The organism is Streptomyces sp. NBRC 110611 (assembly GCF_001590865.1).
Taxonomy (GTDB): domain Bacteria; phylum Actinomycetota; class Actinomycetes; order Streptomycetales; family Streptomycetaceae; genus Streptomyces.
The window spans coordinates 129228-186194 of record NZ_BBUY01000004.1; the positions used below are offsets into that span (position 1 = coordinate 129228).

Here is a 56967-nt window from a genome sequence, read left to right on the forward strand (position 1 = left end):
CCCGCCGAGACCGTACGCGTACCGGCGCCCGCCGACGGTACGGCGGGGAGCCGCCGCCACCCCTCCGCGCAGGCCCTGGGACTCCCCGGCGCCTGCCTGCTCGCGGTCACCCTGGTGTGCCTGGTCCACACTCTCGTGGTCGTCCCGGAGCACGGCTGGAGTGCGGCGACCATGCTCGGAGTGGTTGCGGCGGCGGTCGCCTGCGGCGCGTTCATCCGCCACGAGCGGCGCGCCAAGAGCCCCCTGATCCCGCCAAGTGCCCTGGGCAAGGGGCCCGTTGTACCGGCACTCCTCGCCCTGCTGACGGCATCGGCGGCGATGTTCGGTACGCTCTTCCTCGCCACCTACTTCCTGCAGGACGCCCTTGGGCTGGATCCGTTCCAGAGCGGCCTGCGGGTGCTTCCCCTGGCCGCGATGATGGTGCTGAGTGCGCCGCTCTCGGCCGTACTGCAGCGCCGGTACGGCCCCCGCCGGACAGCCACGGCGGCGACGGCGCTCCTCGCCGCGGGCATCCTCGTCCTCTCTCGGGTCGATGGCCCGGCGACGGCATGGGCCCTCGCCGCCGGGTTCCTCCTTCTGGGCGCCGGCTTCGGCACGGTGATGGTCACCGCGACGGACGCGATCGTGCGCCATGTACCGGCCGGGAATGCGGGGGTGGCCGGCGGGCTTCAGCAGACCGCGATGAACACCGGCCCGACGCTGGGCGTCGCCGCGGCCGCCATGCTGACGTCCCTCACCTCGACGACGGGTGCCGCGCTGATGGCCCTGGCGGCCCTTGCCGTCCTCGGCATCCCCGCCGCTCGCGGACTTCCCGCCCGCACCCCGCCCGTACGCGAGCGGCCGGCTTCCCGGGGCGGCAACTCGGCGCCGGCGAAGGCCGGTTATCCACAGGAGGGTTCCTCCGGAACCGCGCCGGGCACGACGCCGCTACCGTCGGTGACATGCGCACAGGAATCCCCTTCATCAGCAGCAGAACCAGCACCAGAACCCGATCCGGAGCCGGAACGGGGACGAGAGCGGCAACCAGGAGTGGCAGCAAGACCGGTACCGGAGCCGGAATCAGAGGCGGAACCAGAGCCGGAAGCATCGTCCAGGGCTTGATCCGGATGGTCGGCCGTGCGGTTGTCGCGCTGGGTGACCTCGTGCGCCCTCAGGCGGTCAGGGCCGGCAGGGCCGCGGGGGCGCCCGTCGCCGTCGCCAGTGCCTGGTCGTACCGGTGCAGCAGCAGGCGGGCCAGCTCGGGGGCATCGCCCAGGGCGGGCGCGAGGATGTCCGCCCCGGCCTCCCGGGCCCCGGCGGCGATCCGGTCCGGCAGGAAGCCGGGGGCGATGACGTACGGTGCCACGGCCACCTGCTGTACGCCCTCGGCCCGCAGAGCCCGGACGGCGTCGGCCGTGCGGGGAAGAGAAGCGGAGGCGAACGCAGGCCGCACGGCGCACCAACCGGCGGTGCGCCGCCACTCCCACGCGATATCAGCGATCACTGCGATCGCCTCCGGGTCGGAGGAGCCCGCCGAGGCCAGGACGACCCCGGTCGAGCGGCGGTCGCCGGGCCGCAGCCCGGCCCCCGCCAGACGGCGCTCCAGGGCGCGGGTCAGGAGCCGGGACGGTCCGAGCACCTCGGCCTGGCGGATGGTCAGCCGGGGCAGGCGTGCGGAGGCCTCGCGCAGGACCGCCGGGATGTCGGACTTGGCGTGGAAGGCGCGCGTCAGGAGAAGTGGCAGCGCCACCACGTCACGTGCGCCCTCGGCCGAGAGGCGTTCCAGTACCCGGGGCACCCGGGGCGCGTTGAAGTCGAGGTGGCCGACCTCGACGCGCAGCCCGGGCCGCAGCCCCCGCACCCGCGCGCGGAGCGCGGAGACGGTCGCCGCGTGCCGTGGGTCGCGGCTGCCGTGGGCGACGACGAGGAGCGTGGGGCGGCTGGTGGGTCCGTGCATGGTGCGGTCCATGGCTCAGCTCTTGACGAGGAGGCCGCGGCTGCGCAGCACCCGCCGCTCGATCGGCGCGAAGATCAGCAGCTCGATGCCGATGCCGACGACGAGGATCAGCAGGATCGCGGAGAGGACCCAGGACATGTCCTGGAGTTCGCGCCCCTGCTCCAGCAACTGGCCCAGACCGGTCCCCAGGTCGGCCGCGTTGACGATGAGTTCGGCGGCCATCAGCGAGCGCCAGGAGAACGCCCAGCCCTGCTTGAGGCCGGCGAGATAGCCGGGCAGCGCGGCCGGCAGCAGCACGTGCCGCACCCCGGCCGGACCCGTCGCACCGATGGTGCGGCCCGCCCGCAGATAGAGAGGAGATATCTGATCGACCCCTGCCACCAGGCCGTTGGCGATGGACGGCACGGCGCCGAGCAGTACCACCGCGTAGATGGTGGCGTCGCTCAGCCCGAACCAGATGATCGCCGCCGGGACCCAGGCCACGGACGGCAGCGACTGCAGGCCGCTCAGGATCGGCCCGATCGCGGCCCGTACCGGCTTGATACGGGCGACGACCAGCCCGAGGACGGTACCGAGGGCGACCGAGGCCAGGAAGCCCAGGGCGCCACGGGAGAGGCTGGTCCACACAAAGCCCAGCAGGGTGCCTTCGAGCCACTTCTGGCGCAGCGAGTGCGCGACGTCCGCCGGGCTCGGCAGCAGATAGTGCGGCTTGAGTTCGAAGTGATAGGCGAGCTGCCACAGGGCCAGCACGATCACGACGGCGACGACGGGAGGGATCGTCTTCGACACGGCGGTACGCAGCCACGGCTGACGGTCGGTGACCGTGGACTCCAGGGCGTCGAGCCCGGCCTCCAGACCGGCGATGTCCCCGGACTCCCGGGCGGGGCCGGCGCCCCTGGCAAGGCCGACTCCCTGGGCGGGGCCGGCGTCCCGGGCGGGGTCGGCTGCCCGGGCAGTGCTGGCTGCCCCGGTGGACGGGGGTGCCCCCGGTTCGACCGCGGGGGAGGAGGTGGGGGAGGGGGCGGGGGCGGGGGAGCCGGGGGCGGTGCCGGCCGGGGTGTCAGTGCTGGCCATGGCGGCGGATCTCCCCACGGAGGTGTTCGGTGATCTCGATGGACAGGTCGGCGACCGCGGAGTCCTCGATGCGGCGCGGCTGCGGTATGTCCACCTGCCATTCCCGGGCCACCCGGCCCGGGCGGGAGGACAGCAGCACGACGCGCTGGGCGAGCCGTACGGCCTCCCGCACGTTGTGGGTGACGAAGAGGACGGAGAGGCCGCCCGTGCCGGAGCCGCTGTCGTTGGCGGCCGACCAGATGCGGGTCAGCTCGTCGTGCAGGACGTCACGGGTGATCGCGTCCAGTGCGGCGAACGGCTCGTCCATCAGCAGCAGTTGGCTGTCCTGGGCGAGGGCCCGGGCCATCGCGACGCGCTGCCGCATCCCGCCCGACAGCTCGTGCACCCGCTTGCCGTGGGCACCCTTGAGCCGGACGAGCTCCAGCAGCCGCTCGGCCTCGCCCCGCCGCTCGGCGCGCGGCACTCCGCGCAGCCGCAGCGCCAGTTCGATGTTGCGTCCCGCGGTCAGCCACGGGAACAGCGCGTGTTCCTGGAACATCAGCGCCGGCCGGCCGCCGGGCGTCTCGATGGTGCCGGCGGACGGCGCGTCCAGGCCGGCCACGAGGTTGAGCAAGGTGGACTTGCCGCAGCCCGACGCCCCCAGGAGGCAGACGAACTCGCCGGGTGCCACATCGATGCTGATGTCGTCCAGGACCTGCTGCTGTGCGCCCGGTCGGCCGAACGACTTCGAGACATGGCCGATACGGGCCGCGTGGGGCACAGCGGTGGCGGTGTCCGTGCCCGCCGTGGCGGGCTCCTGTTTCGTGAGCGTGGTGGTCGTCATCGGGGTCACCTCCTGGAGAAGTCTGGAGAAGTGCGGTGCGGACTACTTGCTGCCGAGCCCGGCGTCGTCGACCGGCGGTCTGCCCTCGGCCTTCAGTACCTTGTTCAGCGGCCTGAGGTCGTAGATGCCCTTGAGGCCGGACGTCTTCAGCAGGCCCGCCTGGACGGCGTGGTCCGCTTCCGCCTGCAGGGTGGCGGCCAGCGGGTCATCGGTGATGTCGATGTTCCGGAACGCCGGGCCGAGGACGTTGTCCGGCAGCGGTTTGCCGGTCACCTGCGCATCGGCGAGCTGGTCGTTGAGCGCCCGCTTCGCCTCGTCCGGGTGCGACCGGATCCAGGCGTTGGTCCGCACCGAGGCCCGCAGCACCGCTTCGACGGCCTTCGGGTGCTCCTCGAGGAACCGCTGCGAGACGATCACATTCGTGATGACGAACTTGCCGTCCTTCCAAAGCTTCCGCTCGTCCAGAAGCGTCCTGCCGCCCGCGGCGACGAGTTTGGCGGCGGTGGGCTCGGGCACCCAGGCACCGTCGATGGAGCCCTGCTCGAAGACGGTCGGCGTCACCTTGTTGTCGGTGCGCTGGACGGTGACGTCGCCCTTGCCGGTGGTCGCGTCGACCGTGTAGCCCTTCTCGGCGAGGAAGTTCAGCAGCGCCACGTCCTGGGTGTTGCCCAGCTGCGGGGTCGCGATCGTCTTGCCCTTCAGGTCGTCAAGACCCTTGATCTTCCGGGGGTTGACGACGAGCGAGACGCCGCCGGAGGCCGAGCCCGAGATGATCTTCAGGCTCTTGCCGTGGGACGTGGTGTATCCGTTGATCGCGGGGGAGGGGCCGATCCAGCCGATGTCCAGCGCACCGGAGTTGAGCGCCTCGATCTCCGCGGGGCCCGCGTTGAAGACGGAGCCCTTCACCGCGGTGCCGCCCAGTTCCTTCTGGAACAGGCCTTTCCGCAGGCCGATCAGGGGAGTGGCGTGGGTGGTGTTGCCGAAGAAGCCGATTCTGACCTGATCGAGGCCGTCGACCTTGGGTCCCTTGGGGGCGGCGGCGCCGGCCGAGAGGGTGTCCTTCTTCGCCTGGGAGCCGTAGCCGCAGGCGCCCAGCGCGCCTGTCAGCACAGGGACGGTGACGGCGGCCGCCAGCAGGCGGCGTCGGACGGCAGACACGGGAGGAGTTCCTCTCGGAGGGCCGGGGCGGTAGGTGCCCCTCTAGGGAGCGCCCGGCGGAGCGGTGGATCTTCGGAAAGGAGGTGTGGGGGAAGGGTGTACGGCTACGGGCACCGTCATCGTCAGCGCACACATCGGCCGACTCCGCCCTGCCCGCTCCCCAGGGCGCCGCTGCCGATGCGGCCGCCCTCCTTCGCGAAGGTCGCGTAGATGTCCTGGAACATGGTCAGAAGTCCCATCCCTCGTCGTCCGGCTGATCGGCCGGTGCGGCAGCCGAGGGCGCCGCCGCGAAGGCGGTACCCGCCATCCCCGCGGTCAGCGTCGTACCGTCCGCCGGGTCGATCAGCAGGAAGGAGCCGGTGCGGCGGGAGTCGGCGTAGGCGTCCAGGGCCAGCGGCTCGGCGGTGCGGAGGACCACCCGGCCGATGTCGTTGGCGGCCAGCTCGCCCGGGGCCGGGTGCTGGGACAGGCCGTGCCGCACGTCGGACGCGGCCAGGGTGAGCCGCGACGGAATGTCCTTGACGATCGCCTTGACGGTCCGGGTGGTGTGCTTGAGCAGCACCCGCCGGCCGGCCGTCAGGGGACGGTCGTGCAGATGGCAGACGGTGGCCTCGACGTCCTGCGTGGTGGCGGGAGCCGAGGCGGTGGGCACGATCATGTCCCCGCGCGAGACATCGACATCATCGGCGAGCCGGACGGTCACCGACTGCGGTGCCCAGGCGACGTCCACGGACCCGCCCAGCCCGTCGATGCCCTCGATGGTGCTCGTACGGCCGGAGGGCAGCACGGTCACGGCCTCGCCGGCGCGCAGCACGCCGGAGGCGATCTGCCCCGCGTAGCCGCGGTAGTCGGGGTGCTCCGCGGACTGCGGGCGGATGACGTACTGGACCGGGAAGCGCGCCGGGTCGCCGGACGGGTCGCCGCCGACGGGCACGGTCTCCAGGTGCTCCAGCACGGTCGGGCCGCCGTACCAGTCCATGTGCGCGGACGGGGTCACCACGTTGTCGCCGGCCAGCGCCGAGATCGGGATCGCGGTGACCTCCGGGACGCCGAGGGCGGTGGCGTACGCGGTGAACTCCTCGGCGATGGCCGCGAAGACGGGCTCCGCGTAGTCCGCCAGGTCCATCTTGTTGACGGCCAGGACGACGTGCGGGACGCGGAGCAGCGCCGCCACCGCGGCATGGCGGCGGGTCTGCTCGACCACGCCGTTGCGGGCGTCGACCAGGACGACGGCCAGCTCGGCGGTGGAGGCGCCGGTGACCATGTTCCGGGTGTACTGCACGTGCCCGGGGGTGTCGGCCAGGATGAACCGCCGCCGGGGCGTGGCGAAGTAGCGGTAGGCGACGTCGATGGTGATGCCCTGCTCGCGCTCGGCGCGCAGGCCGTCCGTCAGCAGCGCCAGGTCCGGCGCCTCCTGGCCACGGCTGCGCGACGCGTGCTCCACGGCCTCCAGCTGATCGGCCAGCACGGACTTGGAGTCGTGCAGCAGCCGGCCCACCAGGGTGGACTTGCCGTCGTCGACGGAGCCCGCGGTGGCGAAGCGCAGCAGCGAGGTGGCCGAGGTCCCGGCCGCCGGGTCGATGATGTCGGTGCTCATGCTCAGAAGTACCCCTCGCGCTTACGGTCCTCCATGGCGGCCTCGGACAGCTTGTCGTCGGCACGGGTGGCGCCCCGCTCGGTGAGCCGGGACGCGGCGATCTCCGCGATCACGGCCTCGATGGTGGCCGCGTCGGAGTCGACGGCACCGGTGCAGGACATATCGCCGACGGTGCGGTAGCGCACCAGCCGGGTCTCGACGGTCTCGCCGTCCTTCGGGCCGCCCCACTCGCCCGGCGCCAGCCACATGCCGTGGCGGGCGAAGACCTCGCGCTCGTGCGCGAAGTAGATGGCGGGCAGTTCGATCTTCTCGCGGGCGATGTACTGCCAGACGTCCAGCTCGGTCCAGTTGGACAGCGGGAAGATGCGGACGTGCTCGCCGGGCGAGTGCCGGCCGTTGTAGAGCTGCCAGAGCTCCGGGCGCTGCCGGCGCGGGTCCCAGCCGCCGAACTCGTCGCGCAGCGAGAACACCCGCTCCTTGGCGCGGGCCTTCTCCTCGTCCCGCCGCCCGCCGCCGAACACCGCGTCGAACCGGTGCCGCTCGATCGCGTCCAGCAGCGGCACGGTCTGCAGGGGGTTGCGGGTGCCGTCGGGGCGCTCGCGCAGCTCACCGCGGTCGATGAAGTCCTGTACGGACGCGATGTGCAGCCGCAGGCCGTGGCGTTCGGCCGTGCGGTCGCGGTAGTCGAGGACCTCGGGGAAGTTGTGGCCGGTGTCGACGTGGAGCAGGGAGAAGGGGACGGCGGCCGGAGCGAACGCCTTGAGCGCCAGGTGCAGCATGACGATGGAGTCCTTGCCGCCGGAGAAGAGGATCACCGGCCGTTCGAACTCGCCCGCCACCTCACGGAAGATGTGCACCGCCTCGGACTCCAGGGCGTCGAGGTGCGACAGCGCGTAGGGGGAGTCGCCGTGGCCGGAACCGGCCTCGGATCTCGCTGCCGTCGTCATACCAGTCCCCTCTCGGTGAGCAGCGCGTAGAGCGCCGCCGCGGACTCCTGCACGGTCTGGGTGTGCGACGCGATGCGCAGATCGGGCGATTCGGGGGCCTCGTACGGGTCGTCCACACCGGTCAGGCCGGAGATCTCGCCGGCCGCCTGCTTGGCGTAGAGCCCCTTCACGTCGCGCTCGGAGCACACCTCGACCGGGGTGGCCACATGCACCTCCAGGTACGCGGTGCCCTCGCTCTGGTGGCGCTTGCGCACCGCCTCGCGGCTGTCGGCGTACGGCGCGATCACCGGCACCAGTGCCTTGACGCCGTTGCTCGCCAGCAGCTCGGCCACGAAGCCGATCCGCTGGACGTTGGTGTGCCGGTCCTCGCGGGTGAACCCGAGGCCCGCGGAGAGGAACTCGCGGATCTCGTCGCCGTCGAGCACCTCGGCACGGTGGCCCTCGTCCCGCAGCCGGCCGGCCAGCTCGCGTGCGATCGTCGTCTTGCCGGCGCTCGGCAGACCGGTCAGCCAGATCGTGGCACCCGTCATCGATATCTCCTGATGCTCTGTCATCCGTGCAGCCCGCACTCGGTCTTGCTGCTCCCGGCCCAGCGGCCGGCCCTGGCGTCCTCGCCCGCCGCCACCCGGCGGGTGCAGGGCGCACAGCCGACGGAGGAGTAGCCGTCCATCAGCAGCGGGTTGGTGAGCACACCGTGCTCGGCCACGTACGCGTCCACGTCGTCCTGCGTCCAGCGGGCGATCGGCGAGACCTTCACCTTCCGCCGCCGGGCGTCCCAGCCGACGACCGGCGTGGCCGCCCGGGTCGGTGACTCGTCCCGGCGCAGGCCGGTCGCCCAGGCGTCGTAGCCGGTCAGGCCCTCTTCGAGCGGCTTGACCTTGCGCAGCGCACAGCACAGATCGGGGTCCCGGTCGTGCAGCCGGGGGCCGTACTCGGCGTCCTGTTCGGCCACCGTCTGACGCGGCGTCAGGGTGAGTACGTTGACGTCCATCACCTCGGCGACCGCGTCCCGGGTACCGAGGGTCTCCGGGAAGTGGTAGCCGGTGTCCAGGAAGACCACGTCCACGCCCGGGAAGGCCCGTGAGGCCAGGTGCGCGACGACCGCGTCCTCCATGGAGGAGGTGACGCAGAAGCGCGCACCGAAGGTCTCGGCGGCCCAGGCGAGGATCTGAAGGGCGGGCGCGTCCTCCAGCTCGCGGCCCGCCCGCTCGGCGAGCCGCTGAAGGTCGGCAGCGGTGGTCACGGGGTACCTCCGTCGGAAGCGGAAGGGGAGAGACTGCCGGTGGCTCCCGGGGCCAGCAGTCCCAGGAACTTCAGCCGGAACGCGCGGCTGCAGGCCCGGCATTCCCACGCCGCTCCCTCTCCGCGGGCGGTCGCCGTCTCGGAAGGGCGCAGGTCCTCGTCCCCGCAGTACGGGCAGTGGAACGGCGCGGCGCGTTCGCTCACGGTGTCCTCCGCTCGGCCTCGGTGTGCTGCTCGCTCACTTCAGCGCACCCTCTTCCGCCCGGGCCGCCCACTGGGCGAACCGCTCGCCGTCGGCGCGCTGCTCCTGGAAGGCGCGCAGCACCCGCTCGACATAGTCCGGGAGTTCGTCGGCGGTGACCTTCAGGCCGCGGACCTTGCGGCCGAAGCCGGCCTCCAGGCCCAGCGCGCCGCCCAGGTGTACCTGGAAGCCCTCGACCTGGTTGCCGTCCTCGTCCAGCACCAGCTGGCCCTTCAGGCCGATGTCCGCGACCTGGATGCGGGCGCAGGCGTTCGGGCAGCCGTTGATGTTGATGGTGACCGGCTCGTCGAACTCCGGGAGCCGGCGCTCCAGTTCGTCGATCAGTGAGGCGCCGCGGCCCTTGGTCTCGACGATCGCCAGCTTGCAGTACTCGATACCGGTGCAGGCCATCGTGCCGCGCCGGAACGGGGACGGCTTGACCCGCAGGTCGAGCGCCTCCAGGCCGGCGACCAGCGAGTCGACCCGCGACGCGTCGATGTCCAGCACGATCATCTTCTGCTCGGCGGTGGTCCGCAGCCGGTCCGACCCGTGCTCCGCGGCGAGGGCGGCGATCTTGGTGAGGGCGGCGCCGTCCAGCCGGCCGACGCGCGGGGCGAAGCCGACGTAGTAGCGGCCGTCCCGCTGCCTGTGCACCCCGACGTGGTCGCGCCACCGCTGGGCGGGCTGCCGCGGGGCGGGCCCGTCGGTCAGCTTCCGCTGGAGGTACTCGTCCTCCAGCACCTGGCGGAACTTCTCCGCGCCCCAGTCGGCGACCAGGAACTTCAGACGGGCGCGGGTGCGCAGCCGCCGGTAGCCGTAGTCGCGGAAGATCGAGATGACGCCTTCGTAGACATCGGCGGCCTCCTCGCGCGAGACCCACACACCGAGCCGGACGCCGAGCTTGGGGTTGGTGGACAGCCCCCCGCCGACCCACACATCGAAGCCCGGACCGTGCTCGGGGTGCTCGACGCCGACGAACGAGATGTCGTTGATCTCGTGCGCGACGTCCAGCAGCGGTGACCCGGACACCGCGGACTTGAACTTGCGCGGCAGGTTGGAGAACGCGGGGTTGCCGATGATCCGGCGCTGGATCTCCTCGATGACCGGGGTGCCGTCGATGATCTCGTCCTCGGCGATACCGGCGACCGGCGAACCGAGGATGACCCGGGGGGTGTCACCGCAGGCCTCGGTGGTGGACAGGCCGACCGCCTCCAGCCGCTGCCAGATCTCCGGCACGTCCTCGATGCGGATCCAGTGGTACTGGACGTTCTGCCGGTCGGTGAGGTCCGCGGTGCCGCGGGCGAACTCCTGCGAGACCTCGCCGATCACCCGGAGCTGCTCGGTGGTCAGCCGGCCGCCGTCGATGCGGACCCGGAGCATGAAGTACCTGTCGTCCAGCTCCTCCGGCTCCAGTATCGCGGTCTTGCCGCCGTCGATCCCGGGTTTGCGCTGGGTGTACAGGCCCCACCAACGCATCCGTCCGCGCAGGTCGTTGGGGTCGATCGAGTCGAAGCCGGCCTTGGAGTAGATCGTCTCAATGCGTGTCCGCACATTGAGACCGTCGTCGTCCTTCTTGAACTGCTCGTTGCCGTTCAGCGGCGTGAAATGGCCTGCGGCCCACTGGCCCTCGCCGCGGTGGCGTCCGGCCTTGCGGCGGGGTGTGGCGGCTGTTGCCGCAGGGCTGTTCGGGGTGGCGGCCATGGGGATACGTCCTTCTGGGCGGGCTCAGGGAAGCCGGACCGGTCGCCGGGCACCACGCCGGCCTGCGCGGACGCGCCGAAAGGCGGCGCGTGGCAACGCGTGGCGACGCGTCGAAAGGCCGAGGGTGCGGGGTGTGCGGTCCGTGGGGTCTCAGCACGTCCACGGCGATGGGGACGGCGGGGAATTCAGCGCTGCTGGGTGCTGTGGAGGGTCAATGCCCCCGAGGCGTTCTCGCCTCAGCCCGCCCGACAAATGGCGCTGGACATGCGGCCGAGGTCGACGTGCCGCCGACACACCAAGGCAATTCCAGCTCGAGACATGACGGAAGCGTGGCACGCCGCTCTTCGGACAGTCCACTGTCATCCAGGATGCGGACGTCAGTGTCTCGAATGACGAGATGGTGTGATGTCGGTCACTCCGGAGCTCGGGGTCGGGGTTCAGGGCTTGGTGCTCGGGGCTTGGTGCTTCGGGCTCGTGGGATCAGTGGAAGCGGGGGAATCAGTCGATCGGTCCGGCTCCCGGCCAGGGGCCCGGGGCCGGTACCTCGGCCTCCTCGGTCACTGTGGTCTCGTACAGCCGGAAGCCGCGCCGCCGGTAGTTGGTCATCGCGTGCACGCCGTCCTTGCTGCAGGTGTGCAGCCACACCCGCTTGGTCGGCGCCTGCCCCGGCCACCGCTCGGCCAGGTCCCAGGCCCGCTCGATCCCGTACGTCAGCAGGTGGCCGCCGATCCGACGTCCCCGGAAGGCCGGGACGAGCCCGAAGTAGGTGATCTCCACCGATCCGTCCTGGTCCGCCGCCAGCTCGACGAAGCCGGCGGGCGTACCGCGCTCATAGGCCACCCAGGTCTCCACGCCCGGCCGCCCCAGGTACTCCGCCCACCGCACATACGGCCACGTCAGCCGGTCGGTCCAGGTCACGTCCCCGCCGACGGCCGTATAGAGGAAACGGCTGAATTCGGGCGAAGGCACCTCGGACCGCACGATACCGACGCCCTGCCCGGCCGGTGGCTGCTGCGCGGGGCGCAGGTCGGCGTGCGAGGTCTGCTCGAGGTACCAGGTGGTGACCGAGATGCTCATGCGGTCAGCACATCACACCTGGCAGCGGGAAGCGGAGCCGCCCCGACCGGCGGCAGTCCGGATCATGAGACGGTGACTCACCGAGTGGAACCTCACCGAGTGGGATCCTCGCCGAGTGAGGCCTCAGCGAGTGGGACCTCGCCGAGTGGAATCCTCACTGCGTGGCAGGCCTGGACAGCGCATCTGCCGGCCACCCGGCCCCCTCCGGAGCGCCGGGCCCGCCCGCCGCGCCCCGCCGGGCCGCCAGCACCGCCGGCGCCAGTGACTGCGGCAGCAGGTGCACGGGCCGCGACGGCAGCCGGAGATCCACCGCCGCCCCGTCCGCGAAGCGGTACGGCCGGTGCGCCAGGACGCCCCCGAGATGGCGGCGCAGCCGGGACAGCTCGGCGCGCACCGTCACCGTACGGCTCGCATCGCCGAACAGGTCCTGGGCCAGCTCGGCGGCGCTGCGCCCCTGCGGATGCGAGGCGAGGACGAACAGCAGCTCGGCATGGCGCGGCGTCAGCTCGTGCGACCAGCTGCCGGCCGGCCCGCTGACCGTGACCGTCCAGCCGTCCCGCCCGCTGACGTCCAGCACCACCCGGCTCGGCCCGGCTTCCCCTTCCGGGTGGCCCACCCGGATCAGCCAGCCGCCGGGCAGCGGCTCCAGGGCGCACATGCCGTAGCGCGGCAGCCACAGCGGTCCGGCCCCCGGCGCCTTGGGCAGCGCCACCCGGTCCGGCGGCGCCAGGCCCGTCACCCCCGCCACCCAGCCGTGCGGGTCGACGGCGAGTGCCCGCCCGCCGAGCCGCGCCAGCACCGGCGCCGCACTCGACCGCAGCCGCTCCAGGGACGCATGGTGGCGGGTGCGCAGTTCGCCCTCCGCCAGCCGCGCCACCGCGGACACCAGTGACAGCGTCGTGGGATGGAAACCGTGTGCCGGACCACTGACGTCCACGGTGCCCAACAGGCGCCCGTCGCGCGGGTCGTGGAGCGGCGCCGCGGCACATGTCCACAGGTGGTGGCTGCGGACGAAATGCTCGGCCGAGTGCACCAGAACGGGGCGGCGGGCCACCAGCGCCGTGCCGATGGCGTTGGTGCCCACCACCCCCTCCGTCCAGTCCGCGCCCTTGTCGAAGCCGAGCCGGTCGGCCATCCGCCGGACCGGCGCACTGCCCTCCCGCCACAGCACCCGCCCCTCGGCGTCGGTGACGACCATGATCTGCTGTGCGGCGTCGGCGGCCGCCAGCAGTCCCTCGTTGAGCACCGGCAGCACGGACGCCAGCTGGGACTGCTGACGGCGGTGCTCCAACTCCGCGACGGACAGCAGATGCTGGGGCTGCTCGCCGTCCGGATCCACACCCGAGCCCAGCACCCGGCGCCAGGACTCGCCGATGACCGCACGGGGTGCGGCAGCCGCTGCATCAACCGACCCCTCGCTCGCGAGCGCGGCGTCGTGGACGGTGGCGAGCCGGCGCGCGGTCGCCCGGGTCTCGTGGGCCGACCACACGGCGCTGTCGATCGGTCTCTCGCTCACACTGCTCTCCGTTGTGCCCGCCGGTTGTGCCGCCCGGTTGTGGCTGCCGGGTGTCCTGCCGGACCGGCCCCACCAGGCCGTTCCGGAGCCGCCATTGTCCTGATCCGCCGCGAACAACTGCAACGCATTGCAACCGTTGTGGCCTATGACGCGTACCCGGGACTCTGGTGCGAGCGGCCGATGGCTTCTCGCCACCACGAGGTTTGCCGGTCCACCCGTCGGAGAACCCGCGGGCTGTTGCCGGGATTCCATCGGCCGCCACACGCGACATCGGCTCGGCGTGGGGAGGTGGCACACCGTGGCCGCCCCTGCTCCGCGCATCGTGGTGATCGGAGCGAACGAGGGGCCACGGATCGTCCGTGCCAACCGGCTGGCCGGCCACTACGGAGTCCCCCGGCTGCCCGCGGTCGACGTCCTGATCACGCGTCAGCCGCTGCCCGCCGGCGGGTTCGTCATCGACGGCCCGCCGCGACTGCTCGACCGCATCGCCGGACCGGGCGGTCCGCTGCCCGCGCTGGAGCCGGCCGACCTCGTCGTGGCGCTGCGCGGGGCGGAGTGGACCGGCGCGGGCCGGGCCTGCCGGGTGCTGCGCTACTACGAGGCGCGCGGGGTGCTGATCGCCTTCCCGCCGGACGTACCGGACGGCGAGATCATTGTGGCGGTCGACGCGGCGGTGCGCGGACGTACCACGGCGGACCCGGCACCGGGGGACCGGCCGTAGAGCGCGCACCGGGCGCCTCGGCGCGGGCGGGGCTGCCGGCGAACCGGCCCCTGGGGCCACAGACCGGGAACGGTGCCGAGTCGGCGCGGCACCGCTCCCCGACCGGCGCGGCGGCGGCACCCCCCTGTCCCCGTCCCTCCGCGAGGCCCTGGGCCCGGAGCGACGCGGAACCGCCGCCGCGCCGCTGTCCCATGGCGTGCCCGACGCCCGTCCTCAGCGGTCCACGGAGTGCCCGGCGGCGCCGTCCTCAGCGGTCCACGGTGTGTCCGGCGTTGCCTTCCTCAGCGGTCCACGGCGGCCCGGCAGCGCCGTCCTCAGTGATCCACCACCGGCCGGGCCCGCGCCACGACCGCCGCGAGGTCCAGCGTGTGCGGCAGCGTCCCGAACGCCGCCCCCGCATCGCCGCCCAGCCGGGAGGCGCAGAACGCGTCCGCGACCTCGGGCGGGGCGTAACGCACCAGCAGCGACCCCTGGAGAACCAGCGCCATCCGCTCCACCAGGCGGCGGGCCCGGGCCTCGATGCCCTCCAGATCGGCGAGTTCGGTGAGCATGCCCCTGATCGCCCGGTCCAGCCGGTGGTCCGCGCCGCGCGCCGTACCGATCTCGGTCAGCAAGGCGTTCAGCGCCTCCGGCTCCCGCCGCAGCGCCCGCAGCACGTCCAGCGCCTGGACGTTCCCGGCCCCCTCCCAGATCGAATGGAGCGGTGCCGCACGCAGCAGCCGGGGCATCCCCGACTCCTCCACATACCCGTTGCCGCCCAGGCACTCCAGCGCCTCGGTCACCACCGGCGTGCACCGCTTGGTCACCCAGTACTTCGCCACTGGAACCGCCAGCCGCAGAAAGTGCCGGTCCTGCTCGGCGCCGCCGTCGTACGCCGCCGCCAGCCGCAGCGCCAGCGTGGTCGCCGCCTCCGACTCCAGCGCCAGATCGGCCAGCACATTGCGCATCAGCGGCTGGTCGATCAGCCGGCCGCCGAACGCCTCCCGGTACGCGCTGTGGTGCAGCGCCTGTACCACCGCCTGGCGCATCACCGCGGCCGAGGCGGTGACGCAGTCCGCCCGGGTCGCCGCCACCATCTCGATGATCGTGGCCACCCCGCGGCCCTCCTCGCCGACCCGGCGCACCCAGGTGCGCCCGTCGAACTCCACCTCCGCGGAGGCGTTCGCGCGGTCGCCGAGCTTGTCCTTGAGCCGCTGGATCCGGAACGCGTTACGGCTGCCGTCCGGCAGCACCCGCGGCAGCAGAAAGCAGGTGAGCCCGCCCGGCGCCCGCGCCAGCACCAGGAAGACGTCCGACATCGGTGCCGAACAGAACCACTTGTGACCGGTCAGCACGTACTCGCCGGACGCGGCCAGCGGCTCGGCGCGGGTCGTGAGGGCGCGTACGTCACTGCCGCCCTGCTTCTCCGTCATGGCCATGCCCGCCAGCGCGCCCCCCTTCTCGGTGACCGGCCGCAGCTCCTGGCCGTAGATCCGGGAGGTCAGCAGCGGCTCCCACGCGGCCGCCAGTTCCGGCTCGGCGCGCAGCGCGGGCACCGCCGCGTGGGTCATCGACAGCGGACAGCCGTGCCCGGCCTCGGCCTGGGTCCACACCAGGAAGCCAGCGGTCCGGCGGACATGGCCGTCCGGACGGGACCAGGCGTCGGTCAGACCGGCCGCGACGGCGTGGCCGAGCAGCCGGTGCCACGCCGGGTGGAACTCCACCTCGTCGATGCGGTGGCCGTAGCGGTCATGGGTGTGCAGCACCGGCGGATGGTCGTTCGCCTGTGCACCCCACCGCTGGGCGGGCGCCGACCCGGCCGCCCGCCCCAGGAGCCCCAGCTCCTCCCGTACTTCGTCGAGCCGTTCGCCGGCGACATACCGGGCCACACCCTCGGTCAGTGCCGGGTCGCCGGCGAAGACGTCGTAGCCGACCAGCGGCGGGGGCTGATTCGTCACCGTATGAGTCGTTGCTGCCATGCCAGATACGGTAAGGAGGTGCAGCCGGCAAACGAACCAACCGAGCGGGCGGGCCGCCTGACCAAGGCCCGCGCCCTCTACCGCAACGTCTCCAAGCGCCGGCTGGCCTGGCTGCTGCTGAAGGACACCGTCCACTCCTGTATGACCTACCGGGTCACCGGACTGGCCGCCGAGGCCGCCTTCTGGTGCCTGCTCTCCCTGCCGCCGCTGATCCTCGGACTCCTCGGTGTCCTCGGCTACACCCAGGCGTGGATCGGCCACGAGACCCTCGACCACGTCCGGCAGCACGTCCTCACCGTCGCCGGTACCGTGCTCTCCGACAAAGGGGTCGACCAGATCGCCCGTCCCCTGCTGAACGACGTCTTCACCGGCCGGCGCCCCGACGTCATCTCCCTCGGCTTCGCCATCGCCCTGTGGTCCGGCTCCCGCGCGCTGAACGTCTTTGTCGACACCATCACCATCATGTACGGCCTCGACGGGCGCCGAGGCATCGTCAAGACCCGGCTGCTGTCGTTCGTGCTCTACCTCTGCGGCCTGGTCGTCGGAGCCGTCGCGCTGCCCCTCATGGTCGTCGGCCCGGACACCCTGGTGAACTGGCTGCCGGCCGGCGAGGACATCATCCGCGCCCTGTACTGGCCCTTCGTCCTCCTCGTCTCCATCGCCTTCCTCACCACCCTCTACCACCTCTCCGTCCCGGTCCGGACGCCCTGGCGGGAGGACATCCCCGGCGCGGTGGTCGCCCTGGGCATCTGGGTCCTCGGCAGCTTCCTGCTGCGGCTCTACCTCTCCTCGACGGTCGAGGGCCCCACGATCTACGGCTCGTTGGCCGCCCCCGTCGCCGTACTGCTGTGGATCGGCGTGTCCGCGTTCGCCGTGCTGGTCGGCGCCGCGACGAACGCGGCGGTCGACCGGGTATGGCCGTCGGTCGCCACGGCCGCGGCGAGGGCGGCCGGCGCCTGAGCCTCTTCCCACGTGAGGGGGAGGAAAATGCCCGCGAGTCCGGCCAGGTCAGGCCAGATAGTATGGCCAGGTGCGGGTCGCTTTCACCCGGCCGGGGCGCAGGATACGGATCGGTCCGCGGTTGCAGGACGGGCAGTCGCTGCGCGTCAGTGGGGAGGGGACCCGCAGACCGCGGTTGAAGTAGTCGGCGCGGCGGTGGCCGGCCAGATCCGTGGTGTGCCGGATCTCGTACTCCTCTTCCCAGCCGTGTCCGCAGTGCAGACAGACGAATGAGTACGCCTCGTGAACCGTCTCGGTGTCCCGCTCCATGGTCACCACACCCTCTCTCCGGCCCGTCCTGCTCGCATGGGCCGGATGCGTACCGCACCCCCTCATTATCGCGCCGCACAGCAGAGTCCGCCGAAGCGGACCTCCCCACCACGCAAAGCCCCCGACCAGGCGTCCGTCCCCCCGGACCAGGCGTGTCCCCGGACCAGGCGCCCCGTTAAGACCCCGCGGGGGGCGGTCCGGCGGATGGTGTCCGGTTCTGTGCCAGCGCCTCGTATACCGCGGTGACGAGGTTGCCGTTGCGTGGGTCCTCGCCGGAGGTGCCGCCGCCGTACTTGTTCATGATGTACGCGTAGGACAGCCGGTTCTCGGGGTCCGCGAAGGCGTATGAGCCGCCCGCGCCGCCGTGGCCGAAGGCGCGTGGATTGGGTCCCACCAGGCCCTGGTGGTTGAGCATGTAGCCCAGGCCCCATCGGTGTGCGTAGCCGTCCGGGGCGAGCGGGTCGATGGTCAGATCCCGCTCGCCGGGCCGGCTCTGCGACCGGCGCATCGACTCCAGTGTGGTGTGCCCGACGAGCCGGCCGGTCACCAGCGCCCCGTAGACCGTCGCCAGGCCGTGCGCGGAGGCGTGCGCGTTGCCCGCCGGGATCTCGGCCGAGCGGTAGGCGGCGCTGTTCACATCGCCGATGGGGATGGACGTCAGCGCCAGCATCACGGTCGCCAGCGGATGGTCGGCCAGCGACCGGAACGGCGGCTTCGGCGCGCCCGGGAACTGTTCGGCGAGCCAGGCCTCGTCCAGTTGCCCCACCATGTCGGCGCAGGAGGCGTGCTCCTCGGCGGGGGTGCCGATGAACACCCGGGCGCCCAGCGGCTCGGTGATCTCGCTGCGGAGGAAGGTGCCCAGGGACTGCCCGGTGATCCGCCGGACGACCTCGCCGACGAGGTAGCCGAAGGTCACCGCGTGGTAGCCCTGCGCGGTGCCCGGTTCCCACCACGGCTCGGTGGCCGCCAGGACGGCGCACACGCGGTCCCAGTCGTAGGCCTGCCCGACCGGCAGCGGCTCACGGGGGGCGATCAGGCCGGCGCGGTGGCTGAGCAGCCAGCGCACCGGTAAGTCCCGCTTGCCGGCCTGCGCGAACTCCGGCCAGTAGCGCGCGACCGGCGCGTCGAGGTCCAACTCGCCCCGGTCCGCGAGCAGGTGCGCGCACAGGGCGGTCATGCCCTTCGACGTCGAGTAGACGTTGACGAGGGTGTCACGCCGCCAGGCACGCGTCCGGTCCGCGTCCGTGTGCCCGCCCCAGAGATCGACCACCGTCTCCCCGTCCACGGTGACCGCGACCGCAGCGCCGACATCGCCGTGCTCGCGGAAGTTCCGCTCGAACACCTTCCGTACGCCGGTGAAGCCCGGTGCGCAGTGGCCGTTGACGGTGGCTGGTCCCACGTGGTTCTCCTCGTGTTGTCCCTTTTTCCCGTTGTTTCTTTGGCCCGGTGCGCATCCGGTACGCGGTGGCGCGTGCTCCGGTCCAGATGATCCGGCCGGATCGATGCCCATGGCAACGGTGTGGGCCCGGACGGCTCAGCGGCACGTGTCGGAACAGGGCTCGCGGCCCCAACGATCAGCCGCTTCACGCTCCTTGCATCATGGATGCCATGACCACAACGACCGTGACCGATACCGATACCGATGCCGATACCGGTGCTCGTACGGGTGCCGAGGCCAGTGGCGATCCCGCGGCCGGGGCCGAGGCGGTGGCCGCCGTCGAAGCCCTCCTCCTCGTCGACCTCCAGCAGGCCTTTGTGGTGGGGGACGAGGCGGTGCCGGACGCCGCGCGGATGCTCGGCCGGGGCCGTGAGCTGCTCGCCCGGGCCCGCGCCGCCGGCGCACTCGTCGTCCATCTGCAGAACGACGGCGCCCCCGGAACCGTCGACGAGCCCCACACGCCAGGCTGGGAACTCCATCTGCCCGTCGAGCCCGGGCCCCGCGAGGTGGTGGTCCGCAAGACGGTGGACGACGGCTTCGACGGCACGCCGCTGGGCACCCTGCTCGCCGAGGCCGGCGTCGGGGCGTTGGCCGTCTGCGGGGTGCTCTCCGAGATGTGTGTGGCCGCGACCGCCCGTACGGCGCTGGACCGCGGCCTCCGTGTCGTCCTGCCGCACGATGCACACGCCACGTACGACATCCCCGCCGCCCCCGGCATCAGCGGAGTCGTCCCGGCCGCCATGTCGTCCCGCGCGGCCGAATGGGCGCTGGGCGACGAGGTCGAGATCATCGCCCGCGCCGCCGATGTCACCTTCGCCTGCGCCACTTCCCACCCGGACTCCCACCCGGACTCCCACCCGGACTCGCACCCCGGCCGGTGAATCCGGTGAATCCGCTGAATCCGGTGGATCCGGTGGATCCGGTGGATCCGCTTCGGAGGGGCCGTCCGCGGGCGGACCGGAGGGCCGGCCGCTGCGCCGCCGCGGCCGGCCCGCCCGGCTCCGGCCGTGGTCACTTCTGGTTCTTCTCCATGGCGTTGACGTAGGCGTGCATGAAGTGGTCACGGATGCCGTCGGAGGCCGGCGCCAGTACATCGGCGGTGAGGCCCTTGGCGCGGTCGAGCAGGCCGCTGATCACCGGCATGGTGTGGTGGATGGCGCCCTTGGAGTCGATATAGCGCAGGGCGGAGACATGCTGGAAAGGCGGCTCCGGGGGAAGCTGGGGAACGATGTCGTTGTTGTTGACGAAGCGGTACATGCGGTCGCCGAAGGCGGCGTTGAACTCCTTCGTCAGCAGCCGGTCGCAGGTGCGCGGCTGGCCGAAGGTGTAGATGCCGTCGGCCGTCACATACGGCTCTTCGAAGTGGAGCCGGGCACCGGCCAGCATGGCCAGCGCCCCGCCGAGGCTGTGGCCGGTGAACCATACGGTCTGGCCGTTGTCGCGGAACTCGTCGATGGCGGCGCGGACCTGCTGCCAGATGGAGTCCAGCGCCTCACCGAATCCGTAATGGATGAACCCCTTCCCGGCCGGACCGGGCCAGGGCGGGGTGGTGGCGTCGGTCAGCCAGTCGCGCAGGTTCGTCGGCTCGGTCCCCCGGAAGGCGGTGATGATCATGCCATCGCCGCCCAGGGTGTACGCCTGGGTGTCCTCCAGCGGGAACGGAGGCTGGAACGTGGTGTGATGATGGCGCACCCGGCCGAAGCCCCATTTCTGGGCGGTGTCCTCGATGGTCTGCTCGTTCTTCTCGTAGGCGAGCTCCGAGGCGCGCGCCAGGCACAGCGCATGGCGGACGTTGTAGCCGGTGACCTTCTGATCGACGGTGACGCTGGTCAACGTGGGCTCCTGACGATTCGGCGATGAGTACGGTGGCCGGGCGAGGTGTGTGCGACGTCCGTGATCACGGCGCCTGCGGCATGGTGATCACGGGTGATTACAGAGTGCTCGCTCTGGCTACTGAGCGTAACTCTCTTGCACCGTGCCGCGGCCGTGCGCCCGTTTAAACCACTCGTTCGAGCCTCGGGTCGCACGCGTCCGGCGGCCGGGTGAGCCTGGAAGCGTTCGGCACCCGGGGGACGGCGCGCAGAGGAAGGCTCCACAGTGAACAGCGCGAAGCAGGCGTCACGCACAGAGCAGACAGCGGAACATGTATCGGCCGAGGTGGTGGTGGAGCTGGAGAGCTGTACGACGCAGGACGCGCACGCCGTCTTCAGCGCGCTGCGCACGTCGTTCAGCTCCGACCGGGCCGCCGACGACGTGCCCGAGGAGGTGGCGGGGCCCGGATCGACCGTGTGGACCACGACGTTCGATGTGAGCGAGCTCAAGGCCGAGGCCGGACCCCGGCGGCTGACCGCCCCCGTCGCGGTCAGTGTGCAGGGCGGCTACTGGGCGGTCGATCAGCTGTCCAAGGCCCTGGCGTCGGCGTTCACCGTCCACCTCCTGGGCATGGCCGCCGGTGACCAGGAGAAGGAGGTCGAACTGCGCCTGGAGTCCCGCGGCTGATGATGCGGAAACAGGTGACGCCGCGGGTGTCGGTGGGCTCCAGTGGCCCACGATCTGTTGCGGGCCCCTCGCCGTGGGGTCACCATGACATATGACCTATATGTGAAAGATGCTCACTCTTCGTATCGGGGTTCGTTGGTCCAACGAGGTGAAGGGCGTGAGCCTCGCGGTGAGGAGCCACGACATGACACTTCCCGGCGGCCGCCACTACACGGTCGAACTGCATGCCACGGCGGAGCGCGTACCGCAGATCCGGCGGATCCTGGCGGCCCACCTGCGGTACTGGAACCTTGAGCTCCATATCGGGCCGGTATGCCGGGGAGTGGCGGAACTCCTGACCAACGTCCATCGCCATATCGGCCCCGAAGCCCGCTGTGTCGTGGAACTCCGCTGGTCCGGGCGCCACCTCACGACCTCCGTCGCCGACGGGGGCCCGCGGCTGCCGAAGCTGGTGAGCGCGGCCGGCGGCGGACTGTCCAGGGTGGCCGCGCTGAGCGACAGTTGGGGCACCTGCGGCACCCCGGACGGCAAGGTGATCTGGTTCACCCGGCGCGTCGAGGCGACCCGCAAGACCCCGCTGACCGCCCGCACCCCGCCGCGCAGCGTGCCCGACGCCAAGGGGCAGCCGACGCTGCCGCCGGCCGTACCGCCGGTACCGGCCGAGCCGCCGGCCGGGCCCGGCTCCGAAGTGACCGCCGGAGCCGGCCCGGCCGCCTCGCCAGAGATGTCGCTCGTCTGACCTGCCGTCGTCGGTGGTCCGGCCGCGCTCCCCGACGGCCCTTCCCGACCGGCTGATATGCGCCCTGCCGAACATGCCGATACCGGACGTGGCCCCCCGCCCCGGTTACGCTTCCGGTATGGCAACGGCTCGATCGGCCAACGCAGCGATGCGGGACCGCGGTTCAGCGGTTCCGTTCCGTCTGCTGTGGCTGGTCGCGCTGGTGATCGGTGTACTGGTCGCACACGGCGCCCGGGCGGAGAGCCCCGAGGGCCATCTGCTGACCGCCCTGCCGGCCGCGGCCTCGGCGGCGGCCCAGCCGACGGCGGTATCCGGTCCGATCCCCGCCGTGGACTCGCACGCGGGTTCCGACGCCCGGCCCGCGCCCCGTACCGGTGGCTGCTCGGAGCCTTCCGGACCTCCGGGCCACCCGGGTGAGCACTCCCACGAGCTGTGCGTGTCGGGCCAGCCCCAGCAGGGCGCCGCGGTCTCGCTGCCGTGCACCCGCCCCCTGACGGGCTTCTCCTGGACCGCGCCGGCGCAGGCCCGGCCCGGGCCGTCCGCGCGCGCCGGCGCCGCCCTTCCGCCGCTGAGCGGCGCTACGGGTTCGGTCGTCCAGCAGGTCTAGATTCCGGCCAATTCCGGACCACACCTGCTGTCTTCTCTCCTGCCGCCCTCGCATGCGGACGCCTTGTCGGCGCCGCGGCGGCCGTCCGCGGAGGACCCGACCCGTGCTGTCCCGCACCCCGTACCGCGTTCCACGGCGCCCCACCCCTCGTCCGGCGCGCCGTGCCCCCGGCCCCCTCCTCGTGCCGCTCCGACTCCTGCTCCCCCTCCTCGGCCTGCTGCTGGTGCTCCTCCCGTGCTACGGCGGTGCCGCCGGGCACGCTCCCACGTCCGCTCTTCCCCCGGCTGCCACGTCCGCCCTCACACCGCCCCCGGAGCGGCCCGTGCCCGCCCCGGTGGCCGCCGCGCCCGGGGAGCAGGGCGCGGGGCACGACGCCACCACGTGTGCGCGGGGGGTGCTCGGCGGCCTTCCGCAGGGCCGCCAGGCGGCGGATCCGCAGGGGTCCGGGGCCGCGCTGCTCGCAGCGGCGCTGCTCGGTACGCCGGTGCCATGGCCCGGGGACCGGCACGCCGGTGCACGCCGCGGCCGGGCGGGCGGCGGCAGGTCCGTCCTCACCGCTCTGTGCCGGTGCCGGATATAGGAGTTCGCGGCCGTGCCCGGCCACCCGGCCGGGCCGAGACGAGCGTCCGACACCCTCCACCCCCCACCGAAGAGAGCGAGTCATGCACGCTGTTCCCGCAGCTCCGGCCGTTTCCGCCGGCGCCCCGGCCACCGGTATCCCCGGCCTGGTCGGCAACACCCCGGTACTGCACATCTCCGAACCGCTCACCCCGTCCGGGCGCGGCTTCTGGGCGAAGCTCGAAGGCCGCAACCCGGGCGGTATCAAGGACCGGCCCGGCCTCCACATGGTGGAACGGGCCCGCGCCCGGGGCGAGTTGCGCCCCGGAGCGCGGATCATCGAATCCACCAGCGGCACCCTCGGCCTCGGCCTGGCGCTCGCCGGGATGGTCCACGGCCATCCGGTCAGCCTGGTCACCGACCCCGGTCTGGAGCCCTCGATGACCCGGCTGCTGACGGCCTACGGCGCCCAGGTCGAGCTGGTGCCCGAACCGCATCCGGCCGGCGGCTGGCAGCAGGCCCGCCGCGACCGGGTGGCCCAGCTGCTCGCCGCACACCCCGGGTCGTGGTGCCCGGACCAGTACAACAACCCCGACAACACCACCGCCTATCTGCCCCTCGCCCTGGAACTCGCCGCCCAGCTGGGGCACATCGACGTCCTGGTGTGCAGTGTGGGCACCGGCGGACACTCCGCCGGGGTGTCCCGGGTGCTCCGCCAGCTCTACCCGGAGCTGCGGCTGGTCGGCGTCGACACCATCGGATCGACCATCTTCGGCCAGCCCGCCCGGCCCCGGCTGATGCGTGGGCTGGGCTCCAGCATCTACCCGCGCAACGTCGCCTACGACCAGTTCAGCGAGGTGCACTGGGTCGCGCCGGGCGAAGCGGTGTGGACCTGCCGCCGGCTGGCGTCCTCGCACTACGCGACCGGCGGCTGGAGCGTCGGCGCGGTCGCGCTGGTGGCCGGCTGGCTCAGTCGTACCGAACCGGCCGGCACCCGTATCGCGGCCGTCTTCCCGGACGGACCGCAGCGCTATCTGAGCACGGTGTACGACGACGAGTACTGCGCCGCACACGGGCTGCTCGACGCCCCGCCGGCGGACGGCCCGCAGACGCTGAGCCGCCTGGGGGAGCGGGAGGTCACCTCCTGGACCCGGTGCGCGGACGTGGTCGACCCGCTGAGCCTTCCGGGCGCGGCTGCGGAGACCGGACCCGGGAGCCTTCCGGGCGGGGCCGAGACCGGACCCGGGCGGTCCGGCGAGCCGGTCCGTGCCGTCATCGACGTCCCGCGGGAGGTGGCCCGGTGAAGGGCCTGATCGCGCAGGTGCGCTCCTACGAGCGCAGCGCCCAGCTGCTGATGGCCAATCAGTTCACCATCAACCTGGGCTTCTACATGCTGATGCCCTATCTGGCCGCCCACCTGTCCGGGACGCTGGGGCTGGCCGGCTGGCTGGTCGGACTGGTGCTGGGCGTGCGCAACTTCAGCCAGCAGGGGATGTTCCTGGTCGGCGGCACACTGGCCGACCGGTTCGGCTACAAGCCGCTGATCGTGGCCGGCTGTGTGCTGCGTACGGCCGGCTTCGCCGCACTCGGGCTGGTCGACGCGCTGCCCGCGCTGCTGGCGGCGTCCGCGGCCACCGGGCTGGCCGGAGCGCTGTTCAACCCGGCGGTCCGGGCGTATCTGGCCGCCGCCGCGGGGGAGCGCAGGCTGGAGGCGTTCGCGCTGTTCAACGTCTTCTACCAGGCGGGCATCCTGCTCGGGCCGCTGGTGGGCATGGTGCTGACCGGCGTCGGCTTCCGGCTCACCTGCCTGGTCGCGGCGGGCGTCTTCGCGCTGCTGAGCGTGGTGCAGATCCGTGCGCTGCCGGGCCAGGAGGGCGGGGCCGCCCGGGCGGACGGTGCCGGCCGGGCCGCCGGAGTGCTGTCCCAGTGGCGTCAGGTGCTGGCCAACCGGCCGTTCCTGCTGTTCTCCGGAGCCATGATCGGCTCGTATGTGCTGTCCTTCCAGGTCTATCTCGCGCTGCCGCTGGAGGTACGGCGCCTCGGCGGCGAGGGGCCGTCCGGTACGGCGGCGGTGGCGGTGCTGTTCGCGGTGTCGGGGCTGAGCACGATCGTGGGCCAGACCCGGGTGACCCGCTGGTGCAAGGCCCGGATGCCGGCCGGGCAGGCGCTCGCCTGGGGCCTGCTGACGATGGGTCTGTCCTTCCTGCCGCTGCTCGTGGCCAGTGTGCTGCCGGTGCCGGCCGGGGGGCCCGGACGCTGGGCGCTGGCGGCCGTCCCGCCCGCGGTCTGCGCGCTGCTGCTCGCCCTCGGGACGATGATCACCTACCCGTGCGAGATGGACACCATCGTCCGGCTCTGCGGTGATCGCCTGGTCGCCACCCACTACGGGCTCTACAGCACCATCTGCGGGGTCGGTATCACCCTCGGCAATCTGCTGACCGGCGGCGCCCTGGACGCCTCCCGGGCGGCCGGTCTGCCCGCCCTGCCCTGGCTGGCGCTGCCGGCCCTCGGCCTGGCGTGCAGCGCGGCCCTGTACGGGCTGCACCGCAGCGGGCGGCTGAGCCGGGCCGGCGAGCCGGCGCCGGTGAGGGGCTGAGCCCCGGGCGGCCGCCCCGGTGCCTCGTCCACCGGGGCGGCCGCCCGCTCGCCACCGGGGAGTTCGACGCGTGTACCGCGGTGCGTCACACATCCGACACATTGCCTTCCCTGACGCTCCTTCCTCTTGGAACACTCTGCTGAACGCACCGCGAACACCCCCCACCCGAAGAGGTACGGACCCATGCCTGAACTGAATCGCCGGCGTTTCCTCCAGATCGCCGGCGCCACCGCCGGCAGCGCGGCCCTGTCCGGCAGCATCGCCCGGGCCGCGGCCATCCCCGCCGTGCGGCGCACCGGCTCCATCAAAGACGTGGAGCACATCGTCGTGCTCATGCAGGAGAACCGTTCCTTCGACCATTACTTCGGCGCGATGAAGGGCGTACGCGGCTTCGGCGACCCCCGCCCGGTCACGCTGCCGAGCGGCAAGCCCGTCTGGCATCAGCAGGGCGGCGGCAAGGAGGTCCTGCCCTTCCGGCCGGACGCCGAGGACCTCGGCATGCGGTTCATCGCGGGCCTCGACCACGACTGGGCGGGCGGCCACAGCGCGTTCGCCGACGGCAGGTACGACAACTGGATACCCGCCAAGAGCGAGCGCACGATGGCGTATCTGACCCGGAAGGACATCCCCTTCCACTACGCGCTCGCCGACGCCTTCACCGTCTGCGACGCCTACCACTGCTCGTTCCTCGGCGCCACCGACCCCAACCGCTACTACATGCTCACCGGCCACGTCGGCAACGACGGCAAGGGCGGCGGCCCGGTCCTCGGCAACCAGGAGGCGGGCTACGGCTGGACGACGTACGCCGAGCGCCTGGAGAAGGCCGGGATCTCCTGGAAGGTCTACCAGGACATCGGCGACGGCCTGGACGCGAAAGGCAAATGGGGCTGGACCGACGACGCCTACCGCGGCAACTACGGAGACAACTCCCTGCTCTACTTCCACTCCTTCCGCAACGCCGAGCCCGGCGACCCGCTCCACGACAAGGCCCGTACCGGCACCGACGCCAAGGCCGGCGACGGCTACTTCGACGTCCTCACCGCCGACGTCAAGGCCGGCCGGCTGCCGCAGATCTCCTGGATCGCCGCCCCGGAGGCCTTCAGCGAGCACCCCAACTGGCCCACCAACTACGGCGCCTGGTACATCGCCCAGGTCCTGGACGCGCTCACCGCCAACCCGGACGTATGGTCCAGGACGGCCCTGTTCCTGACGTACGACGAGAACGACGGCTACTTCGACCACATCGTGCCGCCCTACGTCCCGGCCTCCGCCGCGCAGGGCAGGTCCACCGTCGACACCGCCCTCGACCACTTCCCGGGCAACGCGCAGTACGCGGCCGGGCACTACGGCATGGGCCAGCGCGTGCCGATGATCGTCGTGTCGCCGTGGAGCACCGGCGGCTATGTCTGCTCCGAGGTGTTCGACCACACGTCGATCATCCGGTTCATGGAGGAGCGCTTCGGCGTCCAGGAGCCCCAGATCTCGCCCTGGCGGCGCGCCGTCGCGGGCGACCTCACCTCCGCCTTCGACTTCAGCGGCAAGGACACCGCCCCCGCGGACCTGCCGCCCACCGACGGCTACCGGCCGCCGGACCACGAGCGCCACCCCGACTACCTCCCGCACGCGCCCGCCGACCCCGCCCTGCCCAAGCAGGAGAAGGGCTCCCGGCCCGCCCGTCCGCTGCCGTACGCGCCGCTGGCGGACGGCGCGGCCGACCCGAAGGCCGGGACGTTCACGCTGACCTTCAGCGGCGGCCCCGACGCCGGCGCCTGCTTCCACGTCCGCTCCGGCAACCGCACCGACGGCCCCTGGACGTACACCACCGAGGCGGGCAGGACGCTCTCCGACACCTGGAACTCGGCCTACTCCAAGGGCAGTCACGACCTGTCGGTGTTCGGCCCGAACGGCTTCCTGCGGGTCTTCCGCGGCCCCGGCGGGACCGCGGGCCCCGAGGTCACCGCACGCCACGTCAAGGCCGGCGGCAGCCTTGAGCTCACCTTGAAGAACGCGGGCTCCGGTGACGTCCACCTCACCGTGACGAACGCGTACGGCGGCGCCGACGAGACGTTCAAGGTGAAGGCGGGCGCCACCGTCGAGCACACCGTCGACCTGCGGGCCACCCGGCGCTGGTACGACCTGTCGGTCACCTCCGACACCGACCGGACCTTCCTGCGCCGCTTCGCAGGCCATGTCGAGACCGGAGAGCCGGGCGTCAGCGATCCGGCGATCCGCACCGCCTGAGCGCCGGGCCGGGACCGGCGCCCCCTGCGGGCCCCGGCCCCGGCCCCTGACCTCAGGAGTCCGCGCCCGCCAGGCCGCCGCGGACCTCACGCGCCGCCGCGACCAGGTTCTCCAGCGCCGCACGGACCTCCGGCCAGCCGCGGGTCTTCAGTCCGCAGTCCGGATTGACCCACAGCCGCTCGGCGGGAATGGCCCCCAGCCCCTTGCGGAGCAGGGTGGTCACCTCCTCGACGTCCGGCACCCGCGGGGAGTGGATGTCGTAGACACCGGGCCCCACCTCGCGGGGGTAGCCGGCCGACGCCAGCTCGCCGGCGACCTGCATATGGGAGCGGGCGGCCTCCAGGCTGATCACATCGGCGTCCAGGTCGTCGATGGCCCGCAGGATGTCGCCGAACTCCGCGTAGCACATATGCGTATGGATCTGGGTGTCCGCACGGACCCCGCCCGTGGTGAGACGGAACGCCTCGGTCGCCCACGCCAGGTAGGCGGAGCGGTCGGCGGCACGCAGCGGCAGCGTCTCGCGCAGCGCCGGCTCGTCCACCTGGATCACCGAACCGCCCGCCGCCTCCAGGTCGTTGACCTCGTCCCGCAGGGCCAGCGCCACCTGGCGGGCGGTGTCGCCCCGTGGCTGGTCGTCGCGGACGAAGGACCAGGCGAGCATGGTGACCGGGCCGGTCAGCATGCCCTTGACCGGCCGCTCGGTGAGCGACTGGGCGTACGTCGTCCACCGCACCGACATCGGCTCCGGACGGGAGACGTCCCCGGCGAGGATCGGCGGGCGGACGTAGCGGGTGCCGTACGACTGGACCCAGCCGTGCTGGGTGGCCAGGTAGCCGGTGAGCCGCTCGGCGAAGTACTGGACCATGTCGTTGCGTTCGGGCTCGCCGTGCACCAGGACGTCCAGTCCGGCCCGCTCCTGGAACGCGAGCACCTCACGGATCTCGGCCGAGATCCGCTCCTCGTACGCCGCGTCGTCGATGCGCCCGGCGCGCAGATCGGCACGGGCGGTGCGCAGCTGGGCGGTCTGCGGGAACGAGCCGATCGTGGTGCACGGCAGCAGCGGCAGCCCCAGCCGGGCGCGCTGGACGACGGCCCGCTCGGCGTACGGCCGGTCGCGGCGGCTGTCGGCCTCGGTGACGGCCGCCGCACGGGCGCGTACCGCGGGGTCGTGGGTGAGGGCGGAGCCGGCGCGGGAGGCGAGATCGGCGCGGTTGCCGGCCAGTTCGGCCGCGATGGCGTCGGTGCCCCGGCCGAGCCCGCGCGCCAGCGTGACGACCTCCGCGGTCTTCTGCCGGGCGAAGGACAGCCACCGGGCGATCTGCGGATCGATCTCCCGCTCGGCCGCGACGTCCAGCGGGACGTGCAGCAGCGAGCACGAGGACCCGACATCGACCCGGCCGGCCAGGCCGAGCAGGGTGCCCAGTGTGGCCAGGGACCGCTCGAAGTCGTTCAGCCAGACATTACGGCCGTTGACGACGCCCGCGACCAGGCGCTTGCCGGGGAGCCCGCCGGCCGCGGCGAGATCGTCCAGATTGCCGGCCGCGGCACCGGTGAAGTCCAGCGCCAGCCCGTCGACGGGCGTCCTGGCGAGCACCGGCAGCGCCTCGCCCAGCCGGTCGAAGTACGAGGCGACCAGCAGCCGTGGCCGGTCGGTGCGGCCGCCCAGTTCACGGTAGGCGCGGTCGGCGGCGGCCAGTTCGGCCGGCGAGCGGTCCTGCACCAGCGCCGGCTCGTCCAGCTGCACCCACTCGGCCCCGGCCGCCCGCAGGTCGGCGAGCACCTCCGCGTACACCGGCAGCAGCCGGTCGAGCAGCGTCAGCGGTTCGAACCCCGGCGCGACGCCGGGTGCGGGCTTGGCCAGCAGCAGGTAGCTGACCGGCCCCACGAGGACGGGGCGGGCGGCGAGTCCGAGCCCGAGGGCCTCGGTCAGCTCACCGACCTGCTTGGCGGAGTCCGCGGTGAAGACCGTGTCCGGCCCCAACTCCGGTACGAGGTAATGGTAATTGGTGTCGAACCACTTGGTCATCTCCAGCGGCGCCACGTCCTGGGTGCCGCGGGCCATCGCGAAGTAGCCCTCCAGGGGATCCGCGGCCATCGCGGCACGGTGCCGGGCCGGGATCGCGCCGACCATCACGCTGGTGTCCAGGACGTGGTCGTAGTACGAGAAATCGCCGGTCGGCACCTCGTCGATACCGGCCTCGGCGAGCTGCCGCCAGGTGTCGCGGCGCAGTCCGGCGGCGGTGGCCCGGAGGGTGGCCGTGTCGACGCGGCCCTTCCAGTACCCCTCGATGGCCTTCTTCAGTTCACGGTTCGGCCCCTGCCGGGGGTAGCCGTGCACGGTGGCCCGTGCTGCCGCGGCTGCGGACTTGCTGGTCACGGAACTCTCCTTCGCGAGCGTGTGTCCTGTGACCCCGGGACCAAGGCGCTGCGCCGGGCCGGCGCCCCACATCGTCGGCTGTCCCGCCGCGGGGGTTCTTCGCCATGCACCAACGCTGTCCGGCATGTCCGCCGACCCGCCCTCGAAGGTCACCGAGATCACCCCGCACACCGTGTGCGGGGGCACTGGCAGGTCTTCGGACTCGCGGACCCGCCCGCCGGACTCGTCCGGCGGACACCTACTGGCCGTCGCTTCCCAGACCCTGCCGGGCCCAGTGCGTATGACGGCGGTCGTTCCCACTCACCGCTGCGGGGCAGTCCCGGATTCCCACCGGGTTCCCTCTTGCGACGACCTGCCTGGAGGGCAGGCCGAACCAATGCGCTTGTAGCGTACCTTCCCTCGTTTCGGCTGTCCTGCCTGCTTCTCGCTCGCCGGCATGGAGAAAAACCGGTGGGGGTGTACGTAAGGGACCACGCACATTTTTGGATGGTCCCTTACGCACACCCCCACCGGGGGCCCTTGCGCATACCCCACCGGGGGCAGCTCAGGCGGTATTACATGGTGCTCTTCTTGCAGCCGGCCGGATTGAGCAGGTGGGCGACGCCGATCGAGCTGCCGCAGTCATTGAAAGGAATGTCGAGCGGCAGCGCCGCGGAGTTGCCTGCCAGCAGGCCCCCCGTGCGCGTCGCCTTTCCCAGCGCACCGCTATCGGCGGCCGCGGTGCCGACTCCCGCCAGGAACGCAGCGGTTGCCAGGGCAGCGACAATGGTTCGAACGGTCACGACAGACCTCCTGGGCACGAACGTCAGAGACAGGCCCCAGGCTGCCCGTTCCCGTGGCGCGGCGGGCATCAGCCACACACGCGATTCCTCCGAAAAGAGCTGGCCGCCGACACCGCTGGACCACTGCCGGAGCGGAACGTCAGCGGAGCGCCGACCGCTTCTGCCACTCCTGCCAGGTCTCCTGCCAGACCTCCAGGCCGTTGCCGACCTCCGTCTTGTTGGCGTTGGAGGTGCCCTTCACCTCGACCGTGGAGCCGACGGTCAGGAAGTCGTAGACCTTCTTCGAGTCCGAGGTGGTCATGCCGAAGCAGCCGTGACTGTTGTTCTCCACGCCGAGGGACTTGTTCCAGGGAGCGGAGTGCAGGAAGGTTCCGGAGTAGGTGAGGTGGGTGACCCACTGCGAGTCCAGCTTCCACTGGTCGCCGTAGCCGATGGTGGCGGAGTCCATCGTCTCGGCGGCGTTCTTGCTGGTCACGGTGTGGACGCCACCGCGCGTGGGGTCCGTCGGCGAGCCCGCGGAGCCGGTGACGCTGCCGACGTTCTTGCCGTTCTCGTACATGGTCAGGGTGTGCGAGGGGACGTCGACGACGGCCCTGCGGTCGGCGCCGATCTTGAAGTCGAAGTTGTAGTCCCGGGCGAACCAGCCGCTGTCCGTGCCGGAGTTGATACCGCCCAGTGCGCCCTTCACCGAGACCTTGGTATTGGCCGGCCAGTAGTCCTTGGGGCGCCAGTCGAGCCGGTCCTTGCCGGAGTAGTCCTGTACCCAGCCCCAGGCGCCCTCGACCTTCGGCTCACTGGTGACCTTCAGCGCCTTCTCGACCTCGGCGCGCTGGTCCTTGGCTATCTTGTGGTCGAAGAGAATCGACACCGGCATACCGGTGCCGACGGTCTGGCCGCCGCCGGGGTTGTTGGTGAGCTTGTTCACCTTGTCGGCCTGCTCGGTGGTGAAGGTCGAGGTGGCGGAGGACTCCTTGCCCTGCGTCGACTTCGCGGTGGTCTTCACCGTGTAGGTGGTCTTCGGCAGGACCTTGCGGTCCGACTTCCATGACGTGCCGTCACCGGCGAGCCGGCCGGTGACCTGGGTGCCCTTGTCGTCCTTGACGTCGACCGCGGTGAGTTTGCCGCCGGATGCCTGGACGGATATCTGCGAGCCGAGCTTGACCGACTTGCCGCCCGCGGCCGGGTTGACGGTCACCTTGGTCGCCGGCTCCTCCGCCTTCGAGGATTCGGCGCCCGTTCCGCACGCGGTCAGCAGGCCGGCCGACGCTATCAGGGCGGGTATCAACCGGTGGGTGTGGCGACGGGGTGCGGCGTGCACGGGGGTCCCTCCAATGCAGAACGACTGGCAGTGGCGGGGCCAGGCCCAGTGAGGGCGTAACCGTCGCAGGTTGCCAATGTCCCCGCCGCATAATCAGAGGGTTTGTCCGCGCTGATGGTTGTGCGCTGCACGGGATATTAAGGACACAGTTCGGTATCGGATCCGGTGAATCCGGTGAGCGTCAGGAAGGGGGCGCCGGGGATTCGTCGCTCTCCTCGCCGGGCGGGGGCTCGCCGGGCGGGGGCTCCTCGGTGGTGTCGGTCGGCCGGACGGGCATGGTGGGGGTTTCGGTGGTCTCCGACGGCGGGGATGCGGGGGGCGCGCCGGGGCTGGTCGGCTCGGGTGAGGTGCCGGTGGGGCTCTCGCCGGGGGAGGTGGACCCGGTGGGCGGGGGCTGGGATGACGGGGGGCCGCTGGGGGTGTCGGTCGGCGGGGCCGTCGGCCGGTCGCTGGTGGGGCCATGGTCGCCTTTGGGGCGTTTGAACCATGTGCCGGTTTTGGGATTTCGTAGGGTGAATTCCCGGACCGGGGTGCTGGATCGTTTCACGACGACCGCGTTGTCGGGCCGGTACCCGGGCCACCTCTGGCCGCGGGTCTGCCAGCCTCCCTTGAGCTCCTGGGGGTCCGTCAGCGGGTTCCCGCACTTGCAGCGCACCTTCGGCTGCCCGAACGAGTCGATCATGACCGCGGTGCCGGCCTGGAGCACCGACTGGAAGGCGTAGGCCTTGCCGTCCTTGTAGCCGTGGTTGGTGACCCGGGTGTCGTAGGCCAGCTGTACGGACGTCAGTGACCGCAGGTAGCCGGGGACCTCACCCGGCTTCAGGCCCAGGACTCCGGCGAACGCCGCGTTCCTGGCCGGGGCGCTCCGGAGGTATCCGATCTGCTTATCGGTGTCGCAGCTCGCCTCGTTCTGGGTGCCGCCGTACAGGCCGGCCGCCGAGCCCCGGACGACGCTGGTCGCGTCGCCGGCCTTCCTCGGGGTGGCGGACGCGACCGGGGTGGTGCCGTTCGCGGAGGAGGCGGTGAGCGGGTGCTGGCCGGTCGCCGCGGCCGGTTCGGCGAAGAGTTCGCCGGGGCCCCGGCCCTCCGGCCGGGTGAGGACGAAGGTGAGGATCACGGCCACGGCCACCGCCCCCGCGATGATCGCGATCCGGGGTGCGGACCGCCACCAGGGCTCGCCGCCCTCGCCGCCGCCACCCCCGCCGCCGCCCCGGCCCCCGGGGCCGCCGGGCGGGCGGGGCGGCCCCGGGGGAGCGGGCCGCCGTCGCCCCGGCGGGGCGCCCGCCCGTGTCGGCTCGCCCGGGGGAGCGCCGGGTGGGGCGCCGGACGGGGGCCCCGCGAGCGGGCCCGCGGGCGGCCCGGTGGGCGGCCCGGTGGGGCGGCTGTCCGGCGGCGGCGTGGCTGTCACGGGTTCCCCCTTCCGGCGCTGACGGGCCATCTGGCGAGGAATGTGCCGGTATGCGGTGAGCCAATAGCACATTGTGTGCCCGCGATGGGCACTGTCCGCAAGCGGGGCGGCACACCCCGTGCTTACGGTGGTACGTGCCTGCGGGCATACCCGGCCCGCGCGACCGCGCTGCCGCGCCACCTGTGTGACGGTGCTGCCGCGCCGCCTGCGTGACGTGACGTGCTGTGCCGCGTCGCGCCGCCCGCGTACGCCGGACCGCGAGCCGTCCGGTCCCACCTCCCCCATCCCGTCCCCGACCCGCGATCCCGTTCCCGAGCCGCGAGGAGACCGTCAGATGCCAGGCCACCCGCCCGCCGAGCCGCCGGGCCCGGTACGTGCCCCCGGCCTCCCGCCCGCCGTCACGGCCTGGGCGGAGGCGCTCGGTACGGCCCTGGCGGGGATCGTCACCATGATCGTGGTCGCGGCGCTGGGGCTGTGGGCGGCCGGTGCGGCGGATCTGCCCGGCGGGGCGTTCCCCTCGGTGGTCGCGGCCGCCGTGGTGGTCGCCGCCGGCGGCTCGATCCGGCTGTCCGGCGAGGCCGGGATCTTCGGGGAGGCGGACGCCGCGCTGGATGCCGTACCGCTGTCGGTCACCGTGGCCGGTGCGCTGGTGCTCGCCGCCGTCTTCCTGCTGCCGCTGCGCCGGCACGCCGTGGTGCGTACCTCGGAGCTGCTCGGCCGGATCGGCCGTACGGCGGCCTGCTGGCTGGTGCTCCTGCTGATCGTCGCGCTCACCGCCCGGCACGACTTCCGGATCCTGGTGGGCAACGACCTCGTCGACGAGATCGGCGCGGAGCTGGGCAGCACCCCCACCGTCGGGTTCCGCGCCGATGTGGGCGCGACGCTCGGCTTCGGGCTGCTGTGGCTGCTGGCGCTGCTGGTGCTGGTGTTCCTCGTCTCCCGCCGGGCCCCGCTCTCCTCCCCGCTGCTGCGCTTCCAGAACTCGTTCCGGCCGCCCGCCTTCGCGATGGTGCTGACCCTGCTGGCCTATGTGGCGATCGGGCTGGTCGTCGGCGTCATCGAGCTGATCAGCCGGGACCGTCCGGCCGAGACCCTCGCGGTGCTGCTCCTCGGACTGCCGAACCTGGCCTGGATGGCGCTGGGCGTCGGCACCGGCGGCGGCTGGGTCGGACATGTCGACAAGGCCATCGGCCTCCCCCTGCCGAACGCCCTGGACCTGGTGCTGCGCAGGGACGGGCCGCAGACCCTCGACTTCGGCTCGGTCGCCGAGCGGGACGGCCGGGCCTGGCTGCTGGTGGTGGTGGCCGCCGTGGTGCTGCTGACCGCCGCCTTCACCGCGGCGGTCCGCTCTCCGGCCCGCCGGCCGGCCTGGCGGCACGCGGTCGAGATGGCCCTGGCGCTCGGCCTCACCCTGCTCGTCGTCGGACTGCTCACCTGTATCACCGCCCACTACGGGATCTCCCTGATCGGCGTCGGCGACCTCGGCGGGAACCTGGGCGGCGAGGTCATCGTGCGGCCGCAGCTCCTCCGCCTGACCGCGGCGGGCCTCGTCTGGGGCCTGGTCACCGGCTTCCTCGGCAGCCTGCCGGCACGCCGGGTACGCCATCCCGGCCAGGTGCCCTAGGGCTGATCCGAAGGACACGGCCTAGGCCCCGTCCGATGGGGCGTGGCCGGGGCCGGTCGACGGCTTTTCCGGGCGGCCGGGGAAGGCCGGGGTGGCCCAGTGCGGTGGCGGTGGGGGAGCCGCGCTGTGGCGGCGGCCGGTGCGGTCCGGGCTCGGGGTGACCTGGGTCGGCGGGTGGGCCGGGGCGGCGGTGGCCGGTGCAGCGGGCGCGGGGCCGCGGCCGGCCGCGCGCAGCGCCTCGACGAAGCCGCGGCAGGTCTCGTAGCGCTGGTCGGGTGTCTTCGCCAGGGACCGGGCGAAGACCTCGTCGACGGCCGGGGGCAGGTCGGGGCGCAGCTCGGTGAGGGGGGGCGGCGGATCGTACTGGTGCGCCCACAGCAGCGCCATATCGTCCTCGCGCCGGAACGGCGGTCCCCCGGTGAGCATCTCGAAGAGCACACAGGCCAGACTGTAGACATCGCACCGGCCGTCCACCGGACGGCCCGAGATCTGCTCGGGCGCCACATAGTCCAGCGTGCCGACGAACTGCCCGGCCCTGGTGAACCCGGTCGGTGACAGCGACTTCTTCGTCAGCCCGAAGTCGGTCAGGTAGACGTGCTCGGGGCGGTCGGGGTCGGTGCCCTCGGCGATCAGGATGTTGCCCGGTTTGACGTCCCGGTGCACCAGGTCGTGGGCGTGCGCGGCGTCCAGCGCGGAGGCCACCTGCGCGGCGATACGGCAGGCGGTCGCCAGCGGCAGCGGCCCGTCCCGGTCGAGCAGCGCCGCCAGATCGCGCCCCTGTACGTAGCGCATCGCGATGTACAGCAGACCCTCGGCCTCACCGGCCTCGAAGACCGGCACGATGTGCGGATGGTCGATGGCCGCGGCCACCCGCGACTCATGGGCGAAGCGCCGCCGGAAGGTGTCGTCCCGGGCGAGCTCGGGCGCCAGCAGCTTCACCGCCACGGTGCGGCCGAGCCGCAGGTCCTCCGCCCGGTAGACCACCGCCATCCCGCCCCGGCCGATCTCGTCGTCCAGCCGGTATCCGGCGATATGGCGGCCGCGCAGCCCGGAGGAGTCGGGCGCGGTGGAACGCTCCCGGTGGGGCGGTTCGCCGTGCGCGGGGTTCACCGGGCCTCACCCGGCGGTGCCGACGGATGCGGCGGGTACTGCGGCGGTGACTCCTCTCCGGAGCCCCGGGACGACGGCCGCGACCCCACCGCGTACGTCTGGAGCGACACCCCGTCGCAGTAGCACCACCGCTCGTGCCGCGCGTCGTAGAGCCAGACCGCGTCACCGTCCACGACCACGCCCAGCCGGATGCCGCGGGTCCGCTCGGCGAACGCCTCGCCGTCGAGCTGTCCGGCGGCCAGCTCCTCGACCTGCTGCCGGTACCTGGCCAGTTCGCCCTCCGCCTGGCCCAGCAGCGGCCGGGGGTCCGCGGTGCGGGCGGCGGGCTGTGCGGCGGCCGGCGGTTCGCGCGGTACGGACAGCAGCAGCCGGCCGTCCACCCAGGCCGACCAGCCGTTGGAGCACAGCGCCTGCGCCCAGTCGCCACGGCGGTCGATGACCTGGACGGGCAGCAGCGGATCGAGCGGTGAGCTGGGCAGGGTCGCGTCCGGCGCCGGCCAGGACGCCATGCCCCGCGGCGGGACGACGTGGCTGGGGAGGAAGTCTGGTGAGGTCACGGGCGGCTCCTCGGGCTACTTGCGCATGATTTCCGGCTCGTGCCGCCGCAGCAGCCGGGTCACCAGGAAACCCGAGATCAGCGAGAGCGCCACCAGCATGCCCATGTCGAGCAGCCAGATCCCCGGTGTGTGCTGGAACAGCGGGTCCGCGGTGAGGGCCTCCGGCATCATCCGGTGCAGGTCGATGGTGCCCGCCATGGCACCGAGCGCCCACCGGGACGGCACCAGCCACGCCAGCTGCTCCAGCCCCGGTACGCCGTGCAGGGAGAGCAGCGCGCCGCAGAACACGACCTGGATGATCGCGACGAGGACCAGCAGCGGCATGGTGGCCTCCTCCTTGCGCACCAGCGCGGAGACCACCAGGCCGAGCATCATGGCGGTGAACGCCAACAGGGCCATGGCGAGGGTGAGTTCGAGCAGCGGCGGCAGCAGCACGCCCCGGCCGCCGGGCGCGGTCAGCCGCACACCGCCCAGCGCCACCATCGTCAGCACCACGGCCTGTATGACCGTGATCAGCCCCAGCACCAGCACCTTGGACATCAGATACGCCGTACGGGACAGGCCGACGGCTCTCTCCCGCCGGTAGATCGTCCGCTCCTTGACCAGCTCGCGCACGGCGTTGGCGGCGCCGGTCAGCACCGCCCCGACACTCAGGATCAGCAGCGTGTTGACCGTCGAATCCGGTGTGAGGGCGGAACCGGCCAGGGCGCGCGCCATCGCGCCCATCACGAACGGCAGTGCGACCATGATGATCAGGAAGGTCCGGTCGGAGCCGAGCGCCGCCGCGTACCGCCGGACCAGGGTGCTCAGTTGCGCGCCCCAGCGCTGCGTGGCGGGCGCCCGCACCGGGGCCTTCGGCTGCTCCGGGGTGCGCGGCGGCTGGCGGGAGTCCATGGCGATATAGCGCTGGTGCAGCGGTGAGGCGCGGTACCGGCCCGCCCAGTCCCGGCTCCGGTCGTTCTCGAAGGCCTCGAACGCCTCCGGCCACTGCGCGTACCCGAAGTACGGCAGCGCGTGCTCCGGCGGCCCGTAGTACGCCACCGATCCGCCCGGCGCCATGACCAGCAGCCGGTCACAGACGTCCAGGCTCAGCACGCTGTGCGTGACGACGATGACCGTACGGCCGTCGTCCGCCAGACCGCGCAGCATCTGCATCACCGACCGGTCCATACCGGGGTCCAGGCCGGAGGTGGGCTCGTCGAGGAAGAGCAGAGAGGGCTTCGTCAGCAGCTCCAGGGCGACGCTCACCCGCTTGCGCTGGCCGCCGGAGAGACTGTGGATCGGCTGGTTCACCCGCTGGTCCAGGCCCAGTTGACGGATCACCTCGTCGACCCGTGCCTGCCGCTCGGCCTTCGCGGTGTCCTCGGGGAAGCGCAGCTGCGCCGCGTAGCCGAGGGCCCGGCGCACGGTCAGCTGCTGGTGCAGGATGTCGTCCTGCGGCACCAGGCCGATGCGCCGGCGCAGCTCCGCGTAGTCGCGGTAGAGGTCACGGCCGTCGTAGAGGACCGTGCCCTCGTCCGCGGGGCGCAGCCCGGTCAGCGCGTTGAGCAGCGTCGACTTGCCCGCGCCGCTCGGCCCGACCACCGCCAGCAGCGACCGCTCGCTCACCGGGAACGACACCCGGTCCAGCAGTGTCCGGCGGCCGCCGTCGACCCGTACGGCCAGGCCCTGTACGTCCAGCGACACCTCACCGGTGTCGAGGAATTCCTGTAGTTCGTCGCCGACCAGGGCGAACGCGGAGTGGCCGATGCCGACGATGTCACCGGCGGACATCGGGGCGCGGTCGACCGGCCGGCCGTTGAGGTAGGTGCCGTTGTGGCTGCCCATGTCGACGATCTCCAAACCGTCGGGACCGGCGCGCAGCTCCGCGTGCCTGCGGGAGACCGTGAGGTCGTCGACGACCAGGTCATTGTCGGGTGCGCGGCCGATCCTGGTGGTCCGGGCGGCCGGTACCGGCCGTACGGCGCTCGGTTGACGGAAGGTGTGGGTGGCGGCGGGGTGCGAGACGGCGGAGGGCCGCTCGGCCCCGGACGGCCGGGGTACGGAGGAGAGCACCGCGCACGGCCCGTCGGCCGGGTTGCCGAACCGGATCACGCTGCCCGGCCCGACCCCGGTCTCCGTGATCCGCCGGCCGTCGGCGAAGGTGCCGTTCGTGCTGCCCTCGTCCGCCACCAGCCAGTGGCCGCCCTCCGTGCGCAGCACCGCGTGATGCCAGGAGACCCTGGCATCACGGAGGACGACCTCGCTGGTGGGGTCCCGCCCCACGTGATAGACGCGGCCGGGGTTCATCACCTGAGTGCCACCGTCGGACTCGACGACGAGTTCCGGCGCGGTGGGCGTCTCCGGCCGCTCAGCCATATTCAGAATGTTACGGCGCGGGGCCGGGCCCCGCCTGTTGTCGCGGTCCCGCCACAGCGCACAAAGCCCCTGCTCAAAACGGTATTTCGGGCCCTGCCAGGGCCGGTCCGATGGGCCCACGCGGACCCATCGGACAGGCCCTGGGCCCGGTCGTCAGAACCGGCCGCCCAGGGTGGTGCGGGAAGGTTCGGATGGTTCCCCGTAATGAGAGCGTTACGCCGATGAAGGTGTGGTGTCACAGAGGTCGTCGAGGGTGGTGTTGCCGGCCATCCCGTCGGACGGGAGAGCCGGCACCCGGCATTCGGTCCACCCCCACGATCCGATCAGGATGGGACCTCTTCCTATGCGAACTGTGCGGGAACGCCGTTGTGCGTTCCACGACTTGGCGCCCGTGTTACCGCCCCCGCGCCCGTGCGCCGTCGTCCGTCCTGCGGAGAGACGGACATCGAGAGCGACCGTGACGGTCTGTTGCCTGTCATGTAACTGACAGCCGACCGCTCGCCCGACGGTCCGGAAGCGCCCCCTGTGCGGCGTCCGGATCCGCTTTCGCATGTCTCCCCGTACGAAAGGACCTTCCCAGGTGGTCACTTCGCACCACGACCCTGCCCAGGGCTCCCCCACGGCCCTGCTCGACACCACGGACCACCCCCTCCCCGACAGCCCGCCCGGCCGCCTCCGCACCGGCGGCGGCCATGTGCTCGTCGCCGGTGCGCCGGGGCCGCGCCTGGAGCGGCTCGTCCGGACCCTGCGCGCCACCGGCCACGAGGTGAGCCACGCCCCGCCCGGCGAGATCGGCCGGCGCATGGGGCAGACCCGCCCCGACGCCATCGTCGCCCTCGACGCCCACCCCGCGCCCGGCGCACCCCACGACGGCGGCCTCGGCCTCGTCCAGGAGGTGCGCACCGCCCCCGCCGGTCGGGCGCTGCCGCTGCTCGTGGTCACCCCGGCGCCGGAGCCCGCCGGTGTGGTGGACCTGCTGCGCCACGGGGCCGACGACTGCGTACCCGAGGCCGCCGACCCGGCCGAGCTGTCCGCCCGTATCGAGGCCAAGCTCCGCCGGATCCCCGTACCGGTCGAGAGCCTGCCGCGCGATCCGCGTACCGGGCTCTACTCCCGGTCGCACTTCCTGGACGAGCTCGGCCGCGAGCTGCGGCGCCCCGAAGCCGCCCGGCACGGCGGGGCCGTCGCCGTGGTCGGGGTGGCCGAGATGGCCGCCCTGGAGGCCCGGCTCGGGCAGCGGATCCGCCGGGAGGTCGCCGAGCGGCTGGCCGGGGTGGCCGAAGTGCTCGGCAACGTCTGCGACCGGCTCGGCTGGGACGACGACGGCCGCCTGCTGATGCTGCTGCCCGGCGTCGACGAGGAGACCGCCCGCCGCGGCCTGGAGAAGTTCGCCGCGGCCGTGGCCGGCACCCGGTTCGTCGTCGCGGACGAGAACGTCCGCCTCACCCCGGCGATCGGCTGGCTGCCGCTGACCGGCTGCACCGACGCCGCCCAGGCCGCCGACCAGGCCCGGGACGCCGTCCAGGAGGCGCTCCGGCACCGGGACCTGCGGCCGGTCAGGTACGCGCCCTGGATGCGCGGCGCACCGCACCGCCACCGGCGCCCGCCGCTCGGCACGCTGATCCGCCCCGTCCTCTCGGCGCTCTCGCCGGTGCTGGCCCTGCTGCTCGGGGTCGGCGTCCCGTTCGTGCTGTACCAGCAGGCGTACGCGCTGGGCTGGGACCTGGGGGCGGCGATGTACTGGGTGGTGGTCGCCGGGCTGGTGCTGTCCGCCGTACTGATCGTGCTGGAGTGCCTGTTCTCCCTCGATGCGGCAGCCCGGCCCGAGCGGCCCGGCGCGCCCTACCCGCCGGCCAGTGCCGTGATCGCCGCGTACCTGCCCAATGAGGCCGCGACCATCGTCGACACCGTCGAGTCCTTCCTCCGCCTCGACTACCCGGGCGAGCTGGAGATCGTGCTGGCGTACAACACGCCGCACCCGCTGCCGGTCGAGGAGACCCTCCGCGAGATCGCCGCCCGCGACCCGCGGCTGGTCCTGATGCCGGTCACCGGCTCCACGTCCAAGGCGCAGAACATCAACGCCGCGGTCACCCGCGTCCGCGGCGAGTTCGTCGGCATCTTCGACGCCGACCACCACCCCGCCCCCACCGCCTTCCAGCACGCCTGGCACTGGCTGTCCAACGGCTACGACGTGGTCCAGGGCCACTGCGTGATACGCAACGGCGAGAGCTCCCGGGTGGCCGAGCTGGTGGCGGTGGAGTTCGAGGCGATCTACGCGGTCAGCCACCCCGGCCGGACCCGGCTCTACGGCTTCGGCGTCTTCGGCGGTTCGAACGGCTTCTGGCGCACGGACCTGCTCGCCCGCACCCGGATGCACGGCTCGATGCTCACCGAGGACATCGACTCCACCCTGCGCGCCCTGGCCGAGGGCGCCCGGTTCGCCGTCGACCGCACCCTCATCTCGCGCGAGCTGGCGCCCACCACGCTGAAGGCGCTGTGGAACCAGCGCTCCCGCTGGGCACAGGGCTGGCTGCAGGTCTCGCTCAAGCACCTGTGGCCGGGACTGCGGTCGCCGGTCTTCACGGCCCGTCAGAAGCTGGGCCTGTTCGTCCTGCTGGGCTGGCGCGAGGTGCAGCCGTGGCTGACCCTGCAGATCCTGCCCACCCTGCTGTACTCGGTCTGGAAGGCGGGCGGTCCGCAGCACCTCGACTGGGCGGTGCCGGTGTGCGTCCTGGCCCTGCTCGTCACCCTCGCGGCCGGGCCCGTACAGGCGCTCTTCGCCTGGCGGCTGGCGGTCCCCGAACTCCGCGCGCGGCGCCGGTGGTTCTGGTCGTACTTCGTCGTGTCGACCGTCTTCTACAGCCACTTCAAGAACATGGTGGCCCGGCAGGCCCATCTGAAGGAGGCGTTGGGCGACCGGCAGTGGCGGGTCACCCCCCGGGCCGCCACGAAGGCGGTGGCCCGCCGATGAGCACGGAAACGGCACCGGCCCCCGGCCGGGCCACCGCCATCGACGGCCTGCGGGCCCTGGCCGCGCTGAGCACCGTCGCCTTCCACGTCTGGCAGCAGTACACCCGCCACGACGCACGGGGCAGCCACCCGCCGGTCGACGATCCGCTGCTCGGCGCGGTCCTCTCCCTGGAGGTCATCGACCTGTTCTTCGTGCTGTCCGCGTATCTGCTGACGCTGCCGTACGCGCGGGCCGCCCTCGACGGCCGCCCGGTCCGGCCCGCCCGGCTGTTCCTCTTCCGGCGGGCGATCCGGATCCTGCCGCTGTACGTCGTGGCCGTCCTGGTCGTCTGGGCGAGCCGCAATCCGACCCTGCCGGGCAACTGGCGGGACCTGGTCGAGCACCTCACCTTCACCCATGTCTTCGACCAGCAGCGGATCTTCTACACCATCGGTCCGACCTGGTCGCTCTCGCTGGAGGTGCTGTTCTACCTCGTGCTGGTGGGGCTGGGGCCGCCGGCGGTCCGGGCCTGCCGCCCGCTGCAGCGGCGGGGCAGCCGGGTGGCGGCGTGCGCGGCGGGCTGTGCGCTGCTGTTCGCGGCACCGCTCGCCTGGATCGCGGTCGCCCGCTACGGGCTCGGCGTACCGCACACCGACTGGGTGGCCTACTTCGGCCCACAGGCCCGCTTCGGGGGCTTCGCGGCCGGGATGGGACTGGCCGTGGCGACGGCCGCGCTCGGGGACCGGGGGCGCCTCGGCCCGCGCGGCGCGCTGCCGTTGGCCGCCCTCGCGCTGGCCGGGCTGCTGGCGCTCGCCCTGCACTCCGGGCCGGAGAGCTTCACCGCCACCTTCTACCACCCGATCGCCTCCGCCCTCTGGACGGTGCTGGTCTTCAGCACCGTCCACATACGACGGACGAACGCCCTGCAGCGGGTGCTGACGGCCCGTCGGCTGACCGCCGTCGGCCTGGTCAGCTACAGCCTCTTCATCTGGCACGAGCCGGTGATGCGTCAGCTGTACCAGGCCGGGCTGCTCCCCGCCGGCCCGTCGGGATTCCCGTACGCGCTGCTGATCGTGTACCTGGTGGCGCTGCCCGTGGCGGCGGTGAGCTACTGGCTCCTCGAATACCCGGCCGGTCTGCTCGGCCGGCTCAGGGACAGCCGCGGCCGGCCGCGCGAGTTCTATCCGGAGCCCGCCGCCCGCTGACCGTCCGCCGCCCCCTGACCGTCGGCGGCGGCCCGACCGCCTTCGCCGGGGACCCGTGCCGTGCGCACCGGATCCCCGGCGAAGATCTTGTCCAGGTGGTAGTCCAGGGTGCGCCGTACGTCGTCCAGCCCGCGGCGCCCGTGCAGTACATCGCCGCCCAGTCCCACCGCCGCCGCGACCAGGAGATCGGCCTCGTGCCGGGCATCGAGGCCCGGCGCGGTCCGCCCGGCCGCCTGCGCCGCTCCGATCAGCGCCGCCACCATCCGCTCCAGGGGCTGCTCGGCGGGGAGGAAGACCTCGGCGAGCGCGGGGTCGGTCAGGCTCCGGGCGTAGTAGGCCGCGAACACCCGGAGCGCGGTGGTGCGTTGGGCGTCCAGCGGGAGGAACTCGTCCAGCACGGCGCGCAGCAGGGCGCGCGGATCCGCGGGGTCGTAGGTGATACGGGAGCGGGCGATCCGCTCGTTCTCCTCGTGGAGCAGGTGCAGCGCGCCGATCAGCAGCTGATGCTTGTTCTCGAAGTGGTACTGCACCGCTCGCAGCGACACCCCGGCCTCCGCCGCCACCTCCCGCAGGCTGGCCGCGTGCAGCCCCCGTTCGGCGGCGATCCGCCACAGCGCCTCGGCGATCTGCCGGCGCCGGCGGGCCTGGGCACCGCTCACCGCCGCCGGCCGCCCGGCCGCCGGGGGAGGTGCCTGCTTGCGCCGCCGGTAGGCCCTGGCCTGGCAGCCGCGCGAGCAGTAGAGCGCCGGCCGGCCGCGCCCCGCGGGGGTGAGGGCGGCCCGGCACATCCGGCACACGGGACCGCTCACACGCTCCTTTTCGTCACGCACATTTCCCCTTTCCGGCACCTGAAATTGTGTGACGTAAATAGAATTTCCGGCAGTACTCCGCCGATTTTGGCGACTCCCCAATGATACGTTCGTAACGTCCCGGTGAGAGACCATGAAGCAAGAAGGGGGACCAGTGAAGTACGACGTCCTGCAGATCATCGGCGCGGTCGTGATGGTGTTCTTCGCCCAGGGGGCGGTCCGGCTGCTCTTCGACCACGACGACACCGGGGTCCTCGGCTGGCTCGGCGGCGGCTTCGGGGTCGCCCTGGGCGCCCATGCACTGCTCGTGGCCGTCGGCGTGCTGCTGACCGGCTGGTCACACACCCGCGCCAAGGCGCTGGGCCGGCGGAACTGACGCTCCGGCGCCGTCACGACGCCCGGGCCGCCCCGGGCCGCGAGCCCGTCGTATGGTCATGCGAAACCCGGCGTGGTGCGTATCGGACGGACAGTGGCGCAGGGTACATATGGGGTATGGCCCGAATTCCCGGCCGCTTCCCGTGGCCACTTTCGGGGCGCTGGTTCACCGGTCGGCGCCCGGGCCGCAGCAACCGGCGTGAGCGGGGTGACGGCTCGCCGCAGCCCTCAGCGCGGCGCCTGCGCGCAATGGCGGGCGGCCGCAGCGTCGCCGGCCAGATGTTCGTCCTGCAGATCCTGATCGTGGTGCTGCTGGTCGTGGCCGCGGTGACCACCCTGCTCCTCCAGTCCCGCAGCGACCGGTTCGAGGGCGCGCGGGCCCGCTCGCTCGCCGCGGCCGAGACCTTCGCCCACAGCCCCGGCCTGGTGGACGTCCTGCGCGGGCCGGATCCCAGCGCGGTGCTCCAGCCGCTGACCGAGGCCGCGCGCGAGGCGGCCGGCGTCGACTTCATCGTCGTCATGAACCGGGACGGCATCCGCTACACCCACCCCCGGCCCGAAGAGATCGGGCGGCACTTCATCGGCACCATCGAGCCCTCGCTCGACGGGCGCGTCACCATCGAGAGCGTCCGCGGCCCGCTGGGGAACGAGGTCCAGGCGGTCGTCCCGGTCCGGGACGCCAAGGGCTCGGTGGTGGCCCTGGTGTCGTCCGGCGTGAAGGTCTCCCAGGTCAGCAGCGCGGTCGACCGCCAGCTCCCGGTCGTCCTCGCCACCGGCGCCGCCGCGCTCGCCCTGGCCACGGCGGGTACGGCACTGGCGGTCAGACGGCTGCGCCGGCAGACCCACGGGCTCGGCCCGGCCGAGATGACCCGCATGTACGAGCACCATGACGCGGTGCTGCACGCCGTGCGCGAGGGGGTGCTCATCGCCGACGCGGACGGGCGGGTCGTGCTGGCGAACGACGAGGCGCGGCGGCTCCTCGGCCTGGCGACGGACGCGGAGGGCCGCCGCGTCACCGACCTCGGGCTCTCCCCCCGGATGGCCGATCTGCTGATCTCCGGCCGGGTGGCCACCGACGAGGTGATGCCGGTCGGGGACCGCCTGCTGGCCGTGAACAACCGGCCCACGGACCGCCGGGGCGGCCCGCCCGGCAGCGTGGCCACCCTGCGGGACTCCACCGAACTGCTCGCCCTCGCGGGCAAGGCCGAGGCCGCCCAGAGCCGGCTGCGGCTGCTGTACGAGGCGAGCATGGGGATCGGCACCACCCTCGACGTGCAGCGCACCGCCGAGGAACTGACCCAGGTCGCCGCCGTCTGGTTCGCCGACTACGTCACCGTCGACCTCTCCGAACCCGTCCTGAGCGGCGGGGAGCCGCCGGCGGGCTCCTACCGCGAGGCACCGGAGCTGCGCCGGGTGGCCCTCTCCGGCATCCGCGACGATCACCCCCTGTACCGGGTGGACGAGGTCCACACCTACCCCCCGCCCACCCCGATGGCCAGGGGCTTCGTCACCGGACGGTCCGTGCTGGTCAGCGACCTGACGGCGGACGACGACTGGCGGGCCCAGGACCCCGAGCGCTTCCACCTGGTGGAGACGCACGGCTGCCGGTCCCTCATCACCGTCCCCCTCCAGGCGCGCGGCGTCCTCCTGGGCGTGGCCAACTTCTGGCGCACCCGGGAGAGACCCCCCTTCGAGGAGGGGGACGTGTCCCTGGCCGAGGAGATGGGCGCCCGGGCCGCCGTCTGCATCGACAACGCGCGCCGCTACACCCGCGAGCACGCCATGGCCGTCACCCTCCAGCACAGCCTGCTCCCGCGCGGCCTGCCCGAACAGAGCGCGCTCGACGTCGCCCACCGCTACCTGCCCGCCCAGACCGGGGTGGGCGGTGACTGGTTCGACGTCATCCCGCTGCCCGGCGCCCGCGTCGCCCTGGTCATCGGCGACGTGGTCGGCCACGGGCTGCACGCCGCCGCCACCATGGGCCGGCTGCGCACCGCCGTGCAGAACTTCTCCACCCTCGACCTGCCGCCCGACGAACTCCTCAGCTTCCTCGACGAGTTGGTCAACCGCATCGACCAGGAGGCGGCGGCGGTGAACGAGGAGGCCGCCGTCCTCGCCGGCGCCACCTGCCTGTACGCGATCTACGACCCCGCCACCGGGGTGTGCAGCCTCTCCCGCGCCGGCCACCTCCTCCCGGCACTGGTCCGCCCCGACGGCACCGTGGAGTTCCCCGAACTCCCCGCCGGACCGCCGCTCGGGCTCGGCGGCCTGCCCTTCGAAGCCCTGGAGGTGCCCCTGCCCGAGGGCAGCAGCATCGTCCTGTACACCGACGGCCTCGTCGAGGACCGCGACCGGGACATCGACACGGGGATGCGCACGCTCGCCTCCACACTGGCCCACCCCGGGCGCACCCCGCAGGAGACCTGCGAGGCTGTCCTCGGCGCCCTGCTCCCGGACCGCCAGCGCGATGACATCGCCCTGCTCGTCGCCCGCACCCGCCTGCTCCCGTCCGACCGCATCGCGGAGTGGGAGGTCCCCTCCGACCCGGCGGCCGTGGCCGACGCGCGGGCGGACCTCTCCCGGCAACTGACGCGCTGGGGCCTGGACGACATGGCCTTCACCACCGAGCTCGTCCTCAGCGAGCTGATCACCAACGCCATCCGCTATGCCACCGGCCCGATCCAGGTACGCCTCCTGTACGTCCGCACCCTGATCTGCGAGGTCTCCGACACCAGCAGCACCTCCCCACACCTGCGCTACGCCGCCGACGAGGACGAAGGCGGCCGCGGCCTCTTCCTCGTCTCCCAGCTCACCCAGCGCTGGGGCACCCGCTACACCCCCGACGGCAAAATCATCTGGGCCGAACAGACCCTGGGCCGGACGCTGTAGAGCCGTGGGTCAGCAGGGCGGGCGGGGCGGCCGGAAGACGTGCCGCGGCGGCCCCGCCCTGGTCCTACGCTGTCGGCGGGGATCCGGCCGCCGCCGGGGCGGTGAGGGTGGCGTCGAAGTACTGGAACGCCGACAGCTCGTAGACGCTGTGCCGGGTGGCGCCCGCGCGCTTGAGGCACCACGTCTGTGCGTCGGAGGCATCGGCGGTATCTACCGATTGCTCAGCGCAGGTCAGGCACTTACCGAGGTGTCGCACAACCATGCCCGGCACGGCCGACAGCGTCCATTCCAGGAACCGGTACCGCGCCCTCATGGCGTGCCCTCCGGACGGTCCGGGACGTCGCCGCCCGCAGCCCGCATGGCGTCGAGGCACTCGTTGAGGCCACGCAGCATCTCCGCCAGTTCCTCTTCGGCCAGCTCATCCAGCCACGCGTTACGGGCCTCGATCTCCGCCCGCCTCCGGTCAAGATGCCGGTACAACTCCCGGTGTCTCACGTGCCGGTTCCACGCTTGCTCGACCTGGTCCCGCAGCCGGGACCACGCGCCCGCGCTCATGACCGTGCCGCCTTCAAGGTGCGCGGGTGGGGGTGGCGGCGCAGCTCGATGTTGCAGTCGATCACCCTGGATTTGTCCCCGGCGGTGTACGCCTCGGCGCGCTGCCGGGCCAGAGCCCCGCAGACGTCGCACCCCGCAACCGGCAGGGGCTCCGGCAATGGCAGGGGGTCCTTCAGATGGGCGGGGCGGCAGTTGCGCGGCATCAGGCTCCCACCTCCACCGACCGGTGGCGCCCACGGGCGGGCAGCAACACCCGCAACAGCAGTTCGAAGATCCACGCGCCGTGTTTGCGCATGTTGTCAACCTCCATGGGGTTGATGGCCACGCCCTCGGGCCGTCGCCACGGTCGCGGGGGGCTGTCCTACTCATCTGGTCAGGATTCAGGGCAGGACGGCATGGACCTCATATCCGGGCGGTAATCTCACCGTGGGATGACTCTCCATCCCACCGCGATACCGGGGGAGGATCATGCCGACGGCACTCGTACCGATCGAACTGCCCGAGTGGGCCTGGCAGAGGGCCGAAGTCCGCGAAGCCTTACGGGAGCGCGACATGGGCGCAGTGTTCCGCCACGTCCAGCAATATGGCGGAGCGAGTCAGGCCAGGATCGCTACCGCCGTAGCCATGACGCAGGCACGGGTGAACGAGGTCATCAACGGACGCCGAGAGATCACGCGCCTTGACGTATTCGAGCGCGTCGCGGACGGGCTGAACATGCCGGATGACGCCCGGCACTTGCTCGGCCTTGCGTCTGCACGCGACTCGCGCAGTGGCGAGCGCGCGTTCGACCTGGCCGCATTCCCGGAGGTCGTCCGGGTGTATGCCACCCAGGCCGCCGCATCCGAGGACATCCGTCAACTGGCCGTATCAGCACATGAATTGGATGTTCTCGCTGTGCGAGGACTCGGCCTTATCGGGCTGAAAGATTCCCTGCTTCGCTCGTCTCTCACTCGGCCAGAAGGGCACCGGACGCCACGGGCTCGCGTGCTGCTGCTCGACCCTGAATCGCCCGTCCTCGCCGTGCGTGCGGCAGAAATCGGGGAATCGGCCGCATCGCTCACCGGAGGCGTCATGCTGGCCGAGGCTCGATTGCGTGAGCTGTCGAACGTCTGTGACCTTCAGGTGTACCGGTACAGAATGCATCCAACGTGGCGCATTATCAGGCTGGACGGCACTATGTTCGTCTCCGCCTTCGATGTTGGTTGGGAAGGGCACGAATCGGCTACCTACAAGGTCATGGAGACGCCGCACGGTCCGTTGTATCGAGGGTTTCAGCGAATGTTCGCATCCATGGTCGAAACAGGAATCCGTACCGTCTGAGCGGAGGATCGTGCGTTGATCGAGGCGGAGCTGAAAGCACGTGTACACAACCCCGAGTACGTCATGGAGCTGCTCGACCGAAGGGCAGAGGGGCGAGTCGAGGTCTATCAGGACACCTACTACGACGCCCCGTCGGGGAGTCTCGACGCACAGGACCAAGAATTGAGGGTCCGCACGATCCACGGGCCGGATTCGACGCGTTCCGTTCTCACCTACAAGGGTGCACGAATCGATCCGGAGTCCGGCTCGAAACCGGAACACGAAACATGTGTGGAAAACCCGGAGGCCGTTCACGCCATGCTGCGGGGACTCGGGTTCGTTCCGGCAATCGCCTTCCAGAAGCGATGCCGAAACTATGAGTTCAATTCTCATGGGCGCAGCTTGCTTGCCACCCTGGTTCAAGTCCCGGAGATCGAAGGAACCTTCTTGGAAGTCGAGACCATGGTTCCGGAAGAGCAGGAACTCTCTGCGGCGCTCCATGGTCTCCGATCTGTCATGGCGGAACTCGGCATCCAGGAAGACGACTTCACGACAGAGCTCTACACAGTCGCCGTAGGCCGTTCCCGTGGTGCGGGAGTAACCCCGCCTGCATGAGCCCCTCGAATCAGTACCCTGCCCAAGGGGGAGGACACCCGGCTGCCCACCGACACAGGCCCTGGCACTGCAGTACTAGGTCCCCGGCCCTCAGTCCCGGCCGGCGCAAGATCATCCGCGAGGCTGATGCCGCCTCCTGGAGGCGGGAGTCACCATGCTGGTGGAGACCTGCCAAGAGGAGCGCATCATGTCGTATCTGGAAGACCTTGAGTACCCGGAGCCTCGTTACCATGGCAACGAGGGTGAAGTGAACGCGGTTTTCCGCTCGGCCGATACACCGCCGGACATCTCCTCACCCGGCTCCTCTACTCATTACCTCGCCACCAATGAGTCGACGGGTGGCGAATTCGGGCTGTACAAGGTGGAGTTGGGTGCGCGGTCCGCCGGCGCCAAGACCCACTTCCACAAGGCGATGTCGGAGTCCTTCTATATCCTCTCCGGCGAACTGGAGCTCTACAACGGCGATAAGTGGGTCACGGGCCGCGAGGGCGACTTCCTGTACGTACCGGTCGGCGGTCTGCACGCCTTCAAAAACGTGACCGACGAGCCCATGTCCATGCTCATGCTCTTCTCCCCAGGCGCCCCACGCGAGGAATACTTCGAACACGTCGCGGAGATGGCGCAGCGTGGTGGCGAGGAACTCAAGCAGTTCCGCATCCGGCACGACAGCTACTTCCTCGAAGACTTCCCGTCTGAGGCGGAGTAGTTCGCCGACCTGGGCGAGAAGCGGTGCAGGGGTGAAGGGCGTCGAGCTCTGAAGTGCGGGCCGGCCGCCCTCGTTCCAGTAAGCCAGCTGCCGGAACGAGGGCGTCATGCTGAGTCGGGTCAGCCGATCGGGCCCGGGTTGTTCTCGTCCGCGTCCTGGCACTGCTTGAGCTTCTTCGCGAGCGCGTCCGCCTTGGCGCGGGCGCGCTTGGCGGCGGCCTTCTTGCCCTGGCGGTCGAGATCGAAGGCCTTGTCCCTAAGGTCGGCGATCTGCTTGTGCATCTTGCCTTCGTCGCAGGTGATGGCGCCGCGGACCGAGATGGTCGCCTGGTCGGCGACGGTGGCGGCCTGCGCGGGGACGGCCGCGAGCAGGAGGCCTCCGGCCATGGCTGCGGACACAGTAATGGTGGAAATGCGGCGAATCATGGATCTTCCTCTTCAAATGCCTGATGGAACCGACCCGTTGGGGGTCGCTGGTGCCAGGCAGCAACCGTATACGAACGGATCTTGGCGCCGGGAATTCGTGCCTGACGGTGGCCGCCGCATGCCCGCGAGTCGCCCTCGGCGGGCCCGCAGTGTCGGTTACCCGGTTATGACGTCTGGCGTGGGGCCTCGAAGGTGGTGAAGGCGCTGCGTTTGGGGAGGCGGTACGTTTCGCGGCCGGTGATGGCGTTGAGGATGGTGGCGTTGCGTACCGCGCCGATGTCCAGGTTCGGGGCGGAGACGCCATGGGCGTGGATCTCGGCGTTGGCGACGAAAATGCGGCCGGTGAGGCCGAGCTCCTCGGTGAACTCGAGGGAGTGGTCGAGGCGTACCAGGGGGCGGCCGTGGCGGTCGCGTCGGATCAGGTCATCGAGGGGGTGCAGGAAGGCCGGCGGGCGGTTGCGGTAGCCGGTCGCGGCCACCACGAGGTCGGTGGTGTGCTCGAAGGTCTGGTCCGTGTCGCGGTGGCGGCAGGTCAGGGCCACTTGTCCGGAGGGGGTCGTGGCGGCGGACTCCACGGTGATGCCGAAGCGCAACTCCACCTCGGCCAGGCCGTGTTCCAGCTGTCGGCGGTAGAGCAGTTCATGGATCTCGTCGAGGGTGTCGGTGGAGATTCCCTTGTAGAACTGCCACTGCTCGGAGACGAGCCGGTCGCGCGCCTCCTCGGGCAGGGAGTGGAAGTACTGCATATACGCCGGGGTGGTCATCTCCAGGACCAGTCTGGTGTAGTCCAGCGGTGCGAAGGACGTGGTACGGGTCAGCCAGCTGACCGCCGGGCCGCCGTCGAGATTGCGGTTCAGGAGGTCGACCGCGACCTCGGCTCCCGACTGGCCGGAGCCGACCACGGTGATCTTTCCGGCGTCCGCCACGTCCGGGGTGCGGTAGAGGTAGTCGGAGGTGTGGAGGAGGTGTTGCGGCGGCAGGGCGGCCAGGGCTTCGGGGACGTGCGGGGTGGTGCCGATGCCGAGGACGAGGTGGCGGGCGAGCAAGCGCCGGCGGGTGCCGTCGCCGCGGACGGTGGACACGCTGAAGCGTTCGGCCGCGGCGTCCCAGTGGACCTCGTCGACGCGGTGCGAGAAGCGGACCGACGGCAGTTTCGCGGCCGCCCAGCGCAGGTAGTCCTCGTACTCGCGGCGGGAGGGGAAGAAGTTCTCGCGCACGGTGAAGGTGTAGAGCCGGTCCATGTCGTGGAGGTAGGCGAGGAACGACAGGGGGTGGCTGGGGGCGACGAGGGTGACGAGGTCGGCGAGGAAGTTCACCTGCATCGAGGCATCGCCGAACATCATGCCGCGGTGCCAGGTCAGTTCGGGCTGCTCCTCCAGTACCACGAGGTCGAGGCCGTCGACGGTGGAGGCCAGGGCGGCCAGTCCCAGGTTGAAGGGGCCGCAGCCGATGGCCACCACGTCATGTTCCGTTTGTTGCGCATGGTCCGCAGGTTCCGGGACGGTGTGGGTCATTGGGGGAGGTCCTTCTCCGAGCGCGGGTGGATGAGGAGGGCGGCGGTCTTCTCGGGGAAGGTGATCTTTCCGGCGAGGCGGAATGCGGCGGCGGAGAACGCCCTGAGCGAGGGGGCGTTGTCGACGTCCGGCTCGGCGACCACCCGGACGCACGCCGGGTCGGCGGCCAGCAGCCCCTCGGCGAGGGCGCGCAGCAGGGACCGGCCCAGGCCCTTGCCGGTGTCGCTCGGCTCGCCGATGGCGATGTGCACGCCCAGGTCGTGCGGGTGGTACGGGTAGTGCCCGGCGATCCGGTCGCGCAGGACGCGGTACACCTCGATGTAGGCGAGGGGCCGCCCGGCGAGGTGGACCAGGCAGGGCAGGACGGTGTCCCCGGACAGGTGCCCGGCCAGCTCCTCGGCCCAGCGCTCGCGGGGCCAGGCCTGGTGCCAGAAGGCGTCGATGTGCGGGGAGCGCATCCAGCCGTGCACCAGGTCGATGTCGTCGCCCTCGGCACGGGCCACGCGTACCGACCACGGCGCCCCCAGCAGGGGGAGCGGGGGGCCGGGGACGGTGCCGCCGCCGTCCGGCTCGCGCGGCTCGTCCGGCTCGTCCGCGTCCGGCGGCGTCGACGGAAGTGACGTCATACGGCGGCCTCCCGGAGCGGGTTGGGCGCGTCGAGGTAGACGGACTGGGCGTCGACAGGGGCGAGGACCTCGTCGATTCCATGCAGCCGGGTGAGCAGGTTGCCCTTGCACGGCAGGGTGCCGGCCGTCAGCCAGCGGCGGGCCAGCCGGTCGCCGTCGGGGCCGGCCTCGGCGAGCGCGGGGAGGGCCGCCCGCAGCCGGCCGGCGAGTACCGTGAGCAGATCCCGTTCGTCCGCGAGGCCGTCGACGGCGAGGCAGCCGACGACCGCGAGGGCCTGGTTGCGCAGCAGGTAGTAGGAGAGCCGGTCGTCGACGACGGCGTCGTCCGCCAGGGCCAGCGTGGAGGAGCCGGCGCCGAGGTGCTTGAGCAGACCGGGCAGGTGGGAGGCGGCCAGGTAGTAGCCCTGGTTGTCGCGGAAGGCGGCGCCGGTCACCTGGCCCTGCGCGTCCAGCCGTACCAGGGTGTTCTGCTGGTGGGCCTCCAGCCCGATGCCGGTGGCGGCGTACAGGTGCAGCATCGGCACCAGCACCTGGTCGGTGTAGTCGGCCGTCCACCGCTCGGCGGCGCCGGTACCGAGCCGGGCCACCAGCTCGCCCAGCGCGCTGCGGCCGAGGCCGGGCCGCGGGGCCACCAGACCGACCAGGCAGCGCAGGCCGCCGATGCCCGGCGGGACTTCGCGCACCGCGACGTCGAGACCGGTCACCTCCGGTCCCTCGGCGCGGCCCGGCTCGTCCACCGCCAGCCAGGCGGGATCGCGGGTGACGGCGAAGCCGGGGTGGGCCCGGAAGGTGCGGTCCGCGTACCCGGCGTCGAGCAGGCGGTTGATCTCCAGGCCGCGGAGCAGTTCGGTACGGGTGGACTCGCGCCGGGAGTTGGTCAGCCGCAGGCCGAGGGAGAGTTTCAGCATCACCTCCGCGTCCGGCCGGTACACCGTGCGCAGGCTGGAGGTCGGCCACCACTCGGGGCCCAGCTCACCGAGGGGTTCCAGCGCGCCGGAGGCGATCAGGGCGGCGATACGGGGGCGGTGCGGCAGGTCCCGGGCCTGCCAGGGGTGTGCGGGGACCAGCACCCGGCCGTCGTCCCGGGAGTGTCCGGCGAGGCCGGCGAGGAGGGCGACGGTGTCCCGGCCGGCCAGGGACGGGGCGCCGGCCACCGCGTCGTGCGAGACCACCGACGGGTCGGCGGCGAACCAGTGCAGCCGGAAGGAACCCCGTAGCTCGGGGGAGAAGGCGGCGGCGTCGGGTGCCGAGACGCCGTCCCGGCTCTTGGGAGCGGGGTGGTGCAAGTGGCCCAGGAGCAGGGCCTGTTCGGCGTCGAGGAAGCCGTCCACCTCGGGCGGCGGCTGCGGGTGCGTACGGCGGTCGGCGAGGAACGCCGCGACCCGGCGGACGGATTCGGCGGTGCGCTCGACCAGGTCGGCCACCTCACCGGCCGGTACGCCGCCGGGGCCGCCCGGGCCGCCCGGGCCGCCGGGAAGGCTGCCGCCGCGTACCGCCGCCTCCGTGGCGAGCAGGGCGACCGCCGTCACGGGGTCGGCGGTCTCGCCCAGCGGGCCGCCGGGGCCCTCCAGCCGGGTGGGGGCGAACCGGTGCCAGTCGGTCGGTGAACGGTGGGTGACCTCGGTGACGAGAGCGAGTCCGGCGGTGGGCAGCTCGATCCGCAGCGGGCCGGGGGTGACCGGGGTGCCGGTCTCGCGCAGCCAGCAGCGCAACAGCGCCTCGATATGGGCGTGTTCGGAGGCGGCCCGGGCGTCGAGGCGGTGCAGCGGGTCGGCGGGGGCGCCCGTGGCGGCGGGAGCGGAGGAAGGGGAGAGGGCGGGGACGGAAGCGGCGGCGGTGGTCGGGCTCATGCTGCGCTCTCCTCGGTGAGACGTGCACAGGTGCGGCCGGTTTCGAGGACGGTGTCCACGAGGCCGTCGATGTCCTCGGTGGTGGCGGTGGGGTTGAGGAGGGTGAACTTCAGGCAGACCCGGGTGGGGGAGCCGGGCCCGGCGGTCCGGGCGTCGGTACGTCCGATGAGGGCGCTGCCGGACTCCAGGAGCCGCCGGCGCAGGGCGCCGTTGAGGTCGTCGGCGGAGTCCGGGCGGCCGGTTCCGCGGTAGCGGAAAACGACGGTGGTGAGCTCGGCCGGGGAGACCAGTTCCAGCTCGGGTTCGGCGAGGATGCGCCGTTCGGCGTGGCGGGCGAGGTCATGGCAGGCGTCGACCATCCGGCCCAGGCCGGCGCGGCCATGTGCCAGCAGGGTCGCGGCGGCCTTCACCGCGTCCGCGCGGCGGGTGGTCTGCAGGCTGCGGCCGAGCAGACCGTCATAGCCGGCTTCGGCGTCGTCGGTCGGATTGAGGTAGGCGACCTGGCGGTCGAGGGCGGCGAAGGCGGTGGTGTCGGAGACCAGCAGCACGCTGGTGGCGGCGGGCTGCCAGCCGAGTTTGTGCAGGTCGAGGGTGACCGAGTCGGCGAGCTCCAGACCGGCCAGGCGACCGGCCAGCCGGGGGGAGAAGAGGGCGCCGAACCCGTAGGCGGCGTCCACGTGCAGCCAGATGCCGTGTCCGGCGGCGATTTCGGCGATCTCGGGCAGCGGATCGACGGAGCCGAAGTCCGTGGTGCCGGCGGTGGCGATCACCGCGAGCGGGGTCCGGTCGGGGCCCAGCGCGGCCAGGGCGGCGGACAGCGCCGCCGGCCGCAGGCGCCGGTGCTCGTCGACGGGCAGCGGACGCACGGCGGCTTCGCCGAGTCCGAGCGCGGCGCAGGCGCGGTGCACCGAGAAGTGGGCCAGTTCGGAGCAGAACACCACCGGCCCCGGCAGGGCCGCGACCCCGGCCTCCCGCGCGTTGACCCCCCGCCGGAGGGCGGCGGCGTCCCTGGCGAGCAGCAGTCCCAGCAGGTTGGACAGGGAGCCGCCGGGGGTGAGCACACCGTCGGCGCGTTCCCCCAGCCCGGCCAGCCGGATCAGTACGGCGATCAGCCAGCGTTCGACGGCGAGGGCCGACGCGCTGGAGTCGTAGGTGTCCAGGGAGGCGTTGCCGGCGTTCGCCAGGGCGTCGGCGGCCACGGCGACCGCCAGCGACGGCGGCTGGAGATGGGCGGCGGCCCGGGGGTGGGACAGATCGATGCCGTGCTCGACCAGCACGGTGGTCAGCAGCTGGAGCGCGGCCTTGGTGCCGAGGCCCTCGGCGGGCAGCTGGGCCGGTCCCAGCGCCTCGGCCGCCGCGGCGAGGACGTCGGACGGGGTGCCCGCCGGTATCGGTCCGGCCGGGCGGCGGGCGTGTGACGCGGTGTCGACCGCTTCGGCGAGCGCGGCGGAGACCTCGGCGAGGCCCTCTCGGGAAGCGGCCAGCAGGGACGGGGGGAAGCGGGACGGGACGGGGGATACCTCGGTGAGCGGTGTCACGCCCTGGCCTCCTCAGCCTTCTGCCAGCGGGTTGGGGTGGGTGCCGTTCGGGTACAGCGCGTGCCGCAGGGCGCGGTCGGTGTACCGGGTGACCACGATCCGGTCGCGGTTCAGGCCGTACCGGGGTATCAGCGGGGTG

Annotated in this window: 52 protein-coding genes and 1 riboswitch (1 of these 53 cut by a window edge); of the genes, 19 read left to right on the forward strand and 33 right to left on the reverse strand. The window is 72.2% G+C overall.

Going from position 1 to position 56967, the window contains the following annotated elements:
* The coding region (locus tag AZE13_RS11445) for an MFS transporter (RefSeq protein ID WP_147264658.1) at positions 1-1101 on the forward strand (1101 nt) is incomplete at its 5' end.
* Positions 1102-1150: 49 nt separating this feature from the next.
* Here the strand turns inward: AZE13_RS11445 and AZE13_RS11450 are convergent.
* From AZE13_RS11450 to AZE13_RS11505, 12 genes are all read right to left on the reverse strand, one after another.
* A complete protein-coding gene (locus AZE13_RS11450) occupies positions 1151-1936 on the reverse strand; it encodes a sirohydrochlorin chelatase (protein ID WP_066930615.1) in 786 nt (261 codons plus the stop codon).
* Between the two features lie 15 nt (positions 1937-1951).
* Positions 1952-3010, reverse strand: coding sequence for an ABC transporter permease (locus tag AZE13_RS11455; protein WP_066929787.1), 1059 nt, complete (start codon positions 3008-3010; stop codon positions 1952-1954).
* Positions 2997-3833, reverse strand: a complete 837-nt coding sequence (locus tag AZE13_RS11460) for an ABC transporter ATP-binding protein (RefSeq protein ID WP_066929789.1) — start codon at positions 3831-3833, stop codon at positions 2997-2999. The genes AZE13_RS11455 and AZE13_RS11460 overlap by 14 nt, the downstream gene beginning before the upstream one ends.
* Before the next feature lie 42 nt (positions 3834-3875).
* The gene (locus tag AZE13_RS11465) at positions 3876-4991 is read right to left on the reverse strand and encodes an aliphatic sulfonate ABC transporter substrate-binding protein (RefSeq protein ID WP_066929791.1); all 1116 of its coding nucleotides are present in this window, start codon (positions 4989-4991) and stop codon (positions 3876-3878) included.
* 226 nt (positions 4992-5217) lie between these two features.
* Positions 5218-6588: a sulfate adenylyltransferase subunit 1 gene (locus AZE13_RS11470; RefSeq protein WP_066929793.1), complete on the reverse strand. Its 1371-nt coding sequence runs from the start codon at positions 6586-6588 to the stop codon at positions 5218-5220.
* Between the two features lie 2 nt (positions 6589-6590).
* On the reverse strand, positions 6591-7535 hold the full coding sequence (cysD, locus tag AZE13_RS11475; RefSeq protein ID WP_066929795.1) for a sulfate adenylyltransferase subunit CysD: 945 nt from the start codon (positions 7533-7535) through the stop codon (positions 6591-6593).
* Positions 7532-8065 (reverse strand): adenylyl-sulfate kinase, encoded by a 534-nt coding sequence (gene cysC, locus AZE13_RS11480; protein ID WP_066929797.1) that lies wholly within the window; start codon positions 8063-8065, stop codon positions 7532-7534. Before cysC ends, cysD begins: the two co-directional genes overlap by 4 nt.
* A 20-nt stretch (positions 8066-8085) precedes the next feature.
* The gene (locus AZE13_RS11485) at positions 8086-8778 is read right to left on the reverse strand and encodes a phosphoadenylyl-sulfate reductase (protein WP_066929799.1); all 693 of its coding nucleotides are present in this window, start codon (positions 8776-8778) and stop codon (positions 8086-8088) included.
* Positions 8775-8981 carry a hypothetical protein gene (locus tag AZE13_RS11490; protein WP_066929801.1) on the reverse strand — a complete coding sequence of 69 codons (207 nt, stop codon included), beginning with the start codon at positions 8979-8981 and terminating at the stop codon, positions 8775-8777. The genes AZE13_RS11485 and AZE13_RS11490 overlap by 4 nt, the downstream gene beginning before the upstream one ends.
* 34 nt (positions 8982-9015) lie before the next feature.
* Positions 9016-10719, reverse strand: coding sequence for a nitrite/sulfite reductase (locus AZE13_RS11495; protein ID WP_066929803.1), 1704 nt, complete (start codon positions 10717-10719; stop codon positions 9016-9018).
* 498 nt (positions 10720-11217) lie between these two features.
* Positions 11218-11796 carry a GNAT family N-acetyltransferase gene (locus AZE13_RS11500; RefSeq protein WP_066929805.1) on the reverse strand — a complete coding sequence of 193 codons (579 nt, stop codon included), beginning with the start codon at positions 11794-11796 and terminating at the stop codon, positions 11218-11220.
* Between the two features lie 154 nt (positions 11797-11950).
* Positions 11951-13312, reverse strand: a complete 1362-nt coding sequence (locus AZE13_RS11505; protein WP_066929807.1) for a helix-turn-helix domain-containing protein — start codon at positions 13310-13312, stop codon at positions 11951-11953.
* A 298-nt stretch (positions 13313-13610) separates the two neighbouring features.
* Here AZE13_RS11505 and AZE13_RS11510 point away from each other — a divergent pair, with 298 nt between their 5' ends.
* Positions 13611-14033: a hypothetical protein gene (locus tag AZE13_RS11510; protein WP_066929809.1), complete on the forward strand. Its 423-nt coding sequence runs from the start codon at positions 13611-13613 to the stop codon at positions 14031-14033.
* A 314-nt stretch (positions 14034-14347) separates the two neighbouring features.
* On the opposite strand, the gene AZE13_RS11515 is transcribed toward AZE13_RS11510, so the two are convergent.
* The gene (locus AZE13_RS11515; RefSeq protein ID WP_066929811.1) at positions 14348-15991 is read right to left on the reverse strand and encodes an acyl-CoA dehydrogenase family protein; all 1644 of its coding nucleotides are present in this window, start codon (positions 15989-15991) and stop codon (positions 14348-14350) included.
* A gap of 18 nt (positions 15992-16009) precedes the next feature.
* On the opposite strand from AZE13_RS11515, the gene AZE13_RS11520 reads away from it, so the two are divergent.
* A complete protein-coding gene (locus AZE13_RS11520) occupies positions 16010-16951 on the forward strand; it encodes a YihY/virulence factor BrkB family protein (RefSeq protein WP_066929813.1) in 942 nt (313 codons plus the stop codon).
* A gap of 48 nt (positions 16952-16999) precedes the next feature.
* On the opposite strand, the gene AZE13_RS11525 is transcribed toward AZE13_RS11520, so the two are convergent.
* Together AZE13_RS11525 and AZE13_RS11530 are read right to left on the reverse strand one after the other, a co-directional pair.
* A complete protein-coding gene (locus AZE13_RS11525; RefSeq protein WP_258527775.1) occupies positions 17000-17260 on the reverse strand; it encodes a hypothetical protein in 261 nt (86 codons plus the stop codon).
* 175 nt (positions 17261-17435) lie between these two features.
* Positions 17436-18659, reverse strand: coding sequence for a serine hydrolase domain-containing protein (locus AZE13_RS11530; protein WP_066929817.1), 1224 nt, complete (start codon positions 18657-18659; stop codon positions 17436-17438).
* A 209-nt stretch (positions 18660-18868) separates the two neighbouring features.
* Here AZE13_RS11530 and AZE13_RS11535 point away from each other — a divergent pair, with 209 nt between their 5' ends.
* A complete protein-coding gene (locus AZE13_RS11535; RefSeq protein WP_107288312.1) occupies positions 18869-19579 on the forward strand; it encodes an isochorismatase family protein in 711 nt (236 codons plus the stop codon).
* Positions 19580-19709: 130 nt separating this feature from the next.
* Here AZE13_RS11535 and AZE13_RS11540 read toward each other — a convergent pair whose 3' ends face one another.
* Positions 19710-20531 carry a lipase family protein gene (locus AZE13_RS11540; protein WP_066929819.1) on the reverse strand — a complete coding sequence of 274 codons (822 nt, stop codon included), beginning with the start codon at positions 20529-20531 and terminating at the stop codon, positions 19710-19712.
* A gap of 264 nt (positions 20532-20795) precedes the next feature.
* Here AZE13_RS11540 and AZE13_RS11545 point away from each other — a divergent pair, with 264 nt between their 5' ends.
* The 7 genes from AZE13_RS11545 (at position 20796) to AZE13_RS11575 (ending at position 27938) form a co-directional block, all read left to right on the forward strand.
* A complete protein-coding gene (locus AZE13_RS11545; protein ID WP_066929821.1) occupies positions 20796-21197 on the forward strand; it encodes a hypothetical protein in 402 nt (133 codons plus the stop codon).
* 184 nt (positions 21198-21381) lie between these two features.
* On the forward strand, positions 21382-21936 hold the full coding sequence (locus AZE13_RS11550; protein WP_066929823.1) for an ATP-binding protein: 555 nt from the start codon (positions 21382-21384) through the stop codon (positions 21934-21936).
* Positions 21937-22054: 118 nt separating this feature from the next.
* Positions 22055-22543, forward strand: a complete 489-nt coding sequence (locus AZE13_RS11555) for a hypothetical protein (protein WP_147264642.1) — start codon at positions 22055-22057, stop codon at positions 22541-22543.
* A 181-nt stretch (positions 22544-22724) separates the two neighbouring features.
* On the forward strand, positions 22725-23123 hold the full coding sequence (locus AZE13_RS11560; RefSeq protein WP_220127573.1) for a hypothetical protein: 399 nt from the start codon (positions 22725-22727) through the stop codon (positions 23121-23123).
* 82 nt (positions 23124-23205) lie between these two features.
* Positions 23206-24405, forward strand: a complete 1200-nt coding sequence (locus tag AZE13_RS11565; protein ID WP_107288313.1) for a PLP-dependent cysteine synthase family protein — start codon at positions 23206-23208, stop codon at positions 24403-24405.
* Positions 24406-24455: 50 nt separating this feature from the next.
* Positions 24456-25697 (forward strand): MFS transporter, encoded by a 1242-nt coding sequence (locus AZE13_RS11570; RefSeq protein WP_398780135.1) that lies wholly within the window; start codon positions 24456-24458, stop codon positions 25695-25697.
* A gap of 183 nt (positions 25698-25880) precedes the next feature.
* Entirely contained in the window at positions 25881-27938 is a 2058-nt protein-coding gene (locus tag AZE13_RS11575; protein ID WP_066929831.1) for a phosphocholine-specific phospholipase C, read from the forward strand.
* Positions 27939-27990: 52 nt separating this feature from the next.
* Here AZE13_RS11575 and metE read toward each other — a convergent pair whose 3' ends face one another.
* The 4 genes from metE to AZE13_RS11595 form a co-directional block, all read right to left on the reverse strand.
* On the reverse strand, positions 27991-30315 hold the full coding sequence (gene metE, locus AZE13_RS11580; RefSeq protein WP_066929833.1) for a 5-methyltetrahydropteroyltriglutamate--homocysteine S-methyltransferase: 2325 nt from the start codon (positions 30313-30315) through the stop codon (positions 27991-27993).
* A gap of 169 nt (positions 30316-30484) precedes the next feature.
* Positions 30485-30708: riboswitch (cobalamin riboswitch) on the reverse strand.
* A gap of 161 nt (positions 30709-30869) precedes the next feature.
* The gene (locus tag AZE13_RS11585) at positions 30870-31097 is read right to left on the reverse strand and encodes a chaplin (RefSeq protein ID WP_066929835.1); all 228 of its coding nucleotides are present in this window, start codon (positions 31095-31097) and stop codon (positions 30870-30872) included.
* Positions 31098-31236: 139 nt separating this feature from the next.
* Positions 31237-32415, reverse strand: a complete 1179-nt coding sequence (locus AZE13_RS11590; protein ID WP_258527746.1) for an Ig-like domain-containing protein — start codon at positions 32413-32415, stop codon at positions 31237-31239.
* A gap of 181 nt (positions 32416-32596) precedes the next feature.
* The gene (locus AZE13_RS11595; protein WP_147264643.1) at positions 32597-33823 is read right to left on the reverse strand and encodes a DUF6777 domain-containing protein; all 1227 of its coding nucleotides are present in this window, start codon (positions 33821-33823) and stop codon (positions 32597-32599) included.
* Between the two features lie 334 nt (positions 33824-34157).
* On the opposite strand from AZE13_RS11595, the gene AZE13_RS36845 reads away from it, so the two are divergent.
* On the forward strand, positions 34158-35447 hold the full coding sequence (locus AZE13_RS36845) for a streptophobe family protein (protein ID WP_066929839.1): 1290 nt from the start codon (positions 34158-34160) through the stop codon (positions 35445-35447).
* A gap of 21 nt (positions 35448-35468) precedes the next feature.
* Here the strand turns inward: AZE13_RS36845 and AZE13_RS11605 are convergent, their stop codons facing one another.
* From AZE13_RS11605 to AZE13_RS11615, 3 genes are read right to left on the reverse strand one after another with little or no spacing between them, the layout of a single operon-like run.
* Positions 35469-36557: a serine/threonine-protein kinase gene (locus AZE13_RS11605; RefSeq protein WP_066929841.1), complete on the reverse strand. Its 1089-nt coding sequence runs from the start codon at positions 36555-36557 to the stop codon at positions 35469-35471.
* Positions 36554-37114: a hypothetical protein gene (locus AZE13_RS11610; RefSeq protein ID WP_066929842.1), complete on the reverse strand. Its 561-nt coding sequence runs from the start codon at positions 37112-37114 to the stop codon at positions 36554-36556. The genes AZE13_RS11605 and AZE13_RS11610 overlap by 4 nt, the downstream gene beginning before the upstream one ends.
* A 15-nt stretch (positions 37115-37129) precedes the next feature.
* Positions 37130-39472, reverse strand: a complete 2343-nt coding sequence (locus AZE13_RS11615) for an FHA domain-containing protein (RefSeq protein WP_066929844.1) — start codon at positions 39470-39472, stop codon at positions 37130-37132.
* A gap of 580 nt (positions 39473-40052) precedes the next feature.
* On the opposite strand from AZE13_RS11615, the gene AZE13_RS11620 reads away from it, so the two are divergent.
* Entirely contained in the window at positions 40053-42443 is a 2391-nt protein-coding gene (locus AZE13_RS11620; RefSeq protein ID WP_066929846.1) for a glycosyltransferase, read from the forward strand.
* A complete protein-coding gene (locus AZE13_RS11625; protein WP_181690323.1) occupies positions 42440-43627 on the forward strand; it encodes an acyltransferase family protein in 1188 nt (395 codons plus the stop codon). The genes AZE13_RS11620 and AZE13_RS11625 overlap by 4 nt, the downstream gene beginning before the upstream one ends.
* Here AZE13_RS11625 and AZE13_RS11630 read toward each other — a convergent pair.
* On the reverse strand, positions 43603-44436 hold the full coding sequence (locus AZE13_RS11630; RefSeq protein ID WP_258527747.1) for a TetR/AcrR family transcriptional regulator: 834 nt from the start codon (positions 44434-44436) through the stop codon (positions 43603-43605). The genes AZE13_RS11625 and AZE13_RS11630 overlap by 25 nt on opposite strands.
* 154 nt (positions 44437-44590) lie before the next feature.
* On the opposite strand from AZE13_RS11630, the gene AZE13_RS11635 reads away from it, so the two are divergent.
* Positions 44591-44812, forward strand: a complete 222-nt coding sequence (locus AZE13_RS11635) for a hypothetical protein (protein WP_066929850.1) — start codon at positions 44591-44593, stop codon at positions 44810-44812.
* Positions 44813-45060: 248 nt separating this feature from the next.
* Positions 45061-47700: a SpoIIE family protein phosphatase gene (locus AZE13_RS11640; protein ID WP_066929852.1), complete on the forward strand. Its 2640-nt coding sequence runs from the start codon at positions 45061-45063 to the stop codon at positions 47698-47700.
* Positions 47701-47764: 64 nt separating this feature from the next.
* On the opposite strand, the gene AZE13_RS11645 is transcribed toward AZE13_RS11640, so the two are convergent.
* Genes AZE13_RS11645 through AZE13_RS11655 form a run of 3 tightly spaced genes read right to left on the reverse strand, consistent with a single transcriptional unit; the run spans position 47765 to position 48458 of the window.
* Positions 47765-48013, reverse strand: a complete 249-nt coding sequence (locus AZE13_RS11645) for a hypothetical protein (protein WP_066929854.1) — start codon at positions 48011-48013, stop codon at positions 47765-47767.
* Positions 48010-48255 carry a hypothetical protein gene (locus AZE13_RS11650; RefSeq protein WP_066929856.1) on the reverse strand — a complete coding sequence of 82 codons (246 nt, stop codon included), beginning with the start codon at positions 48253-48255 and terminating at the stop codon, positions 48010-48012. Before AZE13_RS11650 ends, AZE13_RS11645 begins: the two co-directional genes overlap by 4 nt.
* The gene (locus tag AZE13_RS11655; RefSeq protein ID WP_066929858.1) at positions 48252-48458 is read right to left on the reverse strand and encodes a hypothetical protein; all 207 of its coding nucleotides are present in this window, start codon (positions 48456-48458) and stop codon (positions 48252-48254) included. Before AZE13_RS11655 ends, AZE13_RS11650 begins: the two co-directional genes overlap by 4 nt.
* A gap of 265 nt (positions 48459-48723) precedes the next feature.
* Here AZE13_RS11655 and AZE13_RS11660 point away from each other — a divergent pair, with 265 nt between their 5' ends.
* From AZE13_RS11660 to AZE13_RS11670, 3 genes are all read left to right on the forward strand, one after another.
* The gene (locus tag AZE13_RS11660) at positions 48724-49575 is read left to right on the forward strand and encodes a helix-turn-helix domain-containing protein (protein WP_066929860.1); all 852 of its coding nucleotides are present in this window, start codon (positions 48724-48726) and stop codon (positions 49573-49575) included.
* A 15-nt stretch (positions 49576-49590) separates the two neighbouring features.
* On the forward strand, positions 49591-50169 hold the full coding sequence (cyaB, locus tag AZE13_RS11665; RefSeq protein WP_066929862.1) for a class IV adenylate cyclase: 579 nt from the start codon (positions 49591-49593) through the stop codon (positions 50167-50169).
* A 187-nt stretch (positions 50170-50356) separates the two neighbouring features.
* Positions 50357-50875 carry a cupin domain-containing protein gene (locus AZE13_RS11670; RefSeq protein ID WP_066930618.1) on the forward strand — a complete coding sequence of 173 codons (519 nt, stop codon included), beginning with the start codon at positions 50357-50359 and terminating at the stop codon, positions 50873-50875.
* A gap of 119 nt (positions 50876-50994) precedes the next feature.
* Here AZE13_RS11670 and AZE13_RS11675 read toward each other — a convergent pair whose 3' ends face one another.
* From AZE13_RS11675 to AZE13_RS11700, 6 genes are all read right to left on the reverse strand, one after another.
* Positions 50995-51261: a hypothetical protein gene (locus AZE13_RS11675; protein ID WP_258527748.1), complete on the reverse strand. Its 267-nt coding sequence runs from the start codon at positions 51259-51261 to the stop codon at positions 50995-50997.
* Positions 51262-51464: 203 nt separating this feature from the next.
* Positions 51465-52814, reverse strand: coding sequence for a lysine N(6)-hydroxylase/L-ornithine N(5)-oxygenase family protein (locus tag AZE13_RS11680; RefSeq protein WP_066929866.1), 1350 nt, complete (start codon positions 52812-52814; stop codon positions 51465-51467).
* Positions 52811-53440 (reverse strand): GNAT family N-acetyltransferase, encoded by a 630-nt coding sequence (locus AZE13_RS11685; protein WP_079123910.1) that lies wholly within the window; start codon positions 53438-53440, stop codon positions 52811-52813. Before AZE13_RS11685 ends, AZE13_RS11680 begins: the two co-directional genes overlap by 4 nt.
* Positions 53437-55290 carry an IucA/IucC family protein gene (locus AZE13_RS11690; RefSeq protein ID WP_079123911.1) on the reverse strand — a complete coding sequence of 618 codons (1854 nt, stop codon included), beginning with the start codon at positions 55288-55290 and terminating at the stop codon, positions 53437-53439. Before AZE13_RS11690 ends, AZE13_RS11685 begins: the two co-directional genes overlap by 4 nt.
* On the reverse strand, positions 55287-56828 hold the full coding sequence (locus AZE13_RS11695) for a pyridoxal phosphate-dependent decarboxylase family protein (RefSeq protein WP_066929868.1): 1542 nt from the start codon (positions 56826-56828) through the stop codon (positions 55287-55289). The genes AZE13_RS11690 and AZE13_RS11695 overlap by 4 nt, the downstream gene beginning before the upstream one ends.
* 12 nt (positions 56829-56840) lie before the next feature.
* Positions 56841-56967, reverse strand: the final stretch of a protein-coding gene (locus AZE13_RS11700; protein WP_066929870.1) for an IucA/IucC family protein. Its footprint extends 1685 nt past the window's final position; 127 of the gene's 1812 nt are visible here — the last part of the coding sequence; the start codon falls outside the window, past its right edge — the gene reads right to left on this strand; its stop codon occupies positions 56841-56843.

What these genes read in the sequence shown, in the direction of transcription:
- AZE13_RS11655 (WP_066929858.1), bottom strand. Translation starts at nt 48,458, where the DNA reads ATGCCGCGCAACTGCCGCCCCGCCCATCTGAAGGACCCCCTGCCATTG.
- AZE13_RS11565 (WP_107288313.1), top strand. Translation starts at nt 23,206, where the DNA reads ATGCACGCTGTTCCCGCAGCTCCGGCCGTTTCCGCCGGCGCCCCGGCC.
- AZE13_RS11615 (WP_066929844.1), bottom strand. Translation starts at nt 39,472, where the DNA reads ATGGCTGAGCGGCCGGAGACGCCCACCGCGCCGGAACTCGTCGTCGAG.
- AZE13_RS11570 (WP_398780135.1), top strand. Translation starts at nt 24,456, where the DNA reads ATGGCCAATCAGTTCACCATCAACCTGGGCTTCTACATGCTGATGCCC.
- AZE13_RS11515 (WP_066929811.1), bottom strand. Translation starts at nt 15,991, where the DNA reads ATGGCAGCAACGACTCATACGGTGACGAATCAGCCCCCGCCGCTGGTC.
- AZE13_RS11550 (WP_066929823.1), top strand. Translation starts at nt 21,382, where the DNA reads ATGACACTTCCCGGCGGCCGCCACTACACGGTCGAACTGCATGCCACG.
- cysC (WP_066929797.1), bottom strand. Translation starts at nt 8,065, where the DNA reads ATGACGGGTGCCACGATCTGGCTGACCGGTCTGCCGAGCGCCGGCAAG.
- AZE13_RS11680 (WP_066929866.1), bottom strand. Translation starts at nt 52,814, where the DNA reads ATGACCCACACCGTCCCGGAACCTGCGGACCATGCGCAACAAACGGAA.
- AZE13_RS11460 (WP_066929789.1), bottom strand. Translation starts at nt 3,833, where the DNA reads ATGACGACCACCACGCTCACGAAACAGGAGCCCGCCACGGCGGGCACG.
- AZE13_RS11525 (WP_258527775.1), bottom strand. Translation starts at nt 17,260, where the DNA reads ATGGAGCGGGACACCGAGACGGTTCACGAGGCGTACTCATTCGTCTGT.
- AZE13_RS11470 (WP_066929793.1), bottom strand. Translation starts at nt 6,588, where the DNA reads ATGAGCACCGACATCATCGACCCGGCGGCCGGGACCTCGGCCACCTCG.
- AZE13_RS11575 (WP_066929831.1), top strand. Translation starts at nt 25,881, where the DNA reads ATGCCTGAACTGAATCGCCGGCGTTTCCTCCAGATCGCCGGCGCCACC.
- AZE13_RS11660 (WP_066929860.1), top strand. Translation starts at nt 48,724, where the DNA reads ATGCCGACGGCACTCGTACCGATCGAACTGCCCGAGTGGGCCTGGCAG.
- AZE13_RS11455 (WP_066929787.1), bottom strand. Translation starts at nt 3,010, where the DNA reads ATGGCCAGCACTGACACCCCGGCCGGCACCGCCCCCGGCTCCCCCGCC.
- AZE13_RS11645 (WP_066929854.1), bottom strand. Translation starts at nt 48,013, where the DNA reads ATGAGGGCGCGGTACCGGTTCCTGGAATGGACGCTGTCGGCCGTGCCG.
- AZE13_RS11500 (WP_066929805.1), bottom strand. Translation starts at nt 11,796, where the DNA reads ATGAGCATCTCGGTCACCACCTGGTACCTCGAGCAGACCTCGCACGCC.
- cysD (WP_066929795.1), bottom strand. Translation starts at nt 7,535, where the DNA reads ATGACGACGGCAGCGAGATCCGAGGCCGGTTCCGGCCACGGCGACTCC.
- AZE13_RS36845 (WP_066929839.1), top strand. Translation starts at nt 34,158, where the DNA reads ATGCCAGGCCACCCGCCCGCCGAGCCGCCGGGCCCGGTACGTGCCCCC.
- AZE13_RS11670 (WP_066930618.1), top strand. Translation starts at nt 50,357, where the DNA reads ATGTCGTATCTGGAAGACCTTGAGTACCCGGAGCCTCGTTACCATGGC.
- AZE13_RS11640 (WP_066929852.1), top strand. Translation starts at nt 45,061, where the DNA reads ATGGCGGGCGGCCGCAGCGTCGCCGGCCAGATGTTCGTCCTGCAGATC.
- AZE13_RS11690 (WP_079123911.1), bottom strand. Translation starts at nt 55,290, where the DNA reads ATGAGCCCGACCACCGCCGCCGCTTCCGTCCCCGCCCTCTCCCCTTCC.
- AZE13_RS11450 (WP_066930615.1), bottom strand. Translation starts at nt 1,936, where the DNA reads ATGCACGGACCCACCAGCCGCCCCACGCTCCTCGTCGTCGCCCACGGC.
- AZE13_RS11495 (WP_066929803.1), bottom strand. Translation starts at nt 10,719, where the DNA reads ATGGCCGCCACCCCGAACAGCCCTGCGGCAACAGCCGCCACACCCCGC.
- AZE13_RS11675 (WP_258527748.1), bottom strand. Translation starts at nt 51,261, where the DNA reads ATGGCCGGAGGCCTCCTGCTCGCGGCCGTCCCCGCGCAGGCCGCCACC.
- AZE13_RS11650 (WP_066929856.1), bottom strand. Translation starts at nt 48,255, where the DNA reads ATGAGCGCGGGCGCGTGGTCCCGGCTGCGGGACCAGGTCGAGCAAGCG.
- AZE13_RS11535 (WP_107288312.1), top strand. Translation starts at nt 18,869, where the DNA reads ATGACCACAACGACCGTGACCGATACCGATACCGATGCCGATACCGGT.
- AZE13_RS11555 (WP_147264642.1), top strand. Translation starts at nt 22,055, where the DNA reads ATGGCAACGGCTCGATCGGCCAACGCAGCGATGCGGGACCGCGGTTCA.
- AZE13_RS11625 (WP_181690323.1), top strand. Translation starts at nt 42,440, where the DNA reads ATGAGCACGGAAACGGCACCGGCCCCCGGCCGGGCCACCGCCATCGAC.
- AZE13_RS11685 (WP_079123910.1), bottom strand. Translation starts at nt 53,440, where the DNA reads ATGACGTCACTTCCGTCGACGCCGCCGGACGCGGACGAGCCGGACGAG.